General features: G+C 51.4%; 55 protein-coding genes, 4 tRNA genes, 3 pseudogenes and 1 riboswitch (1 of these 63 only partly in view). Of the genes and pseudogenes, 25 read left to right on the plus strand and 37 right to left on the minus strand.

All coding sequences use genetic code 11. The annotated features are described in order from the left end of the window. The first annotated feature begins 28 nt into the window (after positions 1-28). From rimP to MON40_RS03305, 8 genes are all read left to right on the plus strand, one after another. Positions 29-460 (plus strand): ribosome maturation factor RimP, encoded by a 432-nt coding sequence (rimP, locus tag MON40_RS03270; RefSeq protein WP_003741871.1) that lies wholly within the window; start codon positions 29-31, stop codon positions 458-460. Between the two features lie 25 nt (positions 461-485). Next, a complete protein-coding gene (nusA, locus tag MON40_RS03275) occupies positions 486-1,988 on the plus strand; it encodes a transcription termination factor NusA (protein WP_003777064.1) in 1,503 nt (500 codons plus the stop codon). An 11-nt stretch (positions 1,989-1,999) separates the two neighbouring features. Then, entirely contained in the window at positions 2,000-4,906 is a 2,907-nt protein-coding gene (infB, locus tag MON40_RS03280) for a translation initiation factor IF-2 (protein ID WP_147611951.1), read from the plus strand. Between the two features lie 351 nt (positions 4,907-5,257). Further along, the gene (locus MON40_RS03285) at positions 5,258-8,026 is read left to right on the plus strand and encodes a calcium-binding protein (RefSeq protein WP_003777066.1); all 2,769 of its coding nucleotides are present in this window, start codon (positions 5,258-5,260) and stop codon (positions 8,024-8,026) included. Positions 8,027-8,224: 198 nt separating this feature from the next. Beyond that, entirely contained in the window at positions 8,225-8,737 is a 513-nt protein-coding gene (locus MON40_RS03290; RefSeq protein ID WP_003777068.1) for a DUF4189 domain-containing protein, read from the plus strand. 167 nt (positions 8,738-8,904) lie between these two features. Continuing rightward, a complete protein-coding gene (locus tag MON40_RS03295; RefSeq protein ID WP_003777069.1) occupies positions 8,905-9,414 on the plus strand; it encodes a DUF4189 domain-containing protein in 510 nt (169 codons plus the stop codon). Positions 9,415-9,556: 142 nt separating this feature from the next. After that, positions 9,557-10,096, plus strand: coding sequence for a DUF4189 domain-containing protein (locus MON40_RS03300; protein WP_003777070.1), 540 nt, complete (start codon positions 9,557-9,559; stop codon positions 10,094-10,096). A 138-nt stretch (positions 10,097-10,234) separates the two neighbouring features. Then, on the plus strand, positions 10,235-10,747 hold the full coding sequence (locus MON40_RS03305) for a DUF4189 domain-containing protein (RefSeq protein WP_039862801.1): 513 nt from the start codon (positions 10,235-10,237) through the stop codon (positions 10,745-10,747). 156 nt (positions 10,748-10,903) lie between these two features. Here the strand turns inward: MON40_RS03305 and MON40_RS03310 are convergent, their stop codons facing one another. Continuing rightward, the gene (locus MON40_RS03310; RefSeq protein WP_003777072.1) at positions 10,904-11,092 is read right to left on the minus strand and encodes a hypothetical protein; all 189 of its coding nucleotides are present in this window, start codon (positions 11,090-11,092) and stop codon (positions 10,904-10,906) included. Between the two features lie 58 nt (positions 11,093-11,150). Continuing rightward, entirely contained in the window at positions 11,151-13,406 is a 2,256-nt protein-coding gene (locus MON40_RS03315; RefSeq protein WP_003777073.1) for a nitric-oxide reductase large subunit, read from the minus strand. A 466-nt stretch (positions 13,407-13,872) separates the two neighbouring features. Between MON40_RS03315 and nirK the strand changes: the two genes are divergently transcribed. Continuing rightward, complete coding sequence (nirK, locus tag MON40_RS03320; protein ID WP_039862803.1) at positions 13,873-15,081, plus strand: copper-containing nitrite reductase; 1,209 nt, start codon at positions 13,873-13,875, stop codon at positions 15,079-15,081. Between the two features lie 421 nt (positions 15,082-15,502). After that, the gene (locus tag MON40_RS03325) at positions 15,503-16,258 is read left to right on the plus strand and encodes a formylglycine-generating enzyme family protein (RefSeq protein ID WP_003777075.1); all 756 of its coding nucleotides are present in this window, start codon (positions 15,503-15,505) and stop codon (positions 16,256-16,258) included. A gap of 257 nt (positions 16,259-16,515) precedes the next feature. Here the strand turns inward: MON40_RS03325 and MON40_RS03330 are convergent. After that, positions 16,516-16,578 (minus strand): annotated as a pseudogene (locus MON40_RS03330) (transposase); the annotation flags it as partial. 166 nt (positions 16,579-16,744) lie between these two features. On the opposite strand from MON40_RS03330, the gene MON40_RS03335 reads away from it, so the two are divergent. The 4 genes from MON40_RS03335 to MON40_RS03350 all read left to right on the plus strand — a co-directional run bounded on the left by MON40_RS03335 (position 16,745) and on the right by MON40_RS03350 (position 22,039). Beyond that, on the plus strand, positions 16,745-18,076 hold the full coding sequence (locus tag MON40_RS03335; protein ID WP_003777081.1) for a YadA-like family protein: 1,332 nt from the start codon (positions 16,745-16,747) through the stop codon (positions 18,074-18,076). Positions 18,077-18,213: 137 nt separating this feature from the next. Next, positions 18,214-19,353: an NADH-dependent flavin oxidoreductase gene (locus tag MON40_RS03340; RefSeq protein ID WP_003777084.1), complete on the plus strand. Its 1,140-nt coding sequence runs from the start codon at positions 18,214-18,216 to the stop codon at positions 19,351-19,353. 588 nt (positions 19,354-19,941) lie between these two features. Next, positions 19,942-21,120, plus strand: coding sequence for a glycosyltransferase (locus tag MON40_RS03345; RefSeq protein ID WP_003777086.1), 1,179 nt, complete (start codon positions 19,942-19,944; stop codon positions 21,118-21,120). A gap of 187 nt (positions 21,121-21,307) precedes the next feature. Then, a complete protein-coding gene (locus MON40_RS03350; RefSeq protein WP_003777087.1) occupies positions 21,308-22,039 on the plus strand; it encodes a hypothetical protein in 732 nt (243 codons plus the stop codon). A 93-nt stretch (positions 22,040-22,132) separates the two neighbouring features. On the opposite strand, the gene MON40_RS03355 is transcribed toward MON40_RS03350, so the two are convergent. The 6 genes from MON40_RS03355 to trhP form a co-directional block, all read right to left on the minus strand. Continuing rightward, complete coding sequence (locus tag MON40_RS03355) at positions 22,133-23,089, minus strand: MetQ/NlpA family ABC transporter substrate-binding protein (protein WP_003768759.1); 957 nt, start codon at positions 23,087-23,089, stop codon at positions 22,133-22,135. Positions 23,090-23,155: 66 nt separating this feature from the next. Then, positions 23,156-23,800: a hypothetical protein gene (locus MON40_RS03360; protein ID WP_003777090.1), complete on the minus strand. Its 645-nt coding sequence runs from the start codon at positions 23,798-23,800 to the stop codon at positions 23,156-23,158. A 78-nt stretch (positions 23,801-23,878) separates the two neighbouring features. Further along, a complete protein-coding gene (locus MON40_RS03365) occupies positions 23,879-24,565 on the minus strand; it encodes a methionine ABC transporter permease (RefSeq protein WP_003777092.1) in 687 nt (228 codons plus the stop codon). 1 nt (position 24,566) lies between these two features. Continuing rightward, positions 24,567-25,304, minus strand: a complete 738-nt coding sequence (locus tag MON40_RS03370) for a methionine ABC transporter ATP-binding protein (RefSeq protein WP_003759974.1) — start codon at positions 25,302-25,304, stop codon at positions 24,567-24,569. Positions 25,305-25,531: 227 nt separating this feature from the next. Next, positions 25,532-25,732, minus strand: a complete 201-nt coding sequence (locus MON40_RS03375; RefSeq protein ID WP_003777093.1) for a hypothetical protein — start codon at positions 25,730-25,732, stop codon at positions 25,532-25,534. Between the two features lie 56 nt (positions 25,733-25,788). Further along, positions 25,789-27,141, minus strand: a complete 1,353-nt coding sequence (gene trhP, locus MON40_RS03380) for a prephenate-dependent tRNA uridine(34) hydroxylase TrhP (protein WP_003777098.1) — start codon at positions 27,139-27,141, stop codon at positions 25,789-25,791. Between the two features lie 359 nt (positions 27,142-27,500). On the opposite strand from trhP, the gene MON40_RS03385 reads away from it, so the two are divergent. Continuing rightward, a complete protein-coding gene (locus tag MON40_RS03385) occupies positions 27,501-28,247 on the plus strand; it encodes an amino acid ABC transporter permease (protein ID WP_003759965.1) in 747 nt (248 codons plus the stop codon). Between the two features lie 200 nt (positions 28,248-28,447). Here the strand turns inward: MON40_RS03385 and MON40_RS03395 are convergent, their stop codons facing one another. From MON40_RS03395 to MON40_RS03410, 4 genes are all read right to left on the minus strand, one after another. After that, the gene (locus tag MON40_RS03395) at positions 28,448-29,068 is read right to left on the minus strand and encodes an L-threonylcarbamoyladenylate synthase (protein ID WP_039862805.1); all 621 of its coding nucleotides are present in this window, start codon (positions 29,066-29,068) and stop codon (positions 28,448-28,450) included. Between the two features lie 133 nt (positions 29,069-29,201). Further along, positions 29,202-29,561 (minus strand): YbaN family protein, encoded by a 360-nt coding sequence (locus tag MON40_RS03400; protein ID WP_003777107.1) that lies wholly within the window; start codon positions 29,559-29,561, stop codon positions 29,202-29,204. Between the two features lie 18 nt (positions 29,562-29,579). Further along, positions 29,580-30,167, minus strand: coding sequence for a DUF1415 domain-containing protein (locus MON40_RS03405; protein ID WP_003777109.1), 588 nt, complete (start codon positions 30,165-30,167; stop codon positions 29,580-29,582). A gap of 160 nt (positions 30,168-30,327) precedes the next feature. Then, positions 30,328-30,810: an Lrp/AsnC family transcriptional regulator gene (locus tag MON40_RS03410; protein ID WP_003759951.1), complete on the minus strand. Its 483-nt coding sequence runs from the start codon at positions 30,808-30,810 to the stop codon at positions 30,328-30,330. A gap of 282 nt (positions 30,811-31,092) precedes the next feature. Then, positions 31,093-31,189: riboswitch (glycine riboswitch) on the plus strand. Positions 31,190-31,393: 204 nt separating this feature from the next. On the opposite strand from MON40_RS03410, the gene gcvT reads away from it, so the two are divergent. From gcvT to MON40_RS03445, 7 genes are all read left to right on the plus strand, one after another. Then, positions 31,394-32,494, plus strand: coding sequence for a glycine cleavage system aminomethyltransferase GcvT (gcvT, locus tag MON40_RS03415; RefSeq protein ID WP_003777111.1), 1,101 nt, complete (start codon positions 31,394-31,396; stop codon positions 32,492-32,494). 119 nt (positions 32,495-32,613) lie between these two features. Next, positions 32,614-33,000: a glycine cleavage system protein GcvH gene (gene gcvH / locus MON40_RS03420; protein WP_147611952.1), complete on the plus strand. Its 387-nt coding sequence runs from the start codon at positions 32,614-32,616 to the stop codon at positions 32,998-33,000. 106 nt (positions 33,001-33,106) lie between these two features. Beyond that, positions 33,107-33,658, plus strand: a complete 552-nt coding sequence (locus tag MON40_RS03425) for a DNA-3-methyladenine glycosylase I (RefSeq protein ID WP_003777115.1) — start codon at positions 33,107-33,109, stop codon at positions 33,656-33,658. A 165-nt stretch (positions 33,659-33,823) separates the two neighbouring features. Then, on the plus strand, positions 33,824-34,522 hold the full coding sequence (locus MON40_RS03430; protein ID WP_003777117.1) for an energy transducer TonB: 699 nt from the start codon (positions 33,824-33,826) through the stop codon (positions 34,520-34,522). 42 nt (positions 34,523-34,564) lie between these two features. Next, the gene (locus tag MON40_RS03435) at positions 34,565-35,191 is read left to right on the plus strand and encodes an arylesterase (protein WP_003777119.1); all 627 of its coding nucleotides are present in this window, start codon (positions 34,565-34,567) and stop codon (positions 35,189-35,191) included. Positions 35,192-35,324: 133 nt separating this feature from the next. Continuing rightward, positions 35,325-35,789 (plus strand): hypothetical protein, encoded by a 465-nt coding sequence (locus MON40_RS03440; RefSeq protein ID WP_003777121.1) that lies wholly within the window; start codon positions 35,325-35,327, stop codon positions 35,787-35,789. Between the two features lie 21 nt (positions 35,790-35,810). Then, positions 35,811-36,053: a hypothetical protein gene (locus tag MON40_RS03445; protein ID WP_003759935.1), complete on the plus strand. Its 243-nt coding sequence runs from the start codon at positions 35,811-35,813 to the stop codon at positions 36,051-36,053. A gap of 116 nt (positions 36,054-36,169) precedes the next feature. On the opposite strand, the gene MON40_RS03450 is transcribed toward MON40_RS03445, so the two are convergent. The 13 genes and pseudogenes from MON40_RS03450 to MON40_RS03510 form a co-directional block, all read right to left on the minus strand. Continuing rightward, a tRNA-Asp gene (locus MON40_RS03450) sits at positions 36,170-36,246 on the minus strand. Positions 36,247-36,278: 32 nt separating this feature from the next. Further along, positions 36,279-36,354 (minus strand) — tRNA-Val (locus MON40_RS03455). A gap of 40 nt (positions 36,355-36,394) precedes the next feature. Continuing rightward, positions 36,395-36,471: transfer RNA gene (locus MON40_RS03460), tRNA-Asp, on the minus strand. A 32-nt stretch (positions 36,472-36,503) separates the two neighbouring features. Continuing rightward, a tRNA-Val gene (locus MON40_RS03465) sits at positions 36,504-36,579 on the minus strand. Positions 36,580-36,651: 72 nt separating this feature from the next. Then, positions 36,652-38,640 carry a monovalent cation:proton antiporter family protein gene (locus tag MON40_RS03470; protein ID WP_003777123.1) on the minus strand — a complete coding sequence of 663 codons (1,989 nt, stop codon included), beginning with the start codon at positions 38,638-38,640 and terminating at the stop codon, positions 36,652-36,654. Positions 38,641-39,024: 384 nt separating this feature from the next. Beyond that, complete coding sequence (locus MON40_RS03475; protein ID WP_003777125.1) at positions 39,025-39,549, minus strand: GNAT family N-acetyltransferase; 525 nt, start codon at positions 39,547-39,549, stop codon at positions 39,025-39,027. Between the two features lie 93 nt (positions 39,550-39,642). Continuing rightward, positions 39,643-41,121, minus strand: a complete 1,479-nt coding sequence (ubiD, locus tag MON40_RS03480) for a 4-hydroxy-3-polyprenylbenzoate decarboxylase (RefSeq protein ID WP_003777127.1) — start codon at positions 41,119-41,121, stop codon at positions 39,643-39,645. Between the two features lie 180 nt (positions 41,122-41,301). Then, the gene (locus MON40_RS03485) at positions 41,302-41,451 is read right to left on the minus strand and encodes a hypothetical protein (protein ID WP_242925993.1); all 150 of its coding nucleotides are present in this window, start codon (positions 41,449-41,451) and stop codon (positions 41,302-41,304) included. A 7-nt stretch (positions 41,452-41,458) separates the two neighbouring features. After that, positions 41,459-41,968, minus strand: a complete 510-nt coding sequence (locus MON40_RS03490; protein ID WP_003777131.1) for a DUF2199 domain-containing protein — start codon at positions 41,966-41,968, stop codon at positions 41,459-41,461. Positions 41,969-42,019: 51 nt separating this feature from the next. Then, positions 42,020-42,136, minus strand: a pseudogene (locus tag MON40_RS13500) (IS5/IS1182 family transposase); the annotation flags it as partial. Positions 42,137-42,177: 41 nt separating this feature from the next. Further along, positions 42,178-42,630 (minus strand): tetratricopeptide repeat protein, encoded by a 453-nt coding sequence (locus MON40_RS03500; protein WP_003768766.1) that lies wholly within the window; start codon positions 42,628-42,630, stop codon positions 42,178-42,180. Between the two features lie 3 nt (positions 42,631-42,633). After that, positions 42,634-43,344: a hypothetical protein gene (locus MON40_RS03505; RefSeq protein WP_003759921.1), complete on the minus strand. Its 711-nt coding sequence runs from the start codon at positions 43,342-43,344 to the stop codon at positions 42,634-42,636. A gap of 118 nt (positions 43,345-43,462) precedes the next feature. Further along, entirely contained in the window at positions 43,463-43,837 is a 375-nt protein-coding gene (locus tag MON40_RS03510) for a hypothetical protein (RefSeq protein WP_003777134.1), read from the minus strand. Between the two features lie 364 nt (positions 43,838-44,201). Here MON40_RS03510 and MON40_RS03515 point away from each other — a divergent pair, with 364 nt between their 5' ends. Further along, positions 44,202-45,137 carry a protein C- splicing region gene (locus MON40_RS03515; RefSeq protein WP_242925994.1) on the plus strand — a complete coding sequence of 312 codons (936 nt, stop codon included), beginning with the start codon at positions 44,202-44,204 and terminating at the stop codon, positions 45,135-45,137. A 126-nt stretch (positions 45,138-45,263) separates the two neighbouring features. Then, the gene (locus tag MON40_RS03520; protein ID WP_039862847.1) at positions 45,264-46,187 is read left to right on the plus strand and encodes a Hint domain-containing protein; all 924 of its coding nucleotides are present in this window, start codon (positions 45,264-45,266) and stop codon (positions 46,185-46,187) included. Positions 46,188-46,256: 69 nt separating this feature from the next. Here the strand turns inward: MON40_RS03520 and MON40_RS03525 are convergent. The 6 genes and pseudogenes from MON40_RS03525 to hisC all read right to left on the minus strand — a co-directional run. Then, positions 46,257-46,736, minus strand: a pseudogene (locus MON40_RS03525) (DNA topoisomerase IV subunit B); the annotation flags it as partial. Positions 46,737-46,831: 95 nt separating this feature from the next. Then, positions 46,832-47,491: a glutathione S-transferase family protein gene (locus MON40_RS03530; protein ID WP_003777143.1), complete on the minus strand. Its 660-nt coding sequence runs from the start codon at positions 47,489-47,491 to the stop codon at positions 46,832-46,834. A 366-nt stretch (positions 47,492-47,857) separates the two neighbouring features. After that, positions 47,858-49,843, minus strand: a complete 1,986-nt coding sequence (parE, locus tag MON40_RS03535) for a DNA topoisomerase IV subunit B (RefSeq protein ID WP_003777147.1) — start codon at positions 49,841-49,843, stop codon at positions 47,858-47,860. A 69-nt stretch (positions 49,844-49,912) separates the two neighbouring features. After that, entirely contained in the window at positions 49,913-50,437 is a 525-nt protein-coding gene (locus MON40_RS03540; RefSeq protein ID WP_003777150.1) for an RNA pyrophosphohydrolase, read from the minus strand. 599 nt (positions 50,438-51,036) lie between these two features. Further along, a complete protein-coding gene (gene hisB / locus MON40_RS03545) occupies positions 51,037-52,005 on the minus strand; it encodes an imidazoleglycerol-phosphate dehydratase HisB (RefSeq protein ID WP_003777151.1) in 969 nt (322 codons plus the stop codon). A gap of 29 nt (positions 52,006-52,034) precedes the next feature. Beyond that, positions 52,035-53,114 (minus strand): histidinol-phosphate transaminase, encoded by a 1,080-nt coding sequence (gene hisC, locus MON40_RS03550; RefSeq protein ID WP_003777153.1) that lies wholly within the window; start codon positions 53,112-53,114, stop codon positions 52,035-52,037. Between the two features lie 528 nt (positions 53,115-53,642). Between hisC and MON40_RS03555 the strand changes: the two genes are divergently transcribed. After that, positions 53,643-53,786: a hypothetical protein gene (locus MON40_RS03555; protein ID WP_003777155.1), complete on the plus strand. Its 144-nt coding sequence runs from the start codon at positions 53,643-53,645 to the stop codon at positions 53,784-53,786. Between the two features lie 118 nt (positions 53,787-53,904). Here MON40_RS03555 and MON40_RS03560 read toward each other — a convergent pair whose 3' ends face one another. The 5 genes from MON40_RS03560 to recO all read right to left on the minus strand — a co-directional run. Next, positions 53,905-54,327, minus strand: coding sequence for a hypothetical protein (locus MON40_RS03560; RefSeq protein ID WP_003777158.1), 423 nt, complete (start codon positions 54,325-54,327; stop codon positions 53,905-53,907). A 1-nt stretch (position 54,328) separates the two neighbouring features. Continuing rightward, the gene (locus MON40_RS03565; RefSeq protein WP_003777161.1) at positions 54,329-55,132 is read right to left on the minus strand and encodes an NUDIX domain-containing protein; all 804 of its coding nucleotides are present in this window, start codon (positions 55,130-55,132) and stop codon (positions 54,329-54,331) included. Positions 55,133-55,208: 76 nt separating this feature from the next. Beyond that, positions 55,209-55,586, minus strand: a complete 378-nt coding sequence (gene acpS / locus MON40_RS03570) for a holo-ACP synthase (RefSeq protein ID WP_003777163.1) — start codon at positions 55,584-55,586, stop codon at positions 55,209-55,211. Positions 55,587-55,638: 52 nt separating this feature from the next. Next, positions 55,639-56,367 (minus strand): pyridoxine 5'-phosphate synthase, encoded by a 729-nt coding sequence (gene pdxJ / locus MON40_RS03575; protein WP_003777166.1) that lies wholly within the window; start codon positions 56,365-56,367, stop codon positions 55,639-55,641. Between the two features lie 60 nt (positions 56,368-56,427). After that, positions 56,428-56,867: the 3' portion of a DNA repair protein RecO gene (gene recO, locus MON40_RS03580; RefSeq protein WP_039862848.1), read on the minus strand. 301 nt of this gene lie beyond the right edge of the window; the window shows 440 of its 741 coding nt (coding positions 302-741); the start codon falls outside the window, past its right edge — the gene reads right to left on this strand; its stop codon occupies positions 56,428-56,430.

Consider the following 56,867-nt stretch of genomic DNA (forward strand, 5'->3'; position numbering starts at 1 on the left):
TTTTTTGTTTATGTACTCCGGGAGATTCATGGATATTCAAACAATTCTCGAAAAAACCCTGCCGGGTTTGGGCTACGAACTGGTCGATTTCGAGCTGACTGCGCAAGGCACGCTGCGCGTGTTCATCGATAAGGAAGGCGGTATCACCGTCGAAGACTGCGCGACTGTCAGCAATCATTTGAGCCGCGTGTTCATGGTGGAAGACATCGATTATAAAAATCTGGAAATTTCCAGCCCCGGCCTTGACCGGCCTCTGAAAAAAGCCGCCGATTTCGTGCGCTTTGCAGGACAACAGGCAAAAATCAAAACCCGCCTGCCGGTTGACGGACAAAAGAATTTTATCGGCCGCATCGAGGGTTGTGAAAACGATACCGTAACGCTCTCTTTCGACGGCAAAACCGCGCAAATCGGCTTGGATAATATCGATAAAGCCCGCCTGCGCCCCGAATTTAAATTTTAAAACTTGATATTGGAGATTCTAAAAAATGAGTCGCGAAATGTTGCAACTTGCCGAAGCGTTGGCAAGCGAGAAAAACGTTGAAGCGGAAGTGGTATTCCAAGCATTGGAATTTGCTCTTTCTACCGCAGCCAAGAAAAAAGCCGACCGCGAGCATATGGACGTGCGCGTCGAAATCGACCGCGATACCGGCGAATACCATACTTACCGCCGCTGGCTGATTGTTGCCGACGAGGATTACACCTATCCCGACCTGGAAAAAACCATCGAAGAAATCCAAGAAGAAATTCCGGGTACCGACATTCAAATCGGCGACTACTACGAAGAAACGCTGCCGAACGAAGGCTTTGGCCGCCAAGCCGCGCAAACTGCCAAACAAATCATCCTGCAACGCATCCGCGATGCCGAGCGCGAGCAAAATCTGAACGAATTCTTGGCCGTTAAGGAAGACATCGTTTCAGGTACGGTAAAACGCGTAGAGCGCCACGGCATCATCGTCGAAGTCGTTCCGGGCAAGCTGGACGCGCTGATTCCGCGCGAACAAATGATTCCGCGTGAAAACTTCCGCGGCGGCGACCGTATCCGCGCGCTGTTTTTGCGTGTGGACGAAATCGGCAACACTGGCCGCAAACAAGTCATCCTCAGCCGTACTTCGGGCGATTTCCTCGCAAAACTGTACGAAATGGAAGTACCTGAAATTGCAGACGGTTTGTTGGAAATCCGCGAAGTGGCGCGCGATCCGGGCCAACGTGCGAAAGTGGCGGTCAAAGCCAACGACCAACGCATCGATCCGCAAGGCACTTGTATCGGCGTGCGCGGCTCCCGTGTGAACGCCGTCAGCAACGAATTGGCAGGCGAGCGCATTGATGTGGTGCTGTGGTCGTCTGAAACTGCCGAGTTCGTGATGAACGCACTGTCTCCTGCCGAAGTCAGCCGTATCGTGATTGACGAAGACAAACACGCGGTTGACGTGATTGTCGCCGAAGACCAGCTTGCGCTTGCTATCGGCCGCGGCGGTCAAAACGTGCGCTTGGCATCTGATTTGACAGGTTGGCAGTTGAACATCATGACTGTCGAAGAAGCGGACGAACGCACTGCTGCCGAAGACGCAGCCATCCGCGACCTCTTCACCGCGCATCTGAACATCGACGACGAAACCGCCGATATTTTGGTAGAAGAAGGTTTTGCCACGCTGGAAGAAGTTGCTTACGTTCCGGCTGCCGAATTGCTCGCCATCGAAGGCTTTGACGAAGAAATCGTCGAAACCCTGCGCAACCGCGCGCGCGATGCGATTCTGACCATGGCGATTGCGTCCGAAGAGAAGCTGGAAGAAGTTTCAGACGACATGCGCAATCTGGACGGCGTAGATTCCGATATGCTCCGCAAACTGGCGGAAGCCGGCGTAACCACCCGCGACGATCTGGCGGAACTGGCCGTTGACGAACTGATTGAAATAACCGGTGTAGATGAAGAAGCGGCGAAAAAAGTGATTCTTGCCGCCCGCGAACACTGGTTTACTGAAGAGAACTAATGGGGGTACAGATGAGTAACACAACCGTAGAACAATTTGCCGCCGAACTGAAACGCCCCGTCGATGATTTGCTGAAACAACTGAAAGAAGCCGGCGTCAATAAAAACAGCGGCAGCGATTCCCTGACGCTGGACGACAAACAACTGCTGAACGCCTATCTGAAAAAGAAAAACGGCAATGACGGCGGAACCATCAGCATCCGCCGCAAAAAAACCGAAGTCAGCACTGTCAGCGGCGTCAAAGTCGAACGCAAACGCGGCCGTTCCGTAACGATTCCTTCGCCGGAAGAGCTTGCCGCCGAAGCTAAAGCCAAAGCAGTAGCTGAAGCGCAAAAAGCCGAGCAGACAGAAGCGAAAGACCAAGCCACAGAACAGGCAAAAGCCGAAGCTGAGGCCGCCGCCCGTGCCGAAGCGCGTGCGAAAGCCGAAGCGGAAGCTGCGAAGTTGAAGGCTGCCAAAGCGGCAAAAGCCGAGCCGAAAGCCAAAGCGGAAGAAGCAAAACCTGTTGAAGCGGCTGAAAAACCTGCCGAAGTGAAAGCAGCTGAAAGCAAAGCCGACGACAAACCGGCAGAACCTGCTGCACAAGCAGTTCAGGCTGAAGACAAACCTGCCCAAAGGTCGTCTGAAAAACCTGCCGAAGGCAAAGCCAAGCCTAAACAAGACAAAGGCAATAAAGGCAAAGACGCGAAAAAAGCAGCCAAACCCGCTGCCCCTGCCGCTCCGCAACCTGTGGTCAGCGCGGAAGAGCAAGCGCAACGCGACGAAGAAGCACGCCGCGCCGCCGCTTTACGCGCCCATCAAGAAGCCTTGTTGAAAGAAAAACAAGAGCGTCAGGCGCGCCGCGAAGCCATGAAACAACAGGCGGATCAGCAAGCCAAGCCCGCAGCCGAAGCCAAAGCTGCCGAGCAGCGCAAGCCTGCCGAAAAAGCCAAAGCCGCGCCCGCAGAAGGCAAAGCCGCTAATCCTGCCCGTGCGAAAAAAGAAGACCGCCACAACCGCGACGATGACAACCAAGGCCGAAACGCCAAAGGCAAAGGCGGTAAAGGCGGACGCGACCGCAATGCGCGCAACGGCGACGACGAGCGCGTACGCAGCGGTAAAAAAGGTAAGAAACTCAAACTCGAGCCGAACCAACACGCCTTCCAAGCGCCGACCGAACCTGTCGTACACGAAGTCTTGGTTCCTGAAACCATTACCGTTGCCGATTTGGCGCACAAAATGGCAGTCAAAGGCGTGGAAGTGGTCAAAGCCCTGATGAAAATGGGCATGATGGTCACCATCAACCAATCCATCGACCAAGACACCGCCCTGATTGTGGTGGAAGAACTCGGCCACATCGGCAAACCTGCCGCCGCCGACGATCCCGAAGCATTCTTGGATGAAGGCGTGGAAGCTGTGGAAGCCGAAGCGCTGCCACGTCCGCCGGTGGTTACCGTCATGGGTCACGTCGACCACGGTAAAACCTCGCTGTTGGACTACATCCGCCGCGCCAAAGTGGTACAAGGCGAAGCGGGTGGCATTACCCAGCACATCGGCGCATACCACGTTGAAACCCCGCGCGGCGTGATTACCTTCTTAGATACCCCGGGTCACGAAGCGTTTACCGCCATGCGCGCGCGCGGTGCGAAAGCAACCGACATCGTGATTCTCGTGGTCGCAGCTGACGACGGCGTGATGCCGCAAACCATCGAAGCCATTGCCCACGCTAAAGCAGCGGGCGTACCGATGGTGGTTGCCGTCAACAAAATCGATAAAGAAGCTGCCAACCCCGAGCGCATCCGCCAAGAGTTGACCGCACACGAAGTCGTGCCGGACGAATGGGGCGGCGATGTACAATTTATCGACGTTTCCGCCAAAAAAGGCATCAATATCGACGCGTTGCTCGAAGCCGTATTGCTTGAAGCCGAAGTTTTGGAACTGACCGCCCCTGTCGATGCACCCGCCAAAGGCATCATCGTTGAGGCACGTTTGGACAAAGGCCGCGGCGCGGTCGCCACCCTCTTGGTGCAAAGCGGTACGCTGAAAAAAGGCGATATGCTGCTTGCCGGCACCGCGTTCGGTAAAATCCGCGCGATGGTCGATGAAAACGGTAAAGCCGTCAACGAAGCCGGCCCGTCCATTCCGGTCGAAATCCTCGGCTTGTCCGACGTGCCGAATGCCGGCGAAGACGCAATGGTGTTGGCAGACGAGAAAAAAGCCCGCGAAATCGCGCTCTTCCGCCAAGGCAAATACCGCGACGTGCGCCTTGCCAAACAGCAGGCGGCGAAGCTGGAAAATATGTTCAACAACATGGGCGAAAACCAAGCCCAATCCTTGTCGGTCATCATCAAAGCAGACGTACAAGGTTCTTACGAAGCTTTGGCGGGCAGCCTGAAAAAACTGTCCACAGACGAAGTGAAAGTGAACGTATTGCACAGCGGCGTGGGCGGTATTACCGAATCGGACGTCAACCTTGCCATCGCTTCAGGCGCGTTCATCATCGGCTTTAACGTGCGTGCAGACGCTTCTTCGCGCAAACTTGCCGAAAATGAAAACGTGGAAATCCGCTACTACAACATCATTTACGATGCCATTGACGACGTCAAAGCAGCCATGAGCGGCATGCTGGCGCCGGAAGAGAAAGAGCAGGTTACCGGTATGGTCGAAATCCGTCAGGTCATCAGCGTATCCAAAGTCGGCAACATCGCAGGCTGTATGGTTACCGACGGCGTGGTCAAACGTGATTCCCATATCCGCCTCATCCGCAACAACGTGGTCATCCACACCGGCGAACTGTCTTCTTTGAAACGCTACAAAGACGACGTCAAAGAAGTCCGCATGGGCTTCGAGTGCGGCTTGATGATCAAAGGCTACAACGAAATTATGGAAGGCGACCAACTGGAATGCTTCGACATCGTCGAAGTTGCCCGTTCGCTGTAATTTCCCGTTGTAAATAAAAGGTCGTCTGAAAACCTCATCCATTAGGTTTTCAGACGACCTTTTCGTTTTATAGCGGATTGGATTGGCGCAGTACGGCGTTGCCCACCGCTTAATCTTGATTTGAATTCAATTCGGCATAAATGATAAACAAATTAATCAATTGAAATATAAATTCCGATTAAATAATGTTTTGAGAAAGAGTTAGAACTTGTTGAGGATAAAGCAGTCTAAGGAAGCCACGCAGTTCGACTGCGTGTAACGATTCAATCAATAAATTACGATCCCCCCAATCTGGTTATTTATCCCATCTCTCCGGATAGGCAACCGTCAGCTCACGGAAAAAATAATATCATGGATACAAAACAAGTCTTTCGCGCAATCGTTTCTGAAGAAGCCGCCGCACACTCCGCATCTTTGGAAAAGTCATCCGAACCCAAGGTTTTTCAAGGAACCAAGGGCAATGATGTCTATTATGCCACCCATACCGCAGACAACATTGTGGAAAAGGCAAATGAAGGACAGGATACCGTTTATAGCAATGTCAGCTACACCTTGCCGAACAATGTTGAAAACTTGGTTTTGACCGGTTCGGATAATATTTATGGCGCGGGCAACAATTCAGACAACGTATTGGTCGGCAACAGCGGCAACAACCGCCTGTATAGCGGGCGCGGCAATGATACGGTTTACGGGGGCGCAGGTCACGACAACATCAACGGGGGAGAAGGCGACGACCAACTGTTCGGCGATGAAGGCAACGATATCCTGGACGGCGCGGCAGGAAACGACGTATTGCAAGGGGGTGAAGGCAACGATACCTATTTGTTCGGCGAAAAAAGCGGCAATGATACAGTAATCGACCGCCAAGGCAGCAACAGCATCCGCTTTTTAGACGGCCTCAGCGCAGACGATCTGACGGTTACCGCCGTGCGCAATGCAGAAGGCGGACAGGACTGGCGTATCGCAGTGAAACACACCCAATCCGTCCTGACCATTTCCAATCAATACCAAGAAGGCAGCAATATGCCTTCCGTCCAACGGTTTGTTTTCGCAAACGGCACATTAAACCTCAACCAATTCATCAAAGCCACCCAAGCGCAAGTAGAAATACGCGACAATGCAGGCGAACGTATTGAAGGCACGGATGGAAACGACGCGCTGAACGGCACCGTCGGCAACGACGTCATCGACGGTAAAGCAGGCGCGGACATGATGCGCGGCGGCATCGGAGACGATACTTACTATGTGGATAACGCAAAAGATGTTGTCGTTGAGAATAGCGGCGAAGGCAATGATACCGTGATCAGCAGCGTTTCTTATACCGCTTCAACCCATGTTGAAAACGTTACCCTGACCGGCAACGCCAATATCTACGCGGCAGGCAACAACAGCAATAACACCCTGACCGGCAACAGCGGACACAACCGACTCAATAGCGGCCGCGGCAACGATACCGTTTACGGCATGGGCGGCAACGACAACATTAACGGCGGCGACGGCAATGACTACTTGGACGGCGGCGATGGCAACGACACCATCAACGGCGACGCAGGCGACGACACTTTAATCGGAGGAGCAGGCAAAGATATGTTGAAAGGCGGAACAGGCAACGACACCTATATTTACGGCAGCGACGATACGATTATCGACAATCAAGGCAACAATACCCTGAAGTTTTCAGACGACCTCCGTGTCAGCGACATCAAAGTAAACGTCATCGACAATGCCGACGGCAGCAAAAACTGGGAAATCACATCCGCCAACGGCTCTGCCACCATTCAAAACCAAGTTGACGCCAAAGGGCATATTTCCATCAACCAATTCCAATTCCTCGGCGAAAACTATACAGCCGAAACCCTGCTCAAAGCCGTCAACACCGGAAAAGCCGACCAAGGCATCAAAAATGAAGGCACACCGAACGACGATGTGATTGTCGGCAGCAAGTTTAATGACGAATTAAGCTCCGGCACAGACGGCAGGGACGTGATCTACGGCATGGACGGTGACGACATTATCCGAGACGAAGGCACGACCTACTGGGGCAACGAATGGTCTTCAGACGACAAACTGTACGGCGGAAACGGCAATGACAAACTGTATGCGCGGGTCGGAGCCGATTACCTCGACGGCGGCGCAGGCGACGATTATCTGGAAGGCGGAGACGGGCGCGATACCTATGTCTTCGGCAAAGGATACGGACACGACACCATTTTCGACTTCGGTTTCGATATCGACGAAGAATTCAATCCCACCTCCATCAGTAACGCCGTAAAATTTACCGGCGGCTTGACATTGGATGACTTGAATATTTCCGTGACCCCGGGCTACGACAAAACCGGCATCGACTACACGCCCGATCCGTTTGACTACACCATCAACCCCCGTCTGAACGGCAACACATGGACCGTTTCCATCAAAGGCAGCAATGACGTATTGACGATTAAAAACCAAATGGGTTCGCAAGGCGCCATATCCGAGTTCCAATTCGACAACGGCACATACAGCACGGAACAAATCATCGAACATTTCGGTTTGAAAGTATCCCATGTCCGCAAAGACGGCACGATTATTCAATACCTGAATGACGACAGCGATACCTTTGAGCAACGGCTGTACGAAGGTTCCAACCGCATTATTCACGGCACCGACAACGGCGACACCGTCAGCGTTTCAGGCAACTACGGCGGCAAAACCACCTTTATCGGCGGCAGCGGCGACGATACCGTCAAAGTCGGACACGACAGCACCATTGATGCCGGCGCAGGCAATGACACCATTTCCGGCGGCAGCTATGCCAATACGATTACCTTCGGCAAAGGCAGCGGGCATGACAAATTGTCACTGAACGCAAGCGGCGAGGACAATACCGTATTGTTCTCAGGCAATCTGACGCTGAAAGACATCGATTTGGAAATCAATAAAGCAGGAAACAACAAAGAGAACTGGGTGGTCAAACTCAAAGGCAGCGACGACACCCTGACCGTCTTGGATGCCGTCCACTCCTCAGATGGCGGCGATACCGTAGATGCGTTCAAGTTTGCCGCCTCAGGCGAAACATACAGCATGTCGCAATTCCTGACCGCTTTGGGACACGATACCGCCCATCAAGGCGTTTTGTAAGTTTCACAAAGCAATACGGCAGCATTGTCGATTGATTTGTTTTTTCAGACGACCCCTGAAGGACTAGGGGTCGTCTGAAACTTTATTGTGTGGCGATGAACTATAAAGTGGGAACAGTCCGTCTGATTTTGACTGGGTTGCTTGGGGAACAGGGTAAAGTAAGAATATGATTGATGTCCAAAAATAAGGAATAAACCGATGAAGCATATATTATTAGTGGCTGCCATGATTTTAAGCAGTTTCGCGAACGCAAACGAAATGAGCAATCCTTGTGTCTATCATCCCGATTTGCCGGGATGCGCGGGCAATAACCGACCGATGGGACAGGGAGGTAGGGTAATTAATATCCCGAACCGTTGGGGGGCGATTTATTTTAATCCGGTCAATCGTGCGGTAGGCTATTCTGAGAATAATACCGAAGGTTATCGTTCGGCTAATAAGGAAGCATTGGAAAGCTGTATTAAAGCTGGAGGTGGAAAAAATCCTATTGCCCGTGACGGAAAAGGCTGTCGGTTGAAACACGAATACCGTAATATCTGTGCTGCTATTGCAGTTGGTGGTAAAGAAGAAGGTAAAGGAGGAACTGGAACCGCTGGAGATGATGATGTGGAAATTGCCAAAGAACTTGCGCTGAAAGGATGCAGCAAACATTCCAATGAATGTGTTATCCGTTACTCTGGCTGTTCTCGTCATCCTGATTACCGCTATTAAGTGATTTTATTTTTCAGACGACCCCCGAAGGATTAAGGGTCGTCTGAAACTTTATTGTGTGGCGATAGACGATAAAGAGAAAACAGCCCATCTGATTTTGACTGGGTTGCTTAGGGAACAGGGTAAAGTAAGAATATGATTGATGTTCAAAAATAAGGAATAAACCGATGAAGCATATATTAGTGGCTGCCATGATTTTAAGCAGTTTCGCGAACGCAAACGAAATGAGCAATCCTTGTGTCTATCATCCCGATTTGCCGGGATGCGCGGGTAATAACCGACCGATGGAACAGGGAGGTAGGGTGATTAATATCCCGAGCCGTTGGGGGGCGATTTATTACAATGCTGCAAATCAAGCAATAGGTTATTCTGAAAACAATACCTCAGGCTACCGTTCAGCCAATAAAGAGGCATTGGCAAATTGCATTAAGGCAGGAGGCGGTAAGAATCCATTGGATCGCAATGGGGAAGGCTGTAGCTTAATGACTGAATTTCAGAATAGGTGTGGAGCGATTGTATTGGGAGGAGATGGAGGAAGATATAGGGCTGCTGCAAAAAATGCCGATTCTATTGCTGAGGCAGAGCAAAAGGCGATTTCCGCATGTGAGGCAGGGCAATCATTTAAATGTACTGTCCGCTATTCAGGCTGTTCGCGCCATCCTGATTATCGTTATTAAGTGATTTTATTTTTCAGACGACCCCAAATGTTCAGAGGTCGTCTGAAAACTTATTTTGTAACGATAGAGTCGAAAGCGATGTCGGTTTATACGGCAGGGTTTTGAGAGAAACGAATAGCGGAAAAGATTAAGAGGTATAAAGATGAAGAAGATATTTTTGATGTTGTTGGCAATGCAGATTAGCCCCTTTGTTTTAGCCGACGGATTGAATGCGATTAACGATCCTGTAATGAATCCTTGTATTCAAAGACCGGACTTGGCGGGGTGTAGCGGTAATAATCAGTCAGGAGGACAGGCACGTCGGGTCATCAATATCCCTAATCGTTGGGGAGCGATTTATTTTAATCCAGCCAATCGAGCTGTTGGTTATTCTGAAAACAATACTAAAGGTTACCAATCTGCCAACAAAGAGGCTTTGGAAAGTTGTATTAAGGCTGGGGGAGGCAAAAATCCGATTGCCCATGATGGGAAAGGGTGTAGATTGAAACATGAATACCGTAATACCTGTGCGGCTATTGCAATAGGCGGTAAAGAAGAAGGTAAAGGAGGGTTTGGTATTGTTGGAAATGATGATGTGGAAGTTGCTAAAGAACTTGCGTTAAAAGGATGTAGTAAACATTCTGATGAATGTGTTATCCGCTATGCAGGCTGTTCCCGCCATCCTGATTACCTTCGTTACTAAATGAATTTTCAGACGACCTCTAAATGCTAAAAGGTCGTCTGAAAACTTATTTTGCAGTGATGGGGTCGAAAGCGGTGCCGAGTTATGCGGCAAGGTTTTGAGAGAAACGAATAGTGGAAAAGATTAAGAGGTATAAAGATGAAGAAGATATTTTTGATATTGATGGCATTGAATAGTTTTACTGCCTTGGGCAACCCTTTGGGAGGGAATCCGACTGACGGTTATTGCCAAACTGTCGATGGCAGCGCGTGCGGTTGGGGAGGTGGCAGTTCGTCTTCTCGACGGGTGTATAAAGTGCCGAACCGTTGGGGAGCAATTTACGTAAATCCTGCAAATGCAGCAATAGGTTATTCTGAAAATAATACTGAAGGCTATCGTTCCGCCAATAAAGAAGCTTTGGCAAATTGCATTAAAGCTGGAGGAGGGAAGAATCCTATTGCCAGCGATGGCAAAGGTTGTCGTAGGATGACGGAAGTCCGTAATTCTTGTAGTGCAGTTGCCATTGGAGGCGTTGTTGGCAATGGTGGGGCTGGTGTAAAAAGTGATGATAATTTAGAGAAAGCAGAACAAAAAGCCTTGGCTGCGTGTAGTGAATATTCTGATAAATGTGTCATTAAATATTCAGGTTGTTCACGCCATCCTGATTATTAATTAAATTTTCAGACGACCCCTAAATATTCAGAGGTCGTCTGAAAAGCCCTTCGCTTTCCGTTCCGACAAAAACTGTTTTAAAACCGACCGCGCTTCGATGTGCGGTTTTTTGTTGTCTGTGTTTTGTTTGTTTTCGGTTTCAGACGACCTTGTTTTCTAAACGGCATTGGGGTCGTCTGAAAAATAGGGAAAACGGGGAGGCGGTTGTCGCGGGATGGGGAGGGATTCAATTTGTTGGATGAGGGGCGGGGAGTAGGGTAGGGATGGATGGGTAAAGAAGGGTATTTGGTGCGTATGGAGGTTAAACGGGGATGGGCTGTTGCTGAAATGAAAGTAGGCAGGCATCAAAAAAGGTCGTCTGAAAATGTTCAGACGACCTTTTGCGGGGTATTCAAGCTATGATTTATTTATCGCGGCTGAATACGATTTTGGTTGCTTGGATGGCTACGCAGACTGCACCGCCGATGAAGATCAAGTCGGCTGCTGTGCGTACCCAGCGCAGGGTGTCGAGGATTTCCATTTGCAGGAATTCTTCGCTACGGGCATACCACAGACCATGAGTGATGGAGGCGTATGCTTGAATCGCGCCGACAGGCAGCAGGCTGATGGCGATCATGCCGACCAAGCCGCCGTTGAGCAGCCAGAAGCCCCAAGTCATGAGTTTGTCGTCGAATTTTGCGTTTGGTTTCAGGTAGCGGGCAACCAGCAATACGAAGCCCAGTGCCAAGAAACCGTACACACCGAACAAGGCTGCGTGTGCGTGAACTGCGGTAGTGTTCAGGCCTTGGATGTAGAACAGGGAAATCGGCGGGTTAATCAGGAAGCCGAATACGCCGGCACCGATCATGTTCCAGAAGGCAACTGCTACGAAGCACATCAGCGGCCAACGCAGGCGTTTCGCCCATTCGGATAGGTGTTGGTAAGACCAGTGTTCGTAAGCTTCACGACCCAGCAATACCAGCGGTACGACTTCCAATGCGGAGAAGCAGGCACCGATTGCCATAGAGGCGGAGGTAGAACCGGAGAAGTACAGGTGGTGCAGCGTGCCCGGGATACCGCCCAACATGAAGATGGCGGCGGCGGCCAGAGTGGATGCGGTTGCGGTACTGCGGCGGACGAAGCCCATGTTGTAGAAGATGAAGGCGAAGGCTGCGGTAGCGAATACTTCGAAGAAGCCTTCTACCCACAGGTGAACCACCCACCAGCGCCAGTATTCCATCACGGCAATCGGGGATTTTTCGCCGTAGAACAGACCGGGCGCGTAGAACACGCCGACACCGACCATGGAGGCAACGAAGATTGCCAGCAGGTTTTTGTCCACGCCTTTTTCTTTAAAGGCGGAGATGGTGCAGCGCAACATCAGGAACAGCCACAACAGCAGGCCGACCATCAGCAGGAGTTGCCAGAAACGGCCCAAATCGAGGTATTCGTAACCTTGGTGTCCGAACCAGAAGTTGAATTTAGGCGGAATGACGTGGGTCAGGGCGAAGAAGTTACCTGCGTAAGAACCGCCGACTACGATAAACAGGGCGATGTACAGGAAGTTCACGCCGGCGCGTTGGAACTTGGGATCTTTGCCTCCGTTAACAATCGGAGCCAGGAACAGACCTGCTGTCAGGAAGCCGGTTGCAATCCAGAAGATGGCGGATTGGATGTGCCAAGTACGGGTCAATGCGTAAGGGAACCAGTCGGACATTTCGAAGCCGAGTGCTTCGTCAATGCCGTAGAAACCTTGACCTTCGACGGTGTAGTGTGCGGTCAGACCGCCCAGCAACACTTGTACCACAAACAGGGCGACTGTCAGGAAGACGTATTTGCCCAATGCTTTTTGGGAAGGAGTCAGCTGTACTTTGGAAATCGGGTCTTCAGTCGGAACTTCTACTTCTTCGTGTTTGGTCAGGAAGGAGTAACCCCACATCAGCAGGCCGATACCCATCAAGAGCAATACAACGCTGGTAAACGACCACATGTAGTTTTCAGTAGTCGGTACGTTGTTGATCAGAGGCTCGTGCGGCCAGTTGTTGGTGTAAGTGAAGTTCTCGTCAGGACGGTTGGTCGAAGCAGACCATGAAGTCCAGAAGAAGAAGTTGAACAGTTTTTCACGCGCTTCTTTACTTGGCAATGTGTTGTTTTTCATTGCGAAGTGTTCGCGGGTCGTCTGAAGGGCGGGATCATCGCTGTATACGCCGTGGTAGTAAGGCAGGATGCTCTCAATGGCTTTGACACGGGTATCGCTGATAACGACGCTGCCGTCTTCTTTAATACGGCTTTGGTTGCGGTATTCGTCGGCAAGGCGGGTTTTCAGTACGGCTTGTTCTTCAGGAGAAACTTCGTTGAATTTTTTGCCGTAAGTCTCTTGCGCAGTCAAATCCAACCATGCGACAAGCTCGCGGTGCAGCCAGTCGGCTGTCCAGTCCGGAGCCTGGTATGCGCCGTGTCCCAATACGGAACCGACTTCCATACCGCCGGTGGTTTGCCAGGCTGATTGACCTGCCAAAATATCGTCTTTAGTCATCAGCTGCGTGCCTGATGCCGAAACGACTTTCTCAGGGTAAGGCGGGGCTTTTTTATAAACCTCGCTGCCCATGTAGCCAAGAATGGTAAAGCAGACTGCCAGGACGGCAAACAGCAAGTACCATAGCTTCTTGTACTGTCCCATTTCAGAACTCCTTATTTTGGTAAAAAGTGGTTGCTTATAAATTCATACTATATGAATGTTAAAGATTGTAGCACTCTTTTCAGGCAAAAGAAATATTCTCTTAACAACAATCTTTAAAAAACAGATATATAGTCAATAATAATTCTTATTATCAAAAATACGATGGCATTTTTGTAAAGAATTGGATAAAACATGTGAACAATAATAGACGATTTGATGTAGTTTTATCTAGTTATTAAGTAGTAAAATAGGTAGTAAAAGTTCATCTTTGATGAATTAATTGATTTAGGTCAAGATATAGCGGTAAAACCACCTACATAATCCTACAAAAGTTCACAAGAGATGCCTTTCAGACGACCCAGAATAAGGCAGTTTGAGAGAGCCGAAAGCGGTATGCCGCGGATGACAAAGGTTGAAAAAATATACCCTGACCTTCTTAAAATAGTTATTAAAGGAAATGACAACTATGAAACGCCAAGCTTTAGCTGCAATCATTGCTTCAGTTTTTGCTTTAGCCGCCTGTGGTGAGCAAGCTGCCCAAAAACCTGCCGAGCAAACCGCTTCCGCTTCCGCTCCTGCAGCTTCCGAGGCTCCTGCTTCCGGTGCTCAAGCTGCTGCCGAAACCCCCGCTGCCGAGCTGCCTGTTATCGACGCGGTAACTACCCACGCTCCTGAAGTTCCGCCTGCCATCGACCGCGACCATCCTGCACGTGTCCGCGTGAAAATGGAAACCGTCGAAAAAACCATGAAAATGGATGATGGCGTGGAATACCACTACTGGACATTTAACGGCGACGTTCCGGGCCGCATGATCCGCGTACGCGAAGGCGATACCGTAGAAGTCGAATTCTCTAACAACCCGTCTTCTACCGTACCGCACAACGTTGACTTCCACGCTGCTACCGGTCAAGGCGGTGGTGCAGAAGCCAGCTTCACTGCTCCGGGCCGTACTTCTACATTCAGCTTCAAAGCCCTGCAACCCGGTCTGTACATCTATCACTGTGCCGTTGCCCCTGTCGGTATGCACATCGCCAACGGTATGTACGGTCTGATTTTGGTTGAACCTAAAGAAGGTCTGCCTAAAGTGGACAAAGAGTTCTACATCGTACAAGGCGACTTCTACACCAAAGGTAAAAAAGGTGCGCAAGGCCTGCAACCGTTCGATATGGACAAAGCCATCGCCGAACAACCTGAATACGTTGTATTTAACGGTCACGTAGGCGCTATCGCCGGCGACAATGCTCTGAAAGCTAAAGCAGGCGAAACCGTCCGTATGTACGTTGGTAACGGTGGTCCGAACCTCGTTTCTTCCTTCCACGTTATCGGTGAAATCTTCGATAAAGTTTACGTAGAAGGCGGCAAACTGATCAACGAAAACGTACAAAGTACCCTGATCCCTGCCGGGGGTGCAGCGATTATCGAATTTAAAGCCGATATTCCGGGCAGCTATACTTTGGTTGACCACTCTATCTTCCGTGCGTTCAACAAAGGCGCGTTGGGTCAATTGAAAGTAGAGGGCGCAGAGAACGCTGAAATCATGACCAAAAAACTGGAAGACAAAGCCTATGCAGGTAGCGGTGCAGCTTCAGCCCCTGCCGCTTCAGCTCCGGCTGCCCCTGCATCTTCCGCAGCAGCGCCTGCTTCCGCAGCATCTGCAGGTAAAGGCGGCTACTAATCCAGTCATCTCGGCGTAGAGACAGAAAAAAGCCACTGCTGTTCCGGCTGATGCAAGGACAACAGTGGCTTTCTTCCACAATCAATCGAAAGATTGGTTTTTCAGACGACCTATCAAGTATCGAAGGTCGTCTGAAAAACCAGTTTCAAGTATAGTGGATTAAATTTAAATCAGGACAAGGCGACGAAGCTGCAGACAGTACAGATAGCACGGAACCGATTCACTTGGTGCTTCAGCACCTTAGAGAATCGTTCTCTTTGAGCTAAGGCGAGGCAACGCCGTATTGGTTTAAAGTTAATCCACTATATGCACGAACCGACAAGCCCAAAGCACAATAATTCAGACGGCTTTTAAGGATTTTTATCCGGTTTCGCTATATAATCAGAGCCTAATACTCCGTATTCAGATGAGAAAGCCCGTTATGAAACTCATACCACTCCTCGCCTTCTTTACCCTTGTCGCAAGCGGCAGTGCAGCGGCGGCCGAAATGGCAAAAGTTGAAGGCGGCAGCTACCGCCCGCTCTATCTGAAGAAAGAAACAAGCCTCATTAAAGTCAAACCCTTCCAAATCGACAAATATCCTGTTACCAATGCCGAATTTGCAGAGTTTGTCAAAAAACACCCGCAGTGGCAAAAAGGCAAAGTCAGCTCCAAACAAGCCGAACCTGCCTACCTCAAACACTGGGTTAAAACCGGCAGCAACAGCTACGCGCCCAAACCCAACGAACTGAAACATCCGGTAACCAACGTATCTTGGTTTGCCGCCAATGCCTACTGTACTGCGCAAGGCAAACGCCTGCCGACCATAGACCAATGGGAATTTGCCGGACTTGCCTCCGCCACACAGAAAAACGGTTCTGCCGAACCGGGCTACAACCGTACCATTCTTGACTGGTATGCAGACGGCGGCAGAAACGGCTTGCGCGATGTCGGCAAAAGCAAACCCAACTACTGGGGCATTTACGATATGCACGGCTTGATTTGGGAATGGACGGAAGACTTCAACAGCAGCCTGCTCTCGTCTGGCAATGCCGATACGCAAATGTTTTGCAGCGGCGCATCCGTAGGTTCCAGCGACCCATCGAATTACGCCGCCTTCCTGCGCTACGGCATACGCACCAGCCTGCAATCCAAATACGTCTTGCACAACCTAGGCTTCCGCTGCGCCTCGAAATAACCGGTTTCATCACCAAAGCAGCTTTGGCGGTACTGAAAGGTATCGCCTTTTTTTTGCCACTATAAAAGGTCGTCTGAAAACATTCCGTTTCTCCGAAACCATGTTTTCAGACGACCTTTTTGGATGATTGGGTTCTATCGATCTGAATGGGTTGCGTACGTTCTATAGTGGATTAACTTTAAACCAGTACGGCGTTGCCTCGCCTTAGCTCAAAGAGAACGATTCTCTAAGGTGCTGAAGCACCAAGTGAATCGGTTCCGTACTATCTGTACTGTCTGCGGCTTCGTCGCCTTGTCCTGATTTAAATTTAATCCACTATATAAACCTTGCTTATCATTTTCTTCAGATGATTCAAATCAAATATTAATTACATATAATTAATAATATTGTAATAATACTATACAATATAACTAATTCTAAATAATTAAATATAATTATTTGGGATTAGTTAGTATTGTTAAAAATTCAAATTTGGAGAATGAAAAGATGAAACTAAACTTATCCGTCAAACCGCTGTGTTTGGTGTTGTCCCTTGTTTTTGCAAATGTTTGTGTTGCGGAAGGTATTGCGACAGGGACGATGCACAAAAACGGTTCTGTCGCATTGGGCAAAGAATCGAAGGCGGGGGAGAATGCGACTGCGTTGGGCGATAAATCGGCTGCGGCGGGTTATAAGTCTGTTGCTGCCGGCTATGATTCAAACGCTTCGGGTTTGAGCGCGTCGGCATTTGGCAGCGAGGCTAAGGCGGAAGCATTGCGGACGGTTGCCGTCGGTTTCAGGGCGAATGCAAAAGGAACCAACGATATTGCCGTCGGCGGCGCATCGAAGGCTTCCGGTGGGCAGTCGGTGGCGGTCGGTTTGATGTCGCAGGCAACGGGTTTGCGTTCTATCGCGGTCGGCGAAAGCGCGAAGGCTGCCGATATTGATGCGGTTGCGTTTGGACGCGGCAGCGAAGCCAATGCACTCAGTTCCACTGCTGTCGGGGATAGGGCAAAAGTCAACGGTACGCAGGCGGTTGCGCTGGCATCTGCTGCCGAGGCAAACGGTTATCAGGCGGTTGCAGTCGGTACGCGCGCGGTTGCCGAAGAAACCAACAGCGTGGCATTGGGCGTGGAATCTTCATCCACTGCGCTCAACGGTCTTGCCGCAGGCACGCGCGCACGGGTACGGAAATCGGGCGGAACGGCTTTGGGCGCAGGTGCTGCCGCATTTGAGGAAAAATCTGCTGCTTTGGGCTACAAAGCGGAAGCGCGTCAGCAAAACTCCGTGGCAATCGGTACGGACAGCGTTGCCGATACTGCGGCAGGCGTTGCAGGCCATGACTTTGCCACCGGCGCGGCAAGTACGGAAACGGGTAAGGCATGGGTATCGACTTTGGGCGCGGTATCTGTCGGCAGCGAACAAAACAGCCGCCAGATTACTAATGTTGCTGCGGGTAAGGAGGATACGGATGCGGTCAACGTTGCCCAAGTGAAGAGCCTTGCCCGCCAAACCCAAAGCAGCCTTGCCGCAGCCGAGAGCAATCACCAGACCCAAATCGCCGCTTTGCGCAACGAAGCCAAAGTCCGTATGGACAAACTTGAAGAGCGCGCCGATTCAGGCTCCGCCGCTGCAATCGCAGTCGGCAGCCTCGGACAGGCATATCAGCCGGGACAAGGTGCGGTTTCCGTCGCAAGCGGTATCTGGCGCGGTAAAAGCGGCTACGCCGTAGGTATTTCCAAAGTATCCGCCAGCGGCAAATGGCTGGTTAAAGGCTCGGCAGTCGGCGCGGCGAAAGGCGGTGCGGGCGGCGGTGCCAGCGTAACCTACCTCTGGTAATCGTTGTTAGGTGTATCGCCGAAAGGTCGTCTGAAAACATTCCATTTCTCCGAAACCGTGTTTTCAGACGACCTCGTTCTTGATAATTCCCTATTTGTCCCAATTCTGTCGATGTTATTAATTTTCGACAGAACAAAATGAATTCCAAATACGCCCCGCTTTTCCAACCCTTCACGCTGAACAACGGCGTAACCGTCAAAAACCGCCTCGCCGTTGCGCCCATGACCCATTTCGGTTCGCACGCCGACGGTTTAATCAGCGACCAAGAGCGCACGTTCCTCGGCAACCGCGCAGGTGATATGGGGCTCTTTATCTCCGCCGCCACTTTGGTTCAAGACGGCGGCAAAGCTTTTCGCGGACAGCCTGAAGCTACGGGCGAACACTGCCTCGACAGCCTGAAAGAAACCGCCCAAATCATTCAAAAACAAGGTGCGAAAGCGATTTTGCAAATCCATCACGGCGGCTCTAAAGCGATGGCGGAACTCAACCGCCGCGACAAAATCAGCGCGTCCGCCAGCGAAGAAGAAGGTGCGCGTGAAGCGAGTGCTGCAGAAGTGGAAGAACTCATCGCCTCCTTCGCCCAAGCTGCCGATTTGGCGATTCGCGCAGGCTTTGACGGCGTGGAAATTCACGGCGCGAACGGCTATTTAATCCAACAGTTTTACTCCGCCCAAAGCAACCGCCGCAGCGATCAATGGGGCGGCAGCTTGGCAAACAGAATGCGCTTTCCGCTCGCCGTCGTCGATGCCGTTGCCGCCGTCCGCAACAAACACCAACGCAACGACTTCATCATCGGCTACCGCTTCTCGCCCGAAGAGGCAGGCGAAGACGGGCTGACCATGACCGAAACCGGCGCACTGATTGACGCGCTGGTGCAAAAGCCGCTGCAATACCTGCACGTTTCCTTGTGGGAATTTGATAAGAAAATCCGCCGCGGCGGCGATACGGAGCAAACCCGTATGCAGTTCATCCATGACCGCATCAACGGCAAGCTGCCCCTTATCGGCGTGGGCAACCTGTTTACTGCCGATCAAATTTTGGCCGCTTATGAAACCGGCTGGGCGGAATTTATCGCATTGGGCAAAACCGTCATGATCAATCCGCACATCGCCACACAAATCCGCGAAGGCCGCGAAGCCGAAATCGAAACGCAACTCGACCCGACGCGCGCCGACCATTACGGCTTCCCCGACATCCTGTGGGAATTTTCCGCCAGCGGTACGCAATCGTGGCTGCCGCCGGTAAAAGGCGCGGACTGGAAGCCGGTAGATGCCTGATTGACTGTAACGACAGCTTAAAATGGCAAAGATCATGTTTGCTGTTTGATGAGGTCGTCTGAAAAGGTTTCGGCATACGCATAGCCTTTTCGCTATGCCTGAGAGGTCGTCTGAAAAATCAAATACGAGATTTCAGACGACCTTTTTATTGTTTTGCTTCAAGGAAATGACGGTTGATGTACCAGTCGGCTTGTGGTGCTGATGAACATGTTTTATCGGGCGAGGGGGGATTAAACAACATAGTCTTGCCGTTGTTTAGCCTATGGGTCGTCTGAAACGGGAAAAGGTGATGCGTGTGATGAGATGGTTTGATGGATGTGGTTTTAAAAGTGTTGTTATATATCATATATTATTTTGATTTAAATCAGGCGGTTGAGAAAAAGGAGAGGTTTTTTTAACTTGCGGTTTGGGTACTTTGTCATATATATGTTTTAATTCATGCTTTGAGTTGTAATGCTGTTATTTATAATCACTTGAAAACCTGCGGTTGTTTGTAATATAACTAAATTATTGTTTTTTTTTATATTTTTTGACTTTGTGGGCAATGATGCAGATTGTCTTTGGCAGGGTTGGCGTAAGGAGTAAAAAATGCATGTTGTCGTTCTTCCATCGTGGTATCCGAAATCCGAAACGGATGTGGACGGGATTTTCTTCCGTTTGCAAGCTCAAGCTTTGCAGCGCAAAGGCTTGAAAGTAGGGGTCATTGCACCTTTGTTCCGCTCGTTGCGGACGGAGTGGAAAAGTGTTTTGACCGGACCTTATGGAATGCGGCATCACCGGCAGGGCGGTTTGAATACTTATGTTTACGACAGCATGTATTTTTTCCCGCATTGCCCCGTCGTCGATATCGACCGTATCCGTTGGGTAAGGGCGGGGATGAAGGCGTTCAAGCGGTATGTGGTGGAAAACGGCAAGCCGGACGTCCTCCATGCGCATACGATGAATTTCGGTGGCGTTTTGGCGCATGAAATTTCTAAGAAATACGGTATTCCTTATGTGATTACCGAACACAGCAGCGCGATTGCCCGCAACCTGGTCCGTCCGAACCAATGGCCCAGTATGAAAGAATCCGCCCGACATTGTCAGGCGCGTTTTGCGGTCAGCAAGGATTTTTGTGCATTGCTGCGCGAGAAATACGGTTTGGACTGGGAATATCTGCCGAATATTTTGGGCGATAACTTTGCGCGTCCGTTCGAGCCTTTCGATAAGTCCCATCAGGATTTCACGTTTTGCTCCGTTTCCCACTTGCGCCATCTGAAAGGGCATGACTTATTGCTTCCCGCCTTTGCCAAGGCTTTGGAAAAGTATCCCTTCCTCAAACTCAAAATCGGCGGCAATGGCGCGGAGGCGGAAAATCTGCGCCGCTTGGTCGACGAATTGGACATCGGTCATGCCGTCACCTTTTTGGGCGCGTTGAAGACGGATGAGGTCTTGGACTTGATGCGCCATAGCAATGCTTTTGTACTCGCCAGCCGTGTGGAAACGTTCGGCGTAGTGTTTATCGAAGCGCTGTCACAAGGCCTGCCGGTCATTGCGACGATGTGCGGCGGGCCACAGTCGATCGTCAATGAAAACAATGGTTATCTGATTCCGACTGAAAATATAGAAGCCCTGAGTGATGCGCTGATTCGGATGTATGAAGAACGAGGAAAGTTTTCAGCGGAAAAATTACGCGCGGATTGCTTGAACGAATTTGGCGAAGATGCCGTAATTGGAAGGCTGATTCAAGCATTTGAAAAAGTGACCGGCAAATCGGCAGAAGTATGAAGCGTTTAATTGGTATGTGAAAAGTATGAGGCTTGCAGTCAGGCTTAAAGTTTGGCGCAAGCCTTTATTGTTTGCGGAAATGATTCATTTTTGATTAAAATTATCCTATTTGACTATAAGATTAAACTTTCAGCGGGTAGAACAAGATTTATGTCATTTTAAATACGGAAATATTAAGGAATCCCTCATGAAAATCAAACTTTCAGCCTTCGTCTTGTCACTTGCTGTTTGTACGCATGCCCATGCGCTGACTACGCGTCCGGTCGAGCATACTTGTCCGATAGGCGGCGAAAAATTCACATCGGTTATGGTAATGTCGGGTTTTTCGATCGATATGAAGACTGATTTGGAGCCGGTAGGCATGGTTATGGCGCCTGCCCCCATTCCGGTTTGTCCGAGCAATAAGTTTGTCATGTTTAAGGACGACTTTACGCAACAAGAATTGGATAAGTATGAAAAAGTCATCCAGAGCGAGGCTTATCTCAAGCAGGTGGCTGAAAAGGCCTCAGCGCAAAGGTTGTTAGGGGTGATGCTGGAGCTGGCGGGCGAAAACCAAAATACGGAACAAATGGCATGGATATTTTTGCAGGCCAGTTGGCTGGGCAGTCAGCGGCAAGATCTGGAAAAAGTCCTGCATTATGCTGATTTAAATTTGAAAGATGGCAACCAGCATATTGAAAAACTGACCACTATGAAGTTTGTGCGCGGAGAAATGTTGCGCAAGTTGGGGCGGTTTGATGAGGCGAAAAAGCAGTTCGAAGAATTATCAAAAGAGCCGACGGTAAAAGCTTCCGAGTATTTGCAAAAGCTGACGGAACTGGAGTTGGAACTGACGGCAGAAAAAGACATCTATTCGCATCCGGTAAGACAAACCTTGCGTTTACGAGGAAAAATAAAAGACGAGTCATCACAGTTGTAAGATTTGGCTGCCGTATGTGGCAAAATGCAGCAAAAAGGTCGTCTGAAACCTGATTTGGGTTTCAGACGACCTTTTTGCTTTAGGGCTTAGTGCTTATTTCGCTGCGGAAGCACCGGTGCTTGCCGCGGAGGCTGCTGTGGCACTTGCTGCCGAAGCGGTGGAAGCGGCTTCGGCTTTTGCGCCGGCTGCGGCGTTTTCACCCCAGGCGGCAGGGTATTTGTAACCTGCGAAGCGTTGGCGCGCGTAGGCTTTGAACTCGTCGGAGTTGTAGGCTTCGGTTACGTCTTTGAGCCATTGGCTGTCTTTGTCGGCGGTTTTGACGGCTGCCCAGTTGACGTAGGCGAAGCTCGGTTCTTGGAACAGGGCTTCGGTCAGCTTCATGCCGCTGCTCATGGCGTAGTTGCCGTTAACGATGGCGAAATCGACGTCGGCGCGGCTGCGCGGCAGTTGTGCGGCTTCAAGCTCTATGATTTTGATGTTTTTCGGATTTTCGGCGATATCGGCTTTGGAAGCAGTCAGCGGATTAACACCGTCTTTCAACTTAACCCAGCCCAATTCGTTCAACATGACCAGCGCGCGGGCGAAGTTGGACGGGTCGTTAGGCGCGGAAACACTGCTGCCGTCTTTGACTTCGTCCAGCGATTTCAGTTTGCCCGGATACAGGCCCAAAGGCGCGGTCGGTACTTGGAAGGCTTCGGTGATGTCTAATTTGTGTTCTTTTTTGAAGTCGTCCAGATAAGGCTTGTGCTGGAAAATATTGATGTCCAGTTCGCCTTCTGCCAAAGCGAGGTTGGGGCGGACGTAGTCGGCGAATTCAAGCAGTTTGACGGTATAACCTTTTTTCTCCAGCGCAGGTTTGATTTGGTCTTTGACCATGTCGCCGAAGTCGCCGACGGTCGTACCGAAGACGATTTCTTTTTTTGCGCCATTGTCGGCGGCAGGTGATGCGGCGGATGCGGCGGATGTGCTGTCTTTTTGACCGCCGCAGGCTGCCAGTATCAAGGCGAGCGCGGCGGCGGAAAGGGTTTTGAAGAAGGTGTTTGTCTGCATGTTTTACTCCTGGTAAGTGTTAAGTCGATTTTTCAGACGGCCTCTGCCGTCGGGACAGTTGGGATTTTAAATCCATTTATGGGAAACGGGACGGTTTTTTATGGTGAGGTACAGGCCTTTGGCGGAACGGTAACACAGCCAAATCAATCCCGCTTTAAAAGTCAGGGCTGAGATGAGCTTGAGCCAATCCAACGAGGTGGCGAACGGAGAAATATCAAAGGCGGTATCGGCACTTTCATACATTTCATCTGTTCCGTCGATTACGGCGTGTCCGTCCATTCCATCATCATAGTCTTCAGCCATCATGGCACTTTCATCCGGCTCGCTGATTTCGCCCATTTCATCGATGTCCATCGTGCCAATTGATCCGTTCATTTCCCCTATGGAAACCATATCGTCAAATGAAAGGATGCCCCAGATGGAGACAGGAGAAGCGATAAGGGACCATATCATAAAGACAGCCAATAGCCCGACACACAATAAAATGAAGAAACCCATATCGTTACGCATCATTTTGCTGTTGCGCGCGTTGACGTCGGAGGGCGGGTGTTCTAATTTTTCCAAGATGACGAGTTGGGCAAGAAAGATGCCGATACTCAGGCCTATATACAATATTTTCGGCATATGGTTCATGGGGCCGATAAAGTACCAAAGGATATTGCCGATATTGACTAAATAAACGGCAATTAGAATTTTTTTGGCGGATTTCATGTTGTATTTTTCACTCAAAAGGTCGTCTGAAAATGCATCAGGTGTATTTTCAGACGACCTTGTTTACGTTTGTGAGGTTTAACGTTTGTCCAATTTCCGCGCCAACGCGTTGCCGATGCTTTGTATCAGGATAACGAGCAGCACGAGGATGGCGACGATGAAGATGATGACTTCGGTTTGGTAGCGGTAGTAGCCGTAGCGGATGGCGAGGTCGCCCAAGCCGCCGCCGCCTATCATGCCTGCCGCCGCGCTGTATGAGAGCAGGCCGATGGCGAGGACGGTGATGCTGGAAACCATGCCCGCGCGCGCTTCGTTCAAGAGGACTTTGCGGACGATGGCAAGCGGCGATGCGCCCATGGCGGTGGCGGCTTCAATCACGCCTTTGGGGACTTCGCGCAGGTTTTGTTCCACCAGTCGGGCAAAGTAAAACAGGCCGGACACGCTCAATACCAGTGAGGCGGCAATCGGGCCGATGGTGCTGCCGACGATGGCGCGGGTGGCGGGTATCATGGCAATCATCAGGATGACGAAGGGGAAGGCACGCATCAGGTTGACTAAGTTGTCGAGCAGGAAATTTACCGGCTTGTTGTAATGCAGCTGGCGGTTGGAAGTTACGAAAAGCAGGACGCCCAAGAGGGTGCCGAAGATGACGGCAATCGTGGTGGACAGTCCGACCATAACGAAGGTTTCACCCAAAGCGCGGACGATTTCGTCTTTCATGCCGACGATGGTGGAAACGGCTTGTTCGAATGTTAAGTCTGCCATATCAGTCCTCCCGAATCAGTTCGCGCCCGATTTCGGATTGGGCGTGGATTTGGTTGCCGCGTACTTCGACGATTTCTACTACTTTTCCTTTATCCAAGAGGGCGGCGCGGTCGCATAGGCGGCGGATGACGCTCATTTCGTGGGTTACGATGACGATGGTGACGTTGAAGCGTTTGTTGATGTCTTCCAAACATTCCAAGACGCTGCGCGTGGTGGCGGGGTCGAGGGCGGAAGTGGGTTCGTCGGCGAGGATGACTTGGGGTTTGGGTGCGAGCGCGCGGGCGATGCCGACGCGCTGTTTTTGTCCGCCGGAAAGCTGGGCGGGGTAGTGGTCGGCGCGTTCGGTCAGGCCGACGATTTCAAGGCATTCTTTAACGCGTTCTTTGATTTTTTCAGACGACCATCCGGCGATTTCCAAAGGAAAGGCAACATTGTCGGCAACGGTGCGGTTGCTCAAAAGATTGAACTGCTGAAACACCATGCCGATATTCTGCCGCGCCTGACGCAATGCTGCGGCATCGAGCGCGGTCAGCTCTTGTCCGCACACATTGACCTTGCCGCTGTCGGGACGTTCCAACAGGTTAATCAGGCGCAACAGGGTGGATTTGCCCGCGCCGGAATAGCCCATCAGACCGAAGATTTCGCCGTCTTGGATTTCGAGGCTGGTCGGCTCGACGGCGGCAAAACGGGTTTTGTCGCGCGTTTGGTAATGTTTGGAAACGTTGTCCAAAATAATCATAAATACTTCCTGATACTTCCGGAAAAAAAGAAGCCCGATGCTGTACACAACGGGCTTGAATATAAAGAAAGGAATAAAAACAGCAGAAAATGAAAATACGCTTTAGCTGTTTATGCCCGCAAGCTGTGTCAAATCGGCAATGTTAACTCATATACGACTATAATCAAAATCGGTAAATTTGTCAAGTTTTGATATGATTTGTAATTTTAAAATAATAAATTGTCAGTTTATTTGCCGAAAAGCTCCGCTACCATGCGGGCTTCTTCCTCGGTATAAGCCGCGCCGTTGAGCTTCGCAGTCAGGATAAATTCGCCGCTTAAGCCTTGTTCGGCGCAGGTTTCACGCCAGCCTTGCAGCCTTTCTTCATCGCTGGCTTTCCGTTTTAGACGACCTATGGTCTGAGCCGCCTGTTTGGTTTCTTCGTTCATACAATTCCTTAACAAAAGACAAAAGGTCGTCTGAAAATTTTCAGACGACCTTTTGATTATTTGATAACCCGCGCCAGCAAGGCTTTTTCTTTGCCCTGCATATTCGGGATTTTGACTTGGATGCCGTTGCCCGGGGCGACTTCGACGGCTGCGCCTTTGCGGGTCATTTGTTCCAGCGTAATGGTTTGGTTGCCTTCGGGGTGGATGATTTCCAAGGTGTCGCCGACGGCGAAGCGGTTTTTAACTTCCACCGTTGCCCAGCCTTCGGCGTCGATTTCGGTAACGTGGCCGACGTATTGGCTTTGTTTGGCGGTGGAATGGCCGCTGAGGTAGTTTTGATAGTCTTGGGTTTGGTGGCGTTCGAGGAAGCCGCTGGTGTAGCCGCGGTTGGCGAGGCCTTCGAGTTCGCTCAGCAAACTGTAGTCGAACGGACGGCCTGCGACGGCATCGTCAATCGCTTTGCGGTAGGACTGGGCGACGCGGGCGACGTAGTAGAGCGACTTGGTGCGGCCTTCGACTTTGAGGCTGTCCACACCGATTTTGGCGAGTTTCTCGACGACTTCAATACCGCGCAGGTCTTTGGAATTCATGATGTAGGTGCCGTGTTCGTCTTCCATAATCGGCATCATCTCGCCGGGACGGTTGGACTCTTCAATCAGGAAAACTTTGTCGGCGTAGGGGTGGCGTTTCTGACCGTTGATGCCTTCGAAGTTTTGGTTGGCTTCTTCTTGGGCTTTTTCAAAGTTGAAACCTTGCAGAAGCTGGGCGTCGCCCGCATCGCTTTCAGTGGCGTTGTGGACTTTGTAATCCCAGCGGCAGGAATTGGTGCAGGTGCCTTGGTTGGGGTCGCGGTGGTTGAAATAGCCCGACAATAGGCAACGGCCTGAGTAGGCGATGCACAATGCGCCGTGGATGAAGACTTCGAGTTCGATGTCGGGGCATTCTTGGCGGATTTCGGCGATTTCTTCCATGCTCAATTCGCGCGACAGGATGATGCGTTCGACGCCGATGTTCTGCCAGAATTTCACGCCCCAGTAGTTGGTGGTGTTGGCTTGTACGGACAGGTGGATCGGCATCTCCGGCCATTTTTCGCGCACGGTCATAATCAAACCCGGATCCGCCATAATCAGCGCGTCGGGTTTCATGGCAATCAGCGGCTCCATGTCGGCGACGAAGGTTTTGAGCTTGGAATTGTGCGGCAGGGTGTTGACGGTCAAAAAGAATTTTTTGTTGCGCTCGTGCGCTTCTTTAATGCCTTGCTCAAGGACGTCGAGTTTGGCAAATTCGTTGTTGCGGGCGCGCAGGGAGTAACGCGGGCTGCCGGCATAAACGGCGTCTGCGCCGTAGTCGTAGGCGGCACGCATACGTTCGAGGCCGCCGGCGGGAAGGAGGAGTTCGGGTGCTTTCATGTTTGTGCTTTATAAAAGGTTTCAGACGACCTTTTGAATCACGGGGAAAGGTCGTCTGAAAAGGTGTTTTAAGGATGGGCGGATTATCCGCTTTTTTGTCGGGACGGTCAATTTTACGGCGGCATATCGGAATTGTTTGGCGTTGTTTTTTCAGAGGAAAACAGGTTTCGGAGTGATAATAAGCTGATAGGCGCGACGGGTGGGGAAATGTAAAAAACGGACGGCAACCCGATTAATTTAACAAAAAGGCATTCAAAGAATGTATTTTCTTGTAAAATATCGAGTTTCATTTTTCCAATGTTCGGGAATCGGGCGGCTGCCGCAAACCGTTTCCCGGAGTTTTAGACAGGCGGACGAGTATGGATTTTCGGTTTGACATTATTTACGAATACCGCTGGATGTTTTTCTACGGCGCGCTGACGACGCTGGGCTTGACCGTAGTGGCGACGGCGGGTGGCTCCGTATTGGGTCTACTGCTCGCGCTGGCGCGCTTGATTCATCTGGAAAAAGCGGGTGCGCCCATGCGCGCGCTGGCTTGGGTTTTGCGTAAGGTTTCGCTGCTGTATGTAACGCTGTTCCGTGGTACGCCGCTATTTGTGCAGATTGTGATTTGGTCTTACGTCTGGTTCCCGTTTTTCGTCCATCCTACCGACGGTTTGCTGATCAACGGCGACGAGGCGGTGGAAATCCGACGCTCTTACGGCGCGCTGATTGCCGGTTCGCTTGCTTTGATTGCCAACTCCGGCGCGTATATCTGCGAGATTTTCCGCGCGGGCATCCAGTCCATCGACCGCGGTCAGATGGAAGCGGCGCGTTCGCTGGGGCTGACTTATCCGCAGGCGATGCGCTATGTGATTCTTCCGCAGGCGTTGCGCCGTATGCTGCCGCCGCTTGCCAGCGAATTTATTACGCTTTTGAAAGACAGCTCGCTGTTGTCCGTTATCGCCGTGGCGGAGCTGGCTTATGTACAAAGTACGATTAGCGGCCGCTATTCCGTTTATGAAGAACCGCTCTATACCGTTGCGCTGATTTATCTCTTGATGACGACTTTCTTGGGCTGGGTGTTCCTGCGCTTGGAAAACCGCTACAACCCGCAGCATCGTTGATTTTCGAATAAGCCGATTGTTTTCGGCTAGGGCAATGTCAAAAGGTCGTCTGAAAACTGATTCGGGTTTTCAGACGACCTTTTATAGTGGATTAACTTTAAACCAGTACGGCGTTGCTTCGCCTTGTCGTACTATCTGTACTGTCTGCGGCTTCGCCGCCTTGTCCTGATTTAAATTTAATCCACTATAGTTTTTGGGGTTTACAGACCGAATAGGGCGGTGTCGCCTTTGCCTTGGCGGATGAGTTCGGTGCCGTCGGTCATGTCGATGACGGTGGTCGGCTCGGTGCCGCACCAGCCGCCGTCAATCACCAAATCGACGCTGTGTTCGAGGCGGTCGCGGATTTCGTAAGGGTCGGTCAGCGGCTCGTCGTCTTCAGGCAGCATCAGGGTGCAACTGAGTAGCGGCTCGCCCAATTCCTGCAACAGGCTTAAGGCGATGTTGTTGTCGGGAACGCGCAGGCCTATGGTTTTGCGTTTCGGGTGCAGCGTGCGGTTGGGCACTTCTTTGGTCGCTTGCAGGATGAAGGTGTAGCTGCCGGGGGTGGCGGCTTTGAGCTGGCGGAATTGGGCGTTGTCGACTTTGGCGTAAGTGCCCAATTCGCTCAAATCGGCGCACATGAGGGTCAGGTGGTGTTTCAAGTCGATTTTGCGGATGGCGAGGATGCGTTCCATCGCGGCTTTGTCGCCGAGTTTGCAGCCGAGCGCGTAGCAGGAGTCGGTGGGGTACACGATGACCCCGCCGCTGCGGACGATGTCGGCGGCTTGTTTGATCAGGCGTTCCTGCGGGTTGTCGGGGTGGATGGCGAAGAATTGTGCCATGGCGGTTTTCCTTTTGGCAGTTTGTGTTGCGGATATTTTAAAACCGATGGTTTGAAATGACAAAAGGTCGTCTGAAAATACGGTTTCGGAACGGAAACTGCGTTTTCAGACGACCTTGTGCTTTGGATACGACTCAGGGTTCGGGACGCAGCCACATCCAGACAGCGACGCAGCCGCAGCCCAATGTGGACGCCGCGCCTATCCACCATTTTTCGGGAAAGCGCCAAAACATGAAGATGCAGGACAGGCTCATCATGCTGATGGCGAAGATTTTGGCTTTGCGCGGGACGGCGCCGTTGTTTTCCCAGTTTTGTATCATGGGGCCGAAATAGCGGTGTTGGTGCAGCCAGCGGTGGAAACGGGGCGAGGCTCTTGCCCAGCAGGCGGCGGCAAGGATGATGAAGGGGGTGGTGGGCATAATCGGCAGAAAAATGCCGATGATGCCTAAGAGAAAGGAAACTGCGCCGCAAAAGATGAGTAAGTAGCGAATCATGTTGTTTTGTTGGAAATCTTATTCGGATGCTTTGGTTTTGCCGTGATCAAACGGGCAGCGGGGAATATCGAGCTTGTCCCAGCCTTCGTGTCCTATTTTTTCAAGTAGGGCGATGTTGCGCTCGAAAATGGCGGAGGCGTCGGGGAAGGCTTGTGCGGCTTTGGCAATGCTGTCTTCGCGGATGAGGTGCAGGGTGGGGTAGGGTGAGCGGTTGGTGTAGTTGCCGATGTCGTCTGAATCCGTGCCTTCAAATTGGAAATCGGGATGAAACGGGGCGATTTGGACAATACCTTCCAAACCGTTGTCCACAACGGCGGCATCGGCAATGTCGAGCATTTGGTTGAAGGTGTCGAAGTCGGGAAAAAGGGTCGGGTGGACAAGCAGGGTGGTTTCCAGCTCGTCGGCGGGCGTGTCGCCCAAAAGCTGCAATTCGCGGTCTAAGTCTTCGAGGAAACCGTCCAGATGGCGGGCCTGGCTGACGCTGATGCGCACGAGGTTTTTGACGTGCGGCGCTTTGGCGAAGGGGCAGAGGTTGAGTCCGATGACGGCTTTTTCGAGCCATTGGCGGGTGTGGTCGGTTACGGTGGCGGAGTCAGGGGTAGTCATGCGGGAATTAGGATTTGATTTAATTAAAAATAGTTCTCAAGTATAGCATGAAATTCTCTGTTCTCAGGATATCGCCGTTAGGACGGAAAAAGGTCGTCTGAAAATGAAAACGCTGAGAAATACAGGGTTTAAGTTTTCAGACGACCTTTGCGTTTTGCCTTTAATCGGGGATGAGGTGTCCCAGCGGCAGGGCGGTTGTGTTTTTGATTTCTTTCAACACGAAGCTGGACTGCGCGTCTTGTACGCCGTGATGAGACAGGAGCGTGTCCAAAACGAAATGGGAAAACGAGTTCATATCGGTAAAAAACGCATGGAGCAGGTAGTCGGTTTCGCCAGTGAGGGCGAAGCAGCTCAATACTTCGGGCCATTCTTGCACCGATTGCGCAAAGTCTTCACGCGCATCTTTTGCCTTGCTGATGGAAACGCGGATAAACGCCTGCAAGCCCAAATGGACGGCTGCGGGGGAGAGTAGGGCGGCATATTGGCGAATGATGCCCGCGTCTTCCAATTGCTTCAGGCGGCGCAAGCAGGGGGAGGGGGAAAGCGCGATCCGCTCGGATAATTCGACATTGGTCAATCTGCCGTTTTCTTGTAGGACTTGTAAGATTTTAAGGTCGGTTTTATCCAAGGTTATCGGTGTCATTTAGTTTGCTCCCTGTTGCTGTATAAGATGGAAATTAGTCGGATAGCGTTCGTGTGAACGCTCAGATTGACCAGTTAGGCAGAGTATATAACAAATAACATTTACTTAACATACAATCAACCAATGAAAAAGTATTTTTGAAAATAATCTGTGTTAAAAAGTATGGATGCAAACAAATTGATTTAATTTCATATCTGCAAACAGGCTTTAGCCAATTTGGGCAAAACGAATGGCAGCCATATAAAAGACGGCTTGCCCAAACCGCCTTTTCAAGCCATAATCGGGGCATGTGCAGGAGAGAGCTACATCAGGTTACATGTAGCCGCCGAAGGCGCAGATGCCCTTAAATCGCTCAGGCAACAGGGACTGCACATTGAAATAAAACATCTGGAGAGCGGTGCAATCGCACCCACCGAAGGGGAGAAGGCCGTCTGAACCACCATTCAGACAACCGCGCAAAGCAGTGAGCAGACTGGTTTGCCATCAAGCGGGTATGCCGAAAATCTCAGGTTCAAGGACAGATAGGGTCTTCCGCGCATCTTGTGCGGACGGCATCTGAACAATAAATCCGGAGAAGCTGAGAATGACTGCCCTGAAAACCACCCCGTTCCACCAAGCCCATCAAGATGCAGGCGCGAAGCTGGTCGATTTTGCCGGCTGGGAGCTGCCCATCCATTATGGTTCGCAAATCGCCGAACACGAAGCTGTGCGCACCGACGCAGGTATGTTCGACGTATCCCACATGCTCGTTACCGACGTCGCCGGAGCGAACGCCAAAGCCTTTTTCCGCAAACTGATTGCCAACGACGTTGCCAAACTCGCCTTCGTCGGCAAAGCCCTGTATTCCGCGTTGCTCAACGACAACGGCGGCGTGATTGACGACTTGATCGTTTACCGCACCAACGAAGCCGAAACCCAATACCGCATCGTGTCCAACGGTGCGACCCGCGAGAAAGACACCGCCCAGTTCCACAAAGTCGGACAAGAATTCGGCGTCGCCTTCAACCCGCGCTACGACCTCGGTATGCTTGCCGTGCAAGGTCCTAAAGCCATTGAAAAACTCCTGACCGTCAAACCCGAATGGACGGATGTCGTCCACAACCTGAAACCGTTCCAAGGCGCGGATTTGGGCAACGACTGGTTTGTCGCCCGCACCGGTTACACCGGCGAAGACGGCGTCGAAGTCATCCTGCCCGGCACCGAAGCCGTCGCATTCTTCAAAGCCCTACAACAAGCCGGCGTACAGCCCTGCGGCCTCGGCGCGCGCGATACCCTGCGCATGGAAGCCGGCATGAATCTCTACGGCAACGATATGGACGACGATACAAGCCCGCTCGAAGCAGGCATGGGGTGGACGGTTGATTTGAAAGACGAAAACCGCGATTTCGTCGGCAAAGCCGCCTTGTTGGCATTGAAAGAAAAAGGCGTTGCCGTCAAACAAGTCGGTTTGCTGCTCGACAAAGGCGGCATCCTGCGCGCGCATATGGAAGTGTTGACCGACAAAGGCAAAGGCGAAACCACCAGCGGCGTATTCTCGCCCAGCCTGAAACAATCCATCGCCATCGCCCGCGTTCCGAAAGATTTTGACGGCGATACCGCCAAAGTGCTGATGCGCGGCAAGGAAGTGGACGTGCGCGTATTGAAGCTGCCGTTTGTGCGCAACGGACAGAAACAGTTTGATTGATGCGGTTTCAGACGAGCTTTGTTAAAGTAAAGGTCGTCTGAAAACAAACGTAAAACAGCCTGTCGATCATATCCGAAGGCTTCATTCTTTAAGCCAAAAAACCAATGGAGAATCAAACCATGAGCAACAACATCCCAGCCGAACTGAAATACGTTGCCAGCCACGAATGGCTGCGCCTTGAAGAAGACGGTACCATCACCGTCGGCATTACCCACCACGCGCAAGAGCTGTTGGGCGACATCGTGTTCGTCGAGCTGCCCGAAGTCGGCGCGAACCTTGCCGCCGAAGAACAAGCCGGTGTGGTTGAGTCTGTGAAAGCCGCGTCCGACGTGTACGCGCCGATTGCAGGCGAAGTCGTTGCCGTCAACGAAGATTTGCCCAGCGCGCCGGAAACTGCCAACAGCGACCCATACGGCGCAGGCTGGTTCTTCAAAATCAAACCTGCCAATCCAGCCGACTACGACAGCCTGCTGACCGCCGAGCAATACGCGGGCGAAGTGGATTGATTTAAACTTGCGCGGCAGGTATATTGCCGCGTTTCGATTGTGAAAGGTCGTCTGAAACCCCGTTTTAGGTTTTCAGACGACCTTTGTTGCGCTTGACCGATAGAACATGAATTACTGCGAATTTGTTGCCGCCCTCCCAAACGATACGGACAACCCCAACAAACATTACCACGATAAGCAATACGGTTTTCCGATTTCAGACGACAATGAGTTGTTCGGACGGCTGGTGTTGGAAATCAATCAGGCGGGTTTGAGCTGGACGTTGATGCTGAAGAAGCAGCAGGCGTTTCGGGCTGCATTTAAAGATTTCGACATCGACGCTGTCGCCGCATTCGACGAAGCTGACATCGAACGCCTGCTTGCCGACGCAGGCATCGTCCGCAACCGTCTGAAAATCAATGCCGCCATTTACAACGCACGGCAAATTAAAAAGTTGCAGCAGGAATGCGGCTCGTTCAAACACTGGCTCGATGCGCACCATCCGCTCGATAAAGCCGAGTGGGTGAAGCTGTTTAAAAAACATTTCAAATTTGTCGGCGGCGAAATCGTCGGCGAATTTTTAATGAGTACCGGCTACCTGCCCGGCGCGCATATTGAAAGCTGTCCGGTTTATCAAGAAGTTTTAGAATGCCGCCCGAAATGGGCAGAGGTCGTCTGAAAACGGGTTTTGAGGCAACTTGCTTTGCCGGTTTCAGAAATAACTGTTTTCAGACGACCTTGAGGCAGATTTTGTCCTTTGAAATTCAGGTTTTCCCTATTTTCTATGTCATAATCTTTTTAATAACCCCACAAGATAAATCATCAAACATAAAGAAAACAAAAAATGAACCTGTTCAAACCATCCGTTTTAACACTCTTGATGCTGCCCACTCTTCTGGCCGCAGGTTCCACCATGCCGGGAAAAAAACTGCCGCCTGTTGAAAAAATCTTAAAACGTCCGCAGGCAGCAAACCCGCAAGTGGTGGTTATTCCGACGCCTGATGGGCGTAAGGGCGGCGTGTTGCCGGTGTTGTCCGTCATTAATAAAAAAGGCAGGGTTGATGGCGCAGTGTGCCGTGATCAGTCGGCAGGAACGGCATTGTGCAAAGCCGCATTGGCGCAGAAGCGTCCGAAGCGATATAAACCTGCTCAAACTTGCTCTGATCAAACCGATGCAAACGGCGAGGTGCGGAGCGTGTGTCAAAACGTTCCGTCTTATGCGGAACATATTTACTTGCTTTATGGGGAAAATGACAACTATGAAGGCGGTTTATATCGACGGGTGAACATTCCTTATCCTCCTGTAGCATGGGAAAATGGGGATGAGGGTGAGGTTATATTGGGGGGCGTAGTTTCGCCGGAGGGTAAATTGGAGAGCATCAAAGTGATAAAAAGATCAGGTTATAACATGTTGGATAATGCGGCAAGGAAAGGGGCAATGGGAGGCATCTTTTTACCTAACGTTAAAGATGGCAAACCTGTATGGATGGAATTTAGGATGCCTATCACTTTCCATCTTCAAGATCAAGATGTACAAAATTAACGCGGCAGCTTCCGTGATACTTTCAAGAATCAGAAACAAAATATGCTCACACGAAGAACATTCCTTACTTACGCAAGCGTTTTGCTGCTTGCAGCTTGCGGCAGTAAATCCGGCAAGAAGCAGACGAAAATTGCCGCAGGCAGTACCGTACTTGCTTTGGGCGATTCGCTCACCTACGGCTACGGCGCAGACCCTGACGAATCCTATCCTGCGCAACTGCAAAAGCTGACCGGTTGGGACATCATCAATGGCGGCATTTCCGGCGATACCTCCGCACAAGCCCTGTCGCGCCTGCCCGCGCTGTTGCAACGCCAACCCAAGCTTGTGATTATCAGCATAGGCGGCAACGACTTCTTGCGTAAATTTCCCGAAGCTGAAACCCGTGCCAATATCGCCAAAATCATCGAAGGCGTGCAGAAGGAAAACATCCCCGCCGTCTTAGTGGGCGTACCGCACCTGAGCGTCGGCGCATTGTTCGGTCATTTGAGCGATCATCCGCTTTATCAGGAGCTTGCCGAACAATACAAAATTCCCTTGTTCGGCGGCGCATGGTCTGAGATTTTGAGTGATGAAAAGTTGAAATCCGACCAAATACACGCCAACGCGGCGGGGTATAAGGCATTTGCGGAGAAGTTGGAGAAATTTTTGCGGGAAGAGGGGTTTTTGTAGGAGTAAACGGCGATTTTACCTAGGCTTGTTGTTTTCAGACGACCTTTTAAAAAAGAAAAGGGATAGGAATCTTGTAGCGCGTGGGATAAGAGTTTAGAGTAAATGCCATTTGCGCAGTTTACAAAGAAAGATTATGGAACATTTACCAGAAGAAGATTTCAACCCTTATCGGGCTTATACGCGCACCAATTTGATATGGGGGTTGCCACTGTTTATCGTTGCTTTTTGGCTGATTTTGTTTCTTTCCCTTATTCCGAGAACAGATATTTCTAACTTACTGGGAGGGGTATTTTTATTTTTAATATTTACTTTTCCACTTTCTTTATTGGTTGTGGGACTGGTCTTGCTGACCTCTTGTATTCCCGGCTATTTTGTCGGTTATACTGCCGAGAAGTTGAATTTGAAATGCAATAGGAAAGATAAGATAAAGGCGGCGGGTTTGACGGCATTTTATTATTGGATTTTCTCCTCTTTCATCCTCGTTCAGATGATTTCGCAGGACTTTTCTTTTTCGGCATTCGGGCTGTTCAGCCTGTATGTGGCCATCGCTGGTGCATTGTCTTCTGTCATACCGTCATATATACTGCCTAAATGCTAAAAAAGAGGTTGTAAGACGCTGATGAAATGGTTGAATGTTTTAGGTATTTGGTTGATGGCTATTCCTGAGTTTGTGGCAATTCTTTATGTTGTCGCTTATATTAATGATTTTCTGAGCAGTAATAGCGGAAATTGCGGAGTCGGCTGCCTCGGGGATTTGGTTGTTTTCTTTGAGATTGCCTTTTTTGGCAGTATTTTAATCAGCTTGATTTGGACAGTGATTTTCCTGAGAAAGTATGATAAACGCGATGAGAACGCTGATTGAAGCTTTTCAGACGACCTTCCTAATGCACGTCGTCTGAAAAACTAAATACCGCTCTTTTTCTACGTTCGTTTCTTACGCGCAAAAAAATACCGGCAAAAGCCGGTATTTTTAAAATTTGGCGCGGCGGACGGGGCTCGAACCCGCGACCCCCGGCGTGACAGGCCGGTACTCTAACCAACTGAGCTACCACCGCGCATCATTGTTTTGCAACAATGAAAGGAAACTTGGTGGGTGATGACGGAGTCGAACCGCCGACATTCTGCTTGTAAGGCAGACGCTCTACCAACTGAGCTAATCACCCTAAAATAAAAAATACCGACGATGTCAGTATTTTTGAAATTTGGCGCGGCGGACGGGGCTCGAACCCGCGACCCCCGGCGTGACAGGCCGGTACTCTAACCAACTGAGCTACCACCGCGCATCATTGTTTTGCAACAATGAAAGGAAACTTGGTGGGTGATGACGGAGTCGAACCGCCGACATTCTGCTTGTAAGGCAGACGCTCTACCAACTGAGCTAATCACCCTTGTCGCTGCATTTGCGAAGACGCTATTAAATCAAAAAAGCATCCGCCGCGCAAGCTTTATTTTTCAGTGTATTAGGTATTTCCTTGCAAACTCCAGTTTTCAAAAGAAATAATTTCCTCCTGTCTGCCTGCGACGACCAAAATATCATTTGGTTGAAGCTGGAAATCCAAGTCGGGGTTTTCTATCCTGCTTGTGTTACGGCGGATAAATAGAAGTTTGATGCCGGCGTTATCCAAAGGCAAATCACGGATGGTCTTGCCGATGGCGTAGGCTTCGCCTGTCAGAGGGAAGGCGTGGCGGCATATGGATTTGCCTTCTTCACCGAATCCGTTTTCATCATCGCTGCCGACAAACAAGCCTTCCAGAGAGGCGTAGCGGCTGTGTCGGATGTTGGTAATGGTCTGATAAACATGGCTGTATGTCGCGCCATTGCCCAACATGGCGTAGCTTGCCAGCACTAAGCTGGTTTCTTTGGTATCGGATACTGCTTCTTCTGCGCCCATATCTGTGAAGATTTTAACGTAATCGTCATTGGTCGCCCGAACATACACGGGCATACTCGGATGCAGTGACATGATATTGTCGAGAACATGCTGGGTTTCGTGCATATTGTTCAGGGTAATGACCACCATTTTGGCGCGTTCCAAACCTGCGGCTTCCAAGACTTCCCGCCGCTTGGCATCGCCGAACGAAACCGGCTCGCCCGCATTGCGTGCCACCTGAACCCTGCCGATATCAAGGTCGAGGGCGAAGTAGGGGATGTTTTCCTGAGCCAAGACGCGTCCGACGGTCTGACCGCCGCGTCCGAAACCGATAATCAGGACGTGGTCGGATTTGCTCATGGTTTCTACCAACATGCTGTGCAAATCCAATGCCTTCATATCCCAGCTTGATTTGACAAAACGGCTGACGATGGCATCGCTGCTGCCCAAGATAAATGGGGCGATAATCATGGACAACAGAATCGCTGCCGTAGCCGCCTGTTCCAGCTCTGGCGACACCATATTGATTTTGCTGGAGATGTTTAACATCACAAAACCAAATTCGCCGCCTTGTGCCAAATAGAGGGCTGTTTTCAAGCTGTCTGCAATCGGATGCTTCATATGCAAAGCGATGAAAAAGACGACCAATGCTTTCAATACCAGCAGGATTGCCAGCAAAATCAGAATCTGCTGCCAGCCGCCGATTAAAGCCTGGATATCCAGTTTCATGCCGACCGTGATAAAGAAGAAGCCGAGCAGAATATCGCGGAACGGGCGGATGTCGTCTTCCACTTGGAAACGGTATTCCGTTTCCGAAAGCAGCATACCGGCGACGAATGCGCCCAATGCCATCGACAAGCCTTCAAGTTCGGTCAGATAAGCTACGCCTAAGGTTACCAGCAAGACGTTGATCATGAACAATTCAGACGACTTGCGTTTGGCGACCATTCTGAACCAGCGCGACATCACCTTGCTGCCGACGACGAATAATACGCCCAGCGTGACCAGCATTTTCAATCCGGCAAGACCAAGCGCCGCCCACAGGCTGCCTTCTTCGCCATTTCCCCCCAATGCAGGGATCAGGATCATCAGCGGCACAACGGCAATATCCTGCATCAACAAGACACCCATTGCCATTTGACCGTGCGGCTGTCCTAATTCGGTTTTTTCGGACAGGATGCGGCTGACGATTGCCGTGGACGACATGGTCATCGCCCCTGCTGCGGCAAACGCCCAATTAAAGCTGACGCCCATCAACATCAAAATGCCGATAATCGACAACATGGTCACAATGACCTGCAAACCGCCCAAACCGAACACCAAGCGGCGCATGGCTTTGAGCTTGGGTAGGGAGAATTCGAGACCGATACTGAACATCAGGAATACGATACCGATTTCGCCCAGATAATCAGTAGCATGGCCTTGCGGAATCAGCTTCAACATACCCGGACCGGCGATAAAGCCGACCAAAAGATAACCGAGCATGGAAGGAATGTTGAATTTACGGCAATAAATCACCGTAATGACGGAAACGAGGAGGACGATAACGATGGGTGCGAGGGAAAAAGTTTCGTGCATAGAGCGGGCGGCCTTTTATTTGGAAAACAAGTTATATTTTTGATAGGCCGTCTGAAAACACGCAGAGAGTGGTATCAACGGGTTATCTAAACGGATAGTCAAAATTATATCAAAAAATCTGTAAAGTAATGCTTTATATAGCCAAAAAAATGCTGTTCGAAATATCGGCAGTGGGATTTGGGTATCTGGTGGCGGGGCGATTGCTTCAGAGTGAATGAGTTTTAAATCAGGGGTGTATCGGCAACATGCAATAATTAGATAAGTTATTGTAAAGTTTTATCGGCTAAAAGGGTCGTCTGAAAACTTGATTTCAGACGACCCTTTTAGTGCTTAATGTGGTTTAAAACAAGCAAGATATGTTGCTTTACGAGTACATTCCGACGACTACTCTTTCTCCAGCGCATATATTACCGCCCTATGCGTCTCACCCGTCGGCTTGGAAAAGAAGTGTTCTTCAGTGTGATGAGGATAAAATCCGCATTTTTCCAGCATGCGTTGCGAAGGGGTATTTTCCTGATAAGCCACAGCCCAAAGCCGCTCCAGAGACAATTCCTCAAAAGCATAGGCAACCACCGATTGCACCGCTTCGGTTGCATAACCCTTTCCCCAAAAATCCTCGCCCAGCCAATAACCTATTTCCGCTTCACGGTCGCTCATCGGCAGATTGCTGTCGTTTTGAAAAAGTAGGCCGATGCTGCCTATCGCTTGATTATCTTCCAAGCAAATGGCAAAACTATGCGGCTTGCGGAGGACGTGTTCAATAATTTCGCGGCTTTCCTCCACGCTGGTATGAGGAGGCCAGCCGCACATCGCTCCGATTTTAGGGTTGCGGGCTTGTTCGTACACCGATTCAGCATCGGTCAGCGTCCAAGAGCGGAGGATTAGGCGGGCTGTTTTTCGTGTTTCCATACTCAAAAATACCTAATATTGTTTGGAAATTTTGTTGAAACGCTGCTTTCAGACGACCTTCCAAAAGGTGCAGGCTGTCTGAAATGCCTGTTTTTACAAACCCAACTCCCTCCAAATCTCATCAATCTTAGCCGTAACCGCAGGGTCTTTTTTGATCACACGTCCCCATTCGCGGTCGGTTTCGCCCGGCCATTTGTTGGTTGCATCTAAGCCCATTTTGCCGCCGAGTCCGCTGACGGGGCTGGCGAAGTCCAGATAATCGATGGGCGTGTTTTCCACTAAAACGGTGTCGCGCACGGGGTCCATGCGCGTGGTTACGGCCCAGATGACTTCTTTCCAGTCGCGCACGTTCACATCGTCATCGACCACGATGATGAATTTGGTGTACATAAATTGGCGCAGGAACGACCAGCAACCCATCATCACGCGCTTGGCGTGTCCGGCGTATTGTTTTTTCATGCTGACCACCGCCATGCGGTAGGAGCAGCCTTCGGGCGGCAGGTAGAAATCGGTGATTTCGGGGAACTGCTTTTGCAAGAGCGGTACGAACACTTCGTTCAATGCCACGCCCAAAACGGCGGGTTCATCGGGCGGTTTGCCCGTGTAGGTGGAGTGGTAAATCGGGTTTTCGCGCATGGTGATGCGTTCGACCGTGAATACGGGGAAATGATCCTGCTCGTTGTAATAGCCCGTGTGGTCGCCGTATGGACCTTCCAACGCGGTTTCGTTTGGATGAATCACGCCTTCCAGCACGATTTCGGCACGGGCGGGCACTTGTAAATCGTTGCCGATACATTTCACCAGCTCCGTCCGCGAACCGCGCAGCAGTCCGGCAAACTGGTATTCACTCAAAGTATCGGGAACGGGCGTTACCGCACCCAAAATGGTGGCGGGGTCGCAACCGAGCACGACGGCGACGGGATACGGCGTATCGGGATTGAGTTTGCGGAATTCCTGATAATCCAGCGCGCCGCCGCGATGCGACAGCCAACGCATAATCAGTTTGTTTTTGCCGATGAGTTGCTGGCGGTAAATGCCTAAATTTTGGCGTTTTTTGTGCGGCCCGCGTGTTACGGTTAAGCCCCAAGTTACCAGCGGCGCAACGTCTTCCGGCCAGCAATGCTGAATCGGAAGTTTATATAAATCAACGTCTTCATCTTCCCACACGACTTCCTGACACGGCGCATTTTTCACCACGTTCGGCGCCATGCTCCAAATGTCTTTCAACAGCGGCAGCTTGGAAAACGCGTCTTTGATGCCTTTGGGCGGTTCGGGTTCTTTCAGATACGCCAGCGTCTGCCCGATTTCGCGCAGCTTGGACACGCTGTCCGCGCCCATGCCCATCGCCACGCGTTCGGGCGTGCCGAACAGGTTTGCCAACACGGGATAATCGTAGCGCGTACCGTCGGGCTTAATCGGGTGTTCAAACAGCAACGCCGGCCCTTCGGCGCGCAGCACGCGGTCAGCGATTTCGGTCATTTCCAAATGCGGGGAAATGGGATGCGCGACGCGTTTGAGTTTACCCTGCTGCTCGAGCATGGCGATGAAGTCGCGTAGGTCTTTGTATTTCATGTTGATCCTTATTTGAGGTCGTCTGAAAACCGGACTTTGGATTTCAGACGACCTGAATCATAGATTGCAATATAGCTTCGGGGCATTCGCTGTTTTCGGCAAAAAAACAATATTCACTATATGGATTGTGAATACTGAACTTCCAGCCCTTGTAACCGAAATCTATCCACGTTTCGCCTGTTATTTCATTAGAAACGAAGGCGGTAGGGGTCCGCCTAAGCGGCAGACAATTTGCCGCAGCAGGCTCGACGGCGGGCAGGTTTGCGGCAGTTGCAGGAACAGGCGGGAGCCGTCGGACATGGTTTCGTTCAATAGAGGGCGGTTTGCCATTCGGTCCTTAATAGTCTGCACCGAATGCCGCCTCTATCCTTGCCTGCGCTTCGGCATATTCTATGCCGTGATAAAAGTCGTGTACCAGCGGATGTTCGCTGCCTTGATGCAGTTGCAGCAGGGGACGTCGGTTGTCGGACTGGGTAACGACATTGCAGTGCAGGCCGAAGGTGTCGGATTCGTAAGGGGGCAGCCAGTTGCATATCCTGCCGAAATAAACGACGTTTTCCGGATTGTCGTGAAAGTCGCTTTGATAGTCGTTAAAACTCTTTTCGCTGACGGATACCCACACGCCGTATTCCAGCGTTTCCTCATGCCCGATAATCGGAATAAGCAGCACCGCGCGGATAAAACGGTCGGTTTGGTCGGGATAGCGGATGATACAGAAATCAGAATCACATTCCGCTTGATAAGCAATGCGTTCTTCTTCACTGAGTTGATTATAGGGATCGGGAGTGGCAAAGCAGAGCGCCGGCATGTCTTCATGTTTTTCGCCGCAGGAAGTGCAAGTGTACATGGTGGATTCCTTTTGAGTTTTAGGTGGGACCGGTTTTCAGACGACCTTTTATAGTGGATTAACTTTAAACCAGTACGGCGTTGCCTCGCCTTGTCGTACTATCTGTACTGTCTGCGGCTTCGTCGCCTTGTCCTGATTTAAATTTAATCCACTATATAACTGGTTTGAAGTTCGGGTCGTCTGAAAAACAGGGTGCAGCCTATATTGCACTAGTGGTTTTTTCGGCTGTGGTTTTCAATGCCTTCTGCCACGGTGGCTAAAAAATCCAGATATTTCGGGTCTTCGTCCAGCCACGCTTCGTCGTCCAAACCCATGTAGGCGCGCATCAACTCGTCAGCGGCGCGTTCCATATTGCCCAATTCAAACTGCGCCTGTCCTAAACGCAAATGCAAAAACGGGTTGCCGATTGCGTCCGGGCAATACATGGCGTGGCTTAAATGCTCGTGCGCGGCGGTAAAATCGCCGCTCAAGAAATCCGCATCGCCGATGGCTGCCAGAATCCATGTTGCCGCTTCCCAGTCGGTTTTCGGTTCGGGCAACAAATCCCACGCCTGCCAATAAAGGTCGAGTGCTTCGGCGTATTGCCCGTCTTCCGCCAACGTGTCGCCTTGTTCGCAAAGCCGGCAAATGGAGTCGTAGGTTTGGTCGTTTAATTCACTCATGGTTTATGTCCAATCGTAAGTAAATAGAACAAGTCTGCTGATCGGCTCGTACAGCATGACAATATTGTCTGCGCCATGGGAATAGGAATAACCGCAAGCTGAGGCGATATGGTAAAAACGATTGCCATTGTGGGTAATGGTGACGTTCCCGTCTTCGTCTTGCGTCATTTTGTAAGCAGACGGGATGTCGTCTGAGGTTGACCAGTTGCTACTTTCAATGCGTTCTCCACCCAAGCTGTTCAGAAATAATCCGTCATACTTGCTGAAATAGGGCTCTCCGTTGTAATCCCCTGTTTTTTCTTGAAATGCTTTTTTCTGTTCGGCATAGTTTTTCAGGTTTTCGGCAAAATATTTTTCCAAATACGGATCGGTCAGCAAATGTTTGTTGGCCGGACTGCGGAGAAAATAACGCTCGTCACCCAAGAATTCGTAACGGTTGTCTTCAGTCAAGCGGAATGAAAGCCAGTTAATTCCGATAAATTCATTATGGGCGAACTGCGTCAGCTCGCCGATTAAGCCGTCGCCCGGTTCCTGCGGATTGATCAAATGCAGCGTTATGCCTTTCCATTCGGGATTGATTTCCACTAAGTCGATACTGATACAAGGCAGAAAATGTTCTTTCAACCATGGCTGCTTTTCGGAAAATACAGTTTCGGCTTCAGGAAATGCATGTAGGTTTTCATTTAGTTCGTTAATGATTTCGCGATAATTCATGTTGTAGTCTTTATTGATGAGGGTTGGTTTATGTTGATGATGGATAAAGTTTCAATCCGAAATCCAGGTCGTCTGAAAAACGGATTTTAAATTTCAGACGACCTGAATCATAAACAGTTTATATGCAGCTGCCCAAGGCTTTCAGTTCTTTTTTAACCACTTGCTTTTGCTCATTGGTTTGGATGGTCAAAGATAAGAAATAAGCATCGCAAGGGCTGAATTTGGACCAATGTTTTTTTACGGGGAAATGGCCTTCGGGCAGGTTGGAACTGTAATAATGGTCAGGTTCTTGAAACGCCAGTTTTAATCCGTATTTGGTTTGCCAGTCGTGCAGTTGCGCTTCAGTTGCGCCGATTGGAAGGCTGTCCAGCCGCTGCTGCCACATTTGTTTGCTGCGCGCCAATCCTTGGCGGTCGTAATCAATGCTAGAGCCGCAGGCGGTAAGTGAAAGACCGGTGATGAGCAATAATAAAGATGAGGTAAGGCGTACCATTTATGAATGTCCTTAGATGATGGTTTGAAACGATTGGCTTTCAGACGACCTTTTATGCTTTCGATTCATTCTGAGTCAGGGTCAATATTATTATCAAGAAAACGGTCTTTGTCAGCCATAAATATATTTTCTCATTTAAAATATGCATATTGACCAACCGTTAAGGAAACAATATGGAAATGCCTTCTATTCAGCTTTTTGAAGATTACTACATGATTTTTTAACCATGTTTGGCAGCATAATGTAAAAAGGTCGTCTGAAAAACCAAATCTGTTTTCAGACGACCTTACAAGTGATACGAGGTGTCTATATAGCCATCTCCTTTAATCAGAAACTTTTTAAAAACACAATTTCGGGAAACAATATGAACAAATTGAATGGACAACACGCCGTAGAAAACGCCCTATCCTCCGGCATGGGCTGCTTTATAAAGGGCACTTTGGTAGAAACGGAAGAAGGCTGGACGCCGATAGACGAGTTGAAGGTGGGCGACCTTGTCATGTCGCGTCCTGAAAACGGCATCGGTGAGGCCGTGCCCAAGCGGGTGGTGAACACCTTCAGCTATGAAGACAAGGAAGTGGTGATGTTGAATTTCTCCCAATTCCCCGAAAGGAACGGGGGGGGGGCGGGAGCCCTGGTCGTTACTCCGAACCACCCGTTCTACGTGTACGGCGTCATCACCAACCTGATTCTTGAGCATCCTAAATTCGGTAAGCTCGGCGCCTATTGGAAGGGCTGCGATTACGACGACGGCGAAGACATGTTTGCTGGGGATGAAGGTAGGGCGAGATACGAAGCCCTGTGGGCATTTAAGCACACGCCCTATGAAATGCGGCTGTACGAACAGCCGGTGTGGAAGCGCGCCGACCAGCTTGAGCGCGGCGATGTGGTGTTGGGGTATGAAAATGATTATAAGGATTACTATGTAGTAGAGGATTACCGCCCGCTGTATGCTTACCGCGATACCGACCAGGCATGGATACAGCCGACCAATCTGGCCTACGGCTGGAAAGAGTCGGATTTAGGCAACACCTATGAGATGGTGCTGAATGAAGAATCGCGGAACCGTCCGACATTGGATTGGGCGGACGTGCCGAACGACGAGAACCTGCTGTATGTGGACGAGAACGGACAACGGCATTACCGCCGCTACCGCACCACGGTCTACAACATCGAGGTCGAGGATTACCATACCTACTGTGTCGATTATCCGGGCATCCTGGTGCACAACCAGAATTGCGGCGCAGAGCGGCGCAGCCGGGTGGACAGTCTGGAAATCCGCGACGGCGGGCAACCGTAACGCCGCTGTTTGCAACAGAGGTCGTCTGAAATTTTCAGACGACCTAATGAGCGGCAATGAATGGGTATTTATCATAGCTATTTTTTCCAATCAGAAACTTTTAAAAACACAATTTCGGGAAACAATATGAACAAATTGAATGGACAACACGCCGTAGAAAACGCCCTAACCTCCGGCATGGGCGGCTTTATGAAGGGCACCTTGGTAGAAACGGAAGAAGGCTGGACGCCGATAGACGAGTTGAAGGTGGGTGATTTGGTGATGTCTCGCCCTGAAAACGGCATCGGCAAGGCCGTTCCCAAGCGGGTGGTGAATACCTTCCGTTATGAGGACAAGGAAGTGGTAATGCTGAAATTTTCTTGTTTCCCTAACCGAAATGGGGGAGGGGCAACCTTGGTCGCCACCCCAAACTACCCGTTCTGCGTGTACGGCGTGGTCACCAACCTGATTCTTGAGCATCCCAAATTCGGTAAGCTCGGTGCCTATTGGAAGGGCTGCGATTACGACGATGGCGAATATGTGTTTGCCGGAGATGAAGGCAGGGCGAGATACGAAGCCCTGTGGGCATTTAAGCACACTCCCTATGAAATGCGGCTGTACGAACAGCCGGTGTGGAAGCGCGCCGACCAGCTCGAGCGCGGCGATGTGGTTCTGGGCCTTGAAAACGATTATTACGTGGTGGAGGATTACCGCCCGCTGTATGCCTACCGTGATACCGACCAAGCTTGGATACAGCAGACCAATTTGGCCTACGGCTGGGAGCAGTCGGAACTGGGAGAAAATTATAATATGGTGCTGAATGAAGAATCTCGGCATCGTCCGACATGGGATTTGATGGATGTGCCGAACGATGAGAACCTGCTATATGTGGATGAGGACGGACAGCGGCATTACCGCCGCTACCGCACCACGGTCTACAACATTGAGGTTGAGGATTACCACACCTATTGCGTCGGTTATCAATGTATCTTGGTACACAACCAGAATTGCGGCGCAGAGCGGCGCAGCAGGGTGGACAGCCTAGAAATCCGCGACGGCGGGCAACCATAATGCCGCTGTTTGCAACAAAGGTCGTCTGAAACTTTCAGACGACCTTTGTTGCTTTTCAAACCAACGGCATCAAATATCCAATTCCGCCGTATCGCCTTCGCGTTCCATCCATGCGCGGCGGGCGGCGGCTTCGCCTTTGCCCATCAGTTTGACGAAGATGTCGCGTGTTTCGTCATCCGCGCCTTCGGGGATTTGCACCTGCAACAGGCGGCGGGTGTCGGGGTGCATGGTGGTGTCTTTGAGCTGGTCGGGGTTCATCTCGCCCAAGCCTTTGAAACGGCTGATGGAATAGGTGGTTTCTTTGACGCCTTCTTTTTGTAGCCGCTCCAAGATGCTGTCGAGTTCGTTTTGGTCGAGGGCGTAGAATTTGCGGGCGGGTTTGCTTTTGCCTTGTGCGTTGACATCGACGCGGAACAGTGGCGGCTGGGCGACGTAGATGTGTCCGTCGGCGACCAGTTTCGGGAAGTGGCGGTAGAACAGGGTCAGCAGTAAAACTTGAATATGCGAGCCGTCCACGTCGGCATCGGACAGAATGGCGATTTTGCCGTAGACGCGCAGCTGGCCGAATGGCTTTTGAGCCGGTAAGCACTTCCAAAAAAGGCAGCCTGAAAACGCATCCAACACGTTTTCAGGCTGCCTTTACTTTACTGCGCGATCCCCATTTTCGCCATTTCCTTTTCCACCCAAGCCATGGTTTCGCCAAAGGCGGGGCGGGCGGTGTGGCGGGCGATGTAGGCATCAAACACATCGCAGGCGATGCCTTCCACGGGTTTCACACGGGTGAACTGCACCAGCAGCATGGTGTAGTAGAGGTCCAGCGCGGAAAACTGCTTGCCGACGATAAAGTCGTGCTGCGCCAGATGGTTGCGCAATACGCCGAAGGCGGTATCCAAATCGCCGTAGCCGATACCTTTGCGCCGCAGGGCATCGCTGGGAACTTGGAAGAAGCGGTCAAACGCGGCGTATTCCAAATTGATGGCGAAGCAGAGCCAGCGGTAGTATTCGCCCCGCGCCAAGCTGTCGGCGGCGGGAATCAGACCGCGTTCGGGAAACTGCTCGGCAAGGAAGGTGATGATGGCGGCTGTTTCGGTGATGACGGCGTCGTCTGCTTTGAGCGCGGGCACTTTGCCCATTGGGTTGACGGCGAGGTAGTCGGCGGACTTCACGGCGAGGTGGTCGGTAGATTTCGTTGTGTCGTCGTAGGAAATCAGCACGGTGTCAAACGTTGCGCCGCATTCTTTGAGCATCCAGACCACGCTCATGCCGCGCGATTTGGGGTGGGTGTAGAGGGTGAGGTTTTTCATGGTGTTGCCTTTTTGGGTTGGGGGAAAACGTGATGATACACGAAGTGGGTGTCAGAATGTGTCAGCAGTGTGCGAAGTTAAAACTAACTTTCAGGCTGCCTTTTGGGTGGATAAGAACAAGGTTAGAGAATTATCGCCGTTGAATAAACAGCAGATTGTTTGATAACGGAAAGATGTAGTACTTTTTTGGGAAAATTAATGATGAATCAGTCGGTTGGTCGGAGCGGTTTTGCAGGGTTTAACTGCTTCTCTATGTAATTTAACTTGAATATGAAATATGGCAATATCAGAGGCCGTCTGAAAACTCGAAATACGGCGGTTTAAATCGTTTACTTGTTTTCAGACGGCCTCTGACATGAAAACCGTTTAAATATCCAATTCCGCCGTATCGCCTTCGCGTTCCATCCATGCGCGGCGGGCGGCGGCTTCGCCTTTGCCCATCAGTTTGACGAAGATATCGCGTGTTTCGTCATCTGCGCCTTCGGGGATTTGTACCTGCAACAGGCGGCGGGTGTCGGGGTGCATGGTGGTGTCTTTGAGCTGGTCGGGGTTCATCTCGCCCAAACCTTTGAAACGGCTGATGGAATAGGCAGTTTCTTTGACGCCTTCTTTTTGCAGCCGTTCTAAAATACTGTCGAGTTCGTTTTGGTCGAGGGCGTAGAATTTGCGAGCGGGTTTGCTTTTGCCTTGTGCGTTGACGTCGACGCGGAACAGCGGCGGCTGGGCGACGTAGATGTGTCCGTCGGCGACCAGTTTCGGGAAGTGTCGGTAGAACAGGGTCAGCAGCAAAACTTGAATATGCGAGCCGTCCACGTCGGCATCGGACAGAATGGCGATTTTGCCGTAGCGCAGGCCGCTTAAGTCGGGATGGTCGTTGATGCCGTGCGGATCGACGCCGATGGCGACGGAAATGTCGTGGATTTCGGCGTTGCCGAAGAGTTGGTCGGGGTGGACTTCAAAGCTGTTGAGCACTTTGCCGCGCAGGGGCAGGATGGCCTGTGTGGCTTTGTCGCGGGCGAGTTTGGCGGAGCCGCCGGCGGAATCGCCTTCGACGAGGAAGAGTTCGTTTTCGCGGATGTCTTCGCTTTCGCAGTCGGTCAGTTTGCCGGGCAGGACGGCGACGCCGCTGCCTTTTTTCTTTTCGATTTTCTTAACCGAACGCATCCGCGCCTGTGCCTGACGGATGGCGAGTTCGGCGATTTTTTTGCCGAAGTCCACGTTTTGGTTCAGCCACAATTCCAAAGGGTCGCCCGATACGGTGGCGACGAGTTTCAGCGCGTCGCGGTTGGTCAGCTTGTCTTTGGTCTGACCTTGGAATTGCGGGTCGAGGACGCGGGCGGAGAGGACGAAGGCGGTTTTGCTGAACACATCGTCGCTTTGTACTTTTACGCCGCGCGGTAGGAGGTTGTGCAGGTTGATGAAGTTGTTGACGGCGTTGAACACGGCTTGTTTCAAGCCTGCTTCGTGCGTGCCGCCCAGCGGGGTGGGGATGAGGTTGACGTAGCTTTCGTTGGCGCACGAGCCTTCTTCCAGCCAGGTCAGGGCAAAGGCGGCGCCTTCGCCGATGCTGAAATCACCGTTGTGGTCGTCTGAAATGTAGTTTTCGCAAGAGAACAGCGGTACGGCTTCCTGCGCGTCGGCAATCAGGTCGGTCAAATAGCTTTTCAGACCGTCGGGGTAGTGCCAGGTTTGGGTATGCGCTTCGTCTTCGCCTTTGACCGGACGGGTCAGGGAAACGCGCACGCCCGGCAGCAGCACGGCTTTGGCGCGCAGCAGGCGTTCGAGTTCGGGGATGCTGTAATTCGGGCTTTCAAAATATTTGCCGTCCGGCCAGACGCGCACTTCGGTGCCGCTGTCTTTGACGGCGCATTTGCCCACTTCCGCCAACGGTTCGACCACATCGCCGCCGGCAAACACAATGCGGTGGATTTTGCCTTCGCGTTTGACGGTGACCTCAAGGCGGGTGGAGAGGGCGTTGGTGACGGATACGCCCACGCCGTGCAGGCCGCCTGAAAAGGCATACGCGCTGCCGCCGTCTTTTTTGTTGAACTTGCCGCCCGCGTGCAGACGGGTGAACACGAGTTCGACCACGGGCACGCCTTCGACAGGATGCAGCCCGACGGGAATGCCGCGTCCGTTGTCGCACACGGACAGCGAACCGTCGTCGTGGATGCGCACGTTGATTTCAGTGGCGAAACCGCCCAACGCCTCGTCCGCCGCGTTGTCGATGACTTCTTGGCAGATGTGGGTCGGGCTGTCGGTGCGGGTGTACATGCCGGGACGTTCTTTGACCGGCTCCAAGCCTTTGAGGACGGTGATGCTGGATTCGCTGTATTGGTTGTTTTTAGTCATAGGGGAAGAGGTCGTCTGAAAGGAAGAACAACGCTTTCAGACGACCTGAAAGCGTTGCGTTTCGTTATTTTATCGGTTGTCAACAGGCAGGCGCGCGGTAAAGTCTTCGTAGCTTTCCATGCCGCGCAGGAAGCGGGAGGAGAGTTCTTTTAATGCCCCCAAGTAAACGTCGCGTTTGAAATCAATCACTTCGTCAACGGGAGCCCAATATTGGTGCCAACGCCAGCCGTCAAATTCGGGATGGTGGCAGGCGCGCAGATTAATGTCGCTGTCGCGCCCGACCAGCCGCAAAAGATACCAAATCTGTTTCTGCCCGCGATACGAACCGCGCCATTCGCGGCGTACCCAGTGGCTCGGCACGTCGTAACGCAGCCAGTCGCGCGTGCGGCCGACGATTTTGATGTGTTGCGGCAGCAGCCCGACTTCTTCGTACAGCTCGCGGTACATGGCGGTTTCAGGGCTTTCGCCCGGCTTGATGCCGCCTTGCGGGAACTGCCAAGAATGTTCGCGCACACGCTTGCCCCAAAAGACTTCGTTGCGGTTGTTGATTAAGATGATACCGACATTGGGGCGATAGCCTTCTCTGTCTAACACGGTGTCGCCCTTCGTTAAATTCAATCGTGCGATTTTCCCATAAATCGGGCGGGTTTGACAAATCGGAGGTCGTCTGAAAATTTGTTATGCCTGTTTTCAGACGACCTTTTGGGGTTTGTGGGTAATGATAGGGACACAGGGTGCGTGGTTTGACGAGATGCTTTTGAAGAGCGGAATCTGTGGGTGAGATTTGAACTATGGATTTTTATTGGAATTATAGTGGATTAAATTTAAATCAGGACAAGGCGACGAAGCCGCAGACAGTACAGATATAGTGGATTAAAATTGCAATGATACGGCGTTGCCAACGCCCTTATGTACTAACCGTACACGGCGGGCGTTGCCGCCTTGTCTCATTTTTATTTTAATCCACTATAGTACGGCAAGGCGAGGTAACGCCGTCCTGGTTTAAAGTTAATCCATTATATCTGCGATTTAAGATGGGTTCGCGCCGATGCGGGAAAGAGGGCGGGGCGGATGCTTTCTGCTTTCATTTGCGATGTTTTTGCCGATTGCTGTTTGGAACAATGCCTGCTGCAAACGCAAAGGTCGTCTGAAAACCTGTTTCCCGGTTTTCAGACGACCTTTTTTAAAGCGGATTACGCTTCGCTTTGCGCTTCTTCTTGTTCAACGGCAACGGATTCGTCGCTCAAGGTGCCTTTGGTGGACGGGGTTTGTCCTGCCATACGCGGGTCGTATTCTGCCGCCATGCGCAGGGCGCGGCCGAAGGCTTTGAATACGGTTTCGGCTTGGTGGTGGGCATTGTGGCCGCTGAGGTTGTCGATGTGCAGGGTCATCATGCTGTGGTTGACGACGCCGTGAAAAAATTCTTCGAACAGGTCAACGTCAAAACGTCCGATGAGGGCGCGGGTGAAGTCGATGTTGTACACGAGTCCGGGACGGCCGGAGAGGTCGATGACAACGCGGCTCAAGGCTTCGTCGAGCGGAACGTAGGCATGACCGTAGCGGCGGATGCCGGCTTTGCTGCCCAAGGCTTGTTTCAGGGCTTGTCCGAGTACGATGCCGATGTCTTCGACGGTGTGGTGGTCGTCGATGTGCAAGTCGCCTTTGCAGGTGATATCGAGGTCGATCATGCCGTGGCGGGCGACTTGGGCAAGCATATGCTCAAGGAAGGGTACGCCGGTGTCGAAACGGTATTGTCCGGTGCCGTCGAGGTTGAGGCTGAGGGTGATTTGGGTTTCGCTGGTGTTGCGGGTGATGCTGACTGCGCGGCCTTCTGCGGGCATATGGAATGCCGGTGCGGCGGCGGCTGCTTGGGCGGCACGCTCTTGGCGGGCGGCTTCGGCGGCTGCGGCTTTTTCTTTGTCTTTGCTGTGGTCGCGGTTTAACCAGCCTTTGCGTTTGTGCATGCCGGCTTCGAGTTTGGCGGCAAGGCTGGGGCGGATACCGCGCGCTTTTTCGTCTTCTGCCTGCTCTTCAAGGCGGCGTTTCAGTTGGGACAGGGATGCTGCGTTGTCGTAACCGCATTTGCGGGCAAGTTTGGTCAGTGAGCCTGCTTCTTCGACAAGCTGCAGGAAATTGGCAAGGTGGAGTTGAGTGATGGTCATAGGTTTACTCTCTGTGAGGTTTTAAAAAATCAGGCATAAAGCTTGCGGATAATGTCCAGTACGGCATCGTTTTGCTCGGGACTGCCGATGGTAATGCGGACGCACTGCGCCAAAAGCGGATGCGTGCCGTGGAGTTTCTTAATCAGGATGCGGTTTTCTTTAAGCGTGTTAAACAATGCGTCTGCATCGGGAACGCGCACGGTAATGAAATTCGCTTCGCTGGGGAAGGCTTTCAGACGACCTATGGCGGATAATTCGCTGAAAACGCGTTCGCGTTCGGTTTTCAAAATATCTATGGTCGTCTGAATCGCGTCGTGGTGTTGCAGGGCGAATTTGGCGGTCGCCAAGCTTAATTGGTTCATATTGTAGGGCGGCAGGATTTTCGCCAGCTCGCCCATTACGGCGGGGCTTCCTGCCGCATAGCCGATGCGCAGTCCGGCAAAACCGATTTTGCTGATGGTGCGCATCACGACCAGATTTTCGATGCTGCCCGCCTGCGGCAGAAAACTGTCGCGGCTGAATGCGCCGTATGCTTCATCGACAACGACGATACCGCGCGCCGCGCGGATAATGGCTTCGACTTCTTCGCGGCGGAAACATACGCCTGTCGGATTGTTCGGATAGGCGATGAAAATCAGCGCGGGCTGATGTTTGTCAATGGCGGATAAAACGGCGGGCAAATCAAGTGTGAAATCTTCATTGAGCGGCACGCCGACATAATTCATGCCGTACAGCTCGGCATTGTGCCGATACATCACGAAACTCGGTTCAACCGCGAGCATGGTCGCGCCAGATTGGGCAACGAGCAGGGTCATGAATTGGATTAACTCGTCCGATCCGTTTCCTAAAGCGATGGCGGCAGATTCAGGAATGTTGAAGGCTTTTCTTAAAGTTTCCTGAAGCCCGCTGGCGGCGGGATTGGGGTAAAGATGAATCGGCGCTCGGGCAATCAGCCGCAGCCATTCGTTTGACAGCTCTGGGAAACGGGCAAACGGATGATACGGACTTTCCATTGCATCCAGCTTGATGAAGCCTTCGGGCAAGTCGGCAATTCGGTAGGCGGACATGGATTTGATGTCGTCGCGGATGAAGTTGGAGGCGGTTTTCATAGTTTTCTTCTCAATTTCTGAATAATGGTTATTTCGTCACAATATAGCACAAAATCAGAGTGTTGACATTAATATAATTAATAAATGGGGTGTTTATATTATTTTTATAATGAAGGTTTGATATAAATATTGAATTCAAAGATATTTTTTGAATATTCTTGGGCTGCTTTGTCTGTTTTTATTGATAAGCAAACTTAAATAGGGAGATTGGGAAGCATTAGATTGCGATGTGGGTGGTTTTTTAATATTTTCATTTGTTTTTAAGGGACTGGGGCATGGTTGGATAATGTGCCGAATCTGTTTCTTTTACGTTTGTCGGCGCGGGGGATGGATTGGGGATAAAGAATGAAGGAGGCGGATTGTATAGTGGATTAACTTTAAACCAGTACGGCGTTGCCTCGCCTTAGCTCAAAGAGAACGATTCTCTAAGGTGCTGAAGCACCAAGTGAATCGGTTCCGTACTATCTGTACTGTCTGCGGCTTCGTCGCCTTGTCCTGATTTAAATTTAATCCACTATAAACGGCTTGATGGCGGAATCCCAATATATTGAATATGGAATTGATATTTTGATTTTAATGGGATTTTTAGCTTATTGGCTTGATGGGGAATTAAATATAAACCGGCATGGTTTTATGTTGTTTAAACCTGAAGAAAGCGATTGTTTAGTGTGAAAAACATCTAAACAATCGCTTTCATGTTATAAGCACTCTTTTCAGGTTTCTGATTGAAATTGAATCCGTGATGAGCCATTCGACGAAAAGTTTTCTTGTTTGAATACGCGTAGAAAGCCTATTGGGCAGTAAAGGTCGTCTGAAAAGTCTGTCCGCCTATGGTGATGTCGGCGATGTAGTCGCGTCTGCCTTCGACGCAGACGGGCAGGTGGATTTGGTGCGCTTGCCAGGTGCGCGGGGATTGTTGTTGGAGCATATAGCGGTTGAAACCCATGTCCATGTCTTTCATGCTGAAGCTGATGCTGACTTGTTGTGTTTCGGCCGGGGTGTTTTCGACGGTGATGTCGAAGGCGGAGCGGTGGCTGATAGGAGTGGAGCGGACGTGCGAGCCGTCGGGCAGGATGCAGCCTTTGATGAGGTCGCACTCGGCGGCGCGGGCTTGGGGCTGTTGTTTCTGCCACCAGTCCAGCAGCAGGAGTTTGGCGGCGGCGAAGAGGATGAGGAGGACACCTGCGAGGAGGAGTTTGCGGTTTTTGTTCATTTCAGACGACCTCGGTGTCGTTGTCGGTCAGGACGGCGTGTGCGCCTGTCGAGAGCCAGCGGTCGCGGTAGCTTGAAACCAGTGTTTCGGGCGCGGCGACAACCAGCGGAACGGATACGCCTTGTTCTAATATTTCAAGCACTTGTCGTGCGCTTGCGTCGTCGTTGACTTGCCAAACGACGACGTCGGCATCTTGCACGCGCAGCCATTGTTCGCGGGTGTGTATTGATACCCAAACGCTTTGGGCTTGGGGGAGTTTGCCGAGCTTGCGCAGTTCGGTTTCTGAGATGAGGATGTTGGTGTGGTGCGGTTCGGCAAGGGAGTAGGGTGCGATGTGGTATTCGACGGTGCTGTTTTGTCCGTGCAAACCGGTTTTCAGACGACCTTGAAGCTGGCGGGGGACGGAGAGGGCGCGCAGCAGCGGACCGTTGGCAGGCAGCATGGGGGCGACGTTGAAATCGCCCGCTTTTTGCCACGACCATGCCTGTCCTTCGCGGGATTGGGGTTCGCCCGTCCATTGGTCGGGGTTTACCCATAGGAATTTCAAGCAGACGCGGGCGTGTTCGTAGGAATGGATTTTGGTCAGCCAAGGCGTGGCGGCTAGGATGCGGATGCCGAGTTCTTCTTCAAACTCGCGTTGCAGGGCTTGGAAGTCGGTTTCGCCCGCTTCGACTTTGCCGCCGGCAAATTCCCAATATCCGGCATAGGGCTTGCCTTCGGGGCGGGAACTGAGCAGGTAGTCGCCGTCTTGGTTGAGCAAGATGCCGGCAACGACGCGGATAAGGGGGCGGGTGTCTTGGGTCATGGGGTAGGGGGAGAAAGGTCGTCTGAAAATTCGGAAAGGTCGGATTTGCGAATCCGACCTGCCAATGGGTATTGTCTTATTTTTCGGCAACGACAAATGCCAACACGGTGTCTTCTTCGTCGCTCATGCTGAGGCTTACGTGGCTGATGCCTTGTTCTTCCAGCCATTTGGACAGGGCGGGAGCGTAGAAGAATTCGGGTTTGCCCAATGCGTCATGCCCGATGCCAATGTTGCGGAAGGAAACCGCGCCGCGTATGCCCGTGCCGACGGCTTTGGCGAAGGCTTCTTTGGCGGCGAAGCGTTTGGCGAGGTAGTTGACGGGTTTGCCCGCTTGCGGGAATTCGAGCAGCTCTTCGGGGGTGAGGATGCGCTCGGCAAACGCCTGTCCGAATTTTTTGCTCAGGCGGATGATGCGTTTGAGGGAAACGATGTCTGTGCCTATGCCGTAAATCATGCGGTGGTCTCCTTGTTGAGAGAAGGTCGTCTGAAAAGGTGGGTGTTGCCTATCAAGGCAGCATTCTTGCTCTGAACATGGTTTCCTTCATCTGGCGGACGGCTTCGGGCAGGCCGAGGAAGAGGGCTTGGGCAATCAGCGAATGCCCGATGTTCAGCTCGCGGATGGCGAGGATTTGGGCGATGGGGGTAACGTTGTGTATGGTCAGGCCGTGTCCGGCGTTGACGACCAAGCCCAAATCGCTGGCAAAATGCGCGCCGTTTTGCAGACGCTCGAATTGCTTGATTTGTTCGGCGTGGCTGTGTGCATCGGCGTATGCGCCGGTGTGCAGCTCGATAACGGGCGCGCCAACATCATGGGCGGCTTGGATTTGCTCGTTGTCGGCATCGATAAAGAGCGAGACGCGGATGCCAGCGTCGGTCAGGATTTTGGTGAACTCGGCGATTTTTTCTTGTTGCGCCAATACGTCCAAACCGCCTTCGGTCGTGATTTCCTGACGTTTTTCAGGCACGATGCACACGTCTTCCGGCATGACTTTGAGCGCGTTTTCCAGCATTTCTTCGGTCAGTGCCATTTCAAGGTTCAGGCGTGTGCGGATGGCGTTTTTGACGGCGAACACGTCCGCGTCTTTGATGTGGCGGCGGTCTTCGCGCAGGTGCATGGTAATCAAATCCGCACCGTGCGTTTCCGCGACCAATGCCGCTTCCACGGGGCTGGGATAGGTCGTACCGCGGGCGTTGCGGACGGTGGCGATGTGGTCGATGTTTACACCTAAGAGCATGATGTGTCCTTTCTTTGGATTTTCAGACGACCTGCTGATGGAAAAGGTCGTCTGAAAAAGTTAAACGCCGAAACTGAATTGCTGGAGTTGTTGCAAAACCTGTCTGGATTTAATGCCTTCGGGCAGGAGGTTGTCAATCAGCAGGCGCGTGATTTTTAGCGACTGCCCGAGGCTTTCGGGGTGGGTGAAATCGCCTTCGCGCAGCTGGATTAAGATGTCGCCGCCGACTGCCACGCCATGATTGCGCGGATTGAAGCGTTCGGCTTCTTCGATGGGAACGACCGCGTTTTCAGGCGTCAGCCAGTAGGTTTCTTCGGCGCGGATTGCTTCGCCGTTGCCATCGTGGAACAAATCGGGCGCGAATCCTAAACGGCTGAGTAAAGTCCATTCAAAGCGTCGCAGCGCGGCGGTATGGCCGCTTTCGCCGCATACCGCCCTCATTACTGCTTCCAACGCATCGTAAAGCTCGGGTATCGGGTCTTCTCGGGTTGTCAGCTTGA

It is taken from the genome of Neisseria macacae ATCC 33926, from assembly GCF_022749495.1.
Lineage (GTDB): Bacteria > Pseudomonadota > Gammaproteobacteria > Burkholderiales > Neisseriaceae > Neisseria > Neisseria macacae.

Coding starts and splice junctions, on each gene's coding strand:
- rimP (WP_003741871.1), top strand. CDS start 29: ATGGATATTCAAACAATTCTCGAAAAAACCCTGCCGGGTTTGGGCTAC.
- nusA (WP_003777064.1), top strand. CDS start 486: ATGAGTCGCGAAATGTTGCAACTTGCCGAAGCGTTGGCAAGCGAGAAA.
- infB (WP_147611951.1), top strand. CDS start 2,000: ATGAGTAACACAACCGTAGAACAATTTGCCGCCGAACTGAAACGCCCC.
- MON40_RS03285 (WP_003777066.1), top strand. CDS start 5,258: ATGGATACAAAACAAGTCTTTCGCGCAATCGTTTCTGAAGAAGCCGCC.
- MON40_RS03290 (WP_003777068.1), top strand. CDS start 8,225: ATGAAGCATATATTATTAGTGGCTGCCATGATTTTAAGCAGTTTCGCG.
- MON40_RS03295 (WP_003777069.1), top strand. CDS start 8,905: ATGAAGCATATATTAGTGGCTGCCATGATTTTAAGCAGTTTCGCGAAC.
- MON40_RS03300 (WP_003777070.1), top strand. CDS start 9,557: ATGAAGAAGATATTTTTGATGTTGTTGGCAATGCAGATTAGCCCCTTT.
- MON40_RS03305 (WP_039862801.1), top strand. CDS start 10,235: ATGAAGAAGATATTTTTGATATTGATGGCATTGAATAGTTTTACTGCC.
- MON40_RS03310 (WP_003777072.1), bottom strand. CDS start 11,092: ATGCCTGCCTACTTTCATTTCAGCAACAGCCCATCCCCGTTTAACCTC.
- MON40_RS03315 (WP_003777073.1), bottom strand. CDS start 13,406: ATGGGACAGTACAAGAAGCTATGGTACTTGCTGTTTGCCGTCCTGGCA.
- nirK (WP_039862803.1), top strand. CDS start 13,873: ATGAAACGCCAAGCTTTAGCTGCAATCATTGCTTCAGTTTTTGCTTTA.
- MON40_RS03325 (WP_003777075.1), top strand. CDS start 15,503: ATGAAACTCATACCACTCCTCGCCTTCTTTACCCTTGTCGCAAGCGGC.
- MON40_RS03335 (WP_003777081.1), top strand. CDS start 16,745: ATGAAACTAAACTTATCCGTCAAACCGCTGTGTTTGGTGTTGTCCCTT.
- MON40_RS03340 (WP_003777084.1), top strand. CDS start 18,214: ATGAATTCCAAATACGCCCCGCTTTTCCAACCCTTCACGCTGAACAAC.
- MON40_RS03345 (WP_003777086.1), top strand. CDS start 19,942: ATGCATGTTGTCGTTCTTCCATCGTGGTATCCGAAATCCGAAACGGAT.
- MON40_RS03350 (WP_003777087.1), top strand. CDS start 21,308: ATGAAAATCAAACTTTCAGCCTTCGTCTTGTCACTTGCTGTTTGTACG.
- MON40_RS03355 (WP_003768759.1), bottom strand. CDS start 23,089: ATGCAGACAAACACCTTCTTCAAAACCCTTTCCGCCGCCGCGCTCGCC.
- MON40_RS03360 (WP_003777090.1), bottom strand. CDS start 23,800: ATGAAATCCGCCAAAAAAATTCTAATTGCCGTTTATTTAGTCAATATC.
- MON40_RS03365 (WP_003777092.1), bottom strand. CDS start 24,565: ATGGCAGACTTAACATTCGAACAAGCCGTTTCCACCATCGTCGGCATG.
- MON40_RS03370 (WP_003759974.1), bottom strand. CDS start 25,304: ATGATTATTTTGGACAACGTTTCCAAACATTACCAAACGCGCGACAAA.
- MON40_RS03375 (WP_003777093.1), bottom strand. CDS start 25,732: ATGAACGAAGAAACCAAACAGGCGGCTCAGACCATAGGTCGTCTAAAA.
- trhP (WP_003777098.1), bottom strand. CDS start 27,141: ATGAAAGCACCCGAACTCCTCCTTCCCGCCGGCGGCCTCGAACGTATG.
- MON40_RS03385 (WP_003759965.1), top strand. CDS start 27,501: ATGGATTTTCGGTTTGACATTATTTACGAATACCGCTGGATGTTTTTC.
- MON40_RS03395 (WP_039862805.1), bottom strand. CDS start 29,068: ATGGCACAATTCTTCGCCATCCACCCCGACAACCCGCAGGAACGCCTG.
- MON40_RS03400 (WP_003777107.1), bottom strand. CDS start 29,561: ATGATTCGCTACTTACTCATCTTTTGCGGCGCAGTTTCCTTTCTCTTA.
- MON40_RS03405 (WP_003777109.1), bottom strand. CDS start 30,167: ATGACTACCCCTGACTCCGCCACCGTAACCGACCACACCCGCCAATGG.
- MON40_RS03410 (WP_003759951.1), bottom strand. CDS start 30,810: ATGACACCGATAACCTTGGATAAAACCGACCTTAAAATCTTACAAGTC.
- gcvT (WP_003777111.1), top strand. CDS start 31,394: ATGACTGCCCTGAAAACCACCCCGTTCCACCAAGCCCATCAAGATGCA.
- gcvH (WP_147611952.1), top strand. CDS start 32,614: ATGAGCAACAACATCCCAGCCGAACTGAAATACGTTGCCAGCCACGAA.
- MON40_RS03425 (WP_003777115.1), top strand. CDS start 33,107: ATGAATTACTGCGAATTTGTTGCCGCCCTCCCAAACGATACGGACAAC.
- MON40_RS03430 (WP_003777117.1), top strand. CDS start 33,824: ATGAACCTGTTCAAACCATCCGTTTTAACACTCTTGATGCTGCCCACT.
- MON40_RS03435 (WP_003777119.1), top strand. CDS start 34,565: ATGCTCACACGAAGAACATTCCTTACTTACGCAAGCGTTTTGCTGCTT.
- MON40_RS03440 (WP_003777121.1), top strand. CDS start 35,325: ATGGAACATTTACCAGAAGAAGATTTCAACCCTTATCGGGCTTATACG.
- MON40_RS03445 (WP_003759935.1), top strand. CDS start 35,811: ATGAAATGGTTGAATGTTTTAGGTATTTGGTTGATGGCTATTCCTGAG.
- MON40_RS03470 (WP_003777123.1), bottom strand. CDS start 38,640: ATGCACGAAACTTTTTCCCTCGCACCCATCGTTATCGTCCTCCTCGTT.
- MON40_RS03475 (WP_003777125.1), bottom strand. CDS start 39,549: ATGGAAACACGAAAAACAGCCCGCCTAATCCTCCGCTCTTGGACGCTG.
- ubiD (WP_003777127.1), bottom strand. CDS start 41,121: ATGAAATACAAAGACCTACGCGACTTCATCGCCATGCTCGAGCAGCAG.
- MON40_RS03485 (WP_242925993.1), bottom strand. CDS start 41,451: ATGGCAAACCGCCCTCTATTGAACGAAACCATGTCCGACGGCTCCCGC.
- MON40_RS03490 (WP_003777131.1), bottom strand. CDS start 41,968: ATGTACACTTGCACTTCCTGCGGCGAAAAACATGAAGACATGCCGGCG.
- MON40_RS03500 (WP_003768766.1), bottom strand. CDS start 42,630: ATGAGTGAATTAAACGACCAAACCTACGACTCCATTTGCCGGCTTTGC.
- MON40_RS03505 (WP_003759921.1), bottom strand. CDS start 43,344: ATGAATTATCGCGAAATCATTAACGAACTAAATGAAAACCTACATGCA.
- MON40_RS03510 (WP_003777134.1), bottom strand. CDS start 43,837: ATGGTACGCCTTACCTCATCTTTATTATTGCTCATCACCGGTCTTTCA.
- MON40_RS03515 (WP_242925994.1), top strand. CDS start 44,202: ATGAACAAATTGAATGGACAACACGCCGTAGAAAACGCCCTATCCTCC.
- MON40_RS03520 (WP_039862847.1), top strand. CDS start 45,264: ATGAACAAATTGAATGGACAACACGCCGTAGAAAACGCCCTAACCTCC.
- MON40_RS03530 (WP_003777143.1), bottom strand. CDS start 47,491: ATGAAAAACCTCACCCTCTACACCCACCCCAAATCGCGCGGCATGAGC.
- parE (WP_003777147.1), bottom strand. CDS start 49,843: ATGACTAAAAACAACCAATACAGCGAATCCAGCATCACCGTCCTCAAA.
- hisB (WP_003777151.1), bottom strand. CDS start 52,005: ATGACCATCACTCAACTCCACCTTGCCAATTTCCTGCAGCTTGTCGAA.
- hisC (WP_003777153.1), bottom strand. CDS start 53,114: ATGAAAACCGCCTCCAACTTCATCCGCGACGACATCAAATCCATGTCC.
- MON40_RS03555 (WP_003777155.1), top strand. CDS start 53,643: ATGGCGGAATCCCAATATATTGAATATGGAATTGATATTTTGATTTTA.
- MON40_RS03560 (WP_003777158.1), bottom strand. CDS start 54,327: ATGAACAAAAACCGCAAACTCCTCCTCGCAGGTGTCCTCCTCATCCTC.
- MON40_RS03565 (WP_003777161.1), bottom strand. CDS start 55,132: ATGACCCAAGACACCCGCCCCCTTATCCGCGTCGTTGCCGGCATCTTG.
- acpS (WP_003777163.1), bottom strand. CDS start 55,586: ATGATTTACGGCATAGGCACAGACATCGTTTCCCTCAAACGCATCATC.
- pdxJ (WP_003777166.1), bottom strand. CDS start 56,367: ATGCTCTTAGGTGTAAACATCGACCACATCGCCACCGTCCGCAACGCC.